Below are 53,100 nucleotides of genomic sequence, written 5' to 3'. Positions count from 1 at the left end.
AAGCGCTTGGTTGCTTTCTTTTCCGTACGAACTTTTTCGTAAACTTCAATCACACCTTGATCGTTAAAATAAAGGATTGGCTTAATGCTAAGCAAATTGCCCAAAATGGCAGCCCCATTTGAAAGGCGCCCACCTTTTACCAAATGATCCAGGTCATCTACCATGATAAAAGCTGACGTACGGCTGATTTGAATAGCTAGCTTATCCTGAATGATAGCAAAATCATCGCCCTGATCTCGCCAGTTAAAGACGCTTTCAACCATGATGCCTAGGGGAGCGCTTGTAATCAAAGTGTCTGGGAAAGCAATGGTTAAACCTTCATAGTCATCCACCATATACTGAATATTTTGGTAAAAACCTGAAATTCCAGAAGATAGGAACAGCCCCAAGGCATGTGTATAACCTTGTTCTTTGAGCGAAGTTAAGATCTCATCTAACTTGGCAATACTTGGTTGACTGGTCTTAGGCAATTCAGAAGCCTGAGCCATTTTTGGGTAAAATTCCTCAGCAGTCAGATTGATGCCTTCGACATACTCCTCACCATCAATATTGACAGGAATATCCAAGACATACAAATCTTCTCTTTGCAAGGTCTCTGCACTGAGATAGGCAGAAGAATCTGTGATAACAGCTAGTTTCATATTAGAACTCCAAATTGATTCCTGGTAAGTCTAATGCAATTTCAGTTACTTCGTAAGTCAAACGGTTGAGCATATTCAAACATGGACGAGCCAAAGTTTCCACTTCTTCTTGGCTCAATTCACTTGGTTCATTGACAATACGGCCATCGATATGATTTACCTGTGAAATGGTTCCACTGATGACAAACTTATCAAATACAATCATAAATGTCAAGATGACAATCAAGGAAGTCACTTGATTTTCTTGATTATGTTGGAGCAATTGGAAGTTCACATCCACCTTAGTTTCAGGAGCTCCATTTTCATTTTCCCATTCAAAATTACGCGCATCAAAATGATACTGACTAACAAATTCTTGTTCACGTTTAAGATTCATATCTTTCTCCCTCGGCTACAATATTATAAGCTATTGTACCATAATTTTTTATTTTCATCTAGTTTTCTAAGTTTTAGTCCATCCCAATTTCAGCTCGAACTACGTCTGCGATGGTATCAACATAGTAGTCAACTTCTTCTGTGGTAGGCGCTTCTGCCATAACACGCAAGAGGGGCTCTGTTCCACTTGGGCGTACTAAGATACGACCATTCCCTGCCATTTCTTCTTCCATCTTCTCGATGATAGCCTTGATAGCTGGCACTTCCATAGCCTTTTCCTTCACGGCATTTTCCACTCGGATATTGACTAATTTTTGTGGATAGATGGTTACTTCTGCTGCCAACTCTGACAAGCTCTTACCAGTTTCCTTCATGATTTTTGTCAATTGGACAGCGGATAATTGACCATCACCTGTGGTATTGTAGTCCATCAAGATAACGTGCCCAGATTGTTCACCACCGAGGTTGTAGCCTGATTTTCGCATTTCTTCAACAACGTAGCGGTCGCCAACTGCAGTGACTACCTTGTTAATACCTTCGCGATCCAAGGCCTTGTGGAAACCAAGGTTAGACATAACAGTTGTCACAATTGTATTTTGAGCCAATTGTCCTTTTTCAGAAAGGTATTTCCCAATGATGTACATAATCTTGTCACCATCGACGATGTCGCCATTTTCATCAACAGCAATCAAACGGTCACTGTCTCCATCAAAGGCCAAACCAATAGCTGAGCCGCTTTCTTTGACCACTTCTTGAAGGGTTTCTGGGTGGGTTGAACCAACATTAAGGTTGATGTTAAGACCATCTGGTGTTTCCCCTATAACAGTCAACTGAGCACCAAGGTCTGCAAAGATTTGACGGGCACTTGTAGAAGCTGCACCATTAGCTGTATCCAAGGCAACCTTCATTCCTTCAAGAGGAGTTCCAGTTGAAACAAGGTAGCCTTCATACTTACGCAAGCCTTCTGGATAATCTACCAAGGTTCCCAAGCCTTCTGCACTTGGACGAGGAAGAGTGTCTTCCGCAGCATCTAGCAAGGCTTCAATTTCTGCTTCTTTTTCGTCATCTAGTTTGAAGCCATCACCGCCAAAGAACTTGATTCCATTATCAAGGGCTGGGTTGTGGCTAGCAGAAATCATGACACCGGCGCTTGCTCCCTCAGTTTTTACCAAGTAAGCTACTGCTGGTGTCGCCAGAACACCTAGTTTGTATACGTGAATTCCTACAGATAGAAGACCAGCTACCAAGGCAGATTCTAGCATTTCCCCTGAAATACGTGTGTCACGTCCTATAAAGACTTTCGGTGCTTCCGTTTCATGTTGACTAAGAACATAGCCTCCAAAACGTCCTAGCTTAAAAGCTAATTCTGGAGTAAGTTCTACATTAGCTTCTCCACGGACTCCATCAGTCCCAAAATATTTACCCATTTTTATAAAATCCTTTTTTCTATTTTTAATTCGTTTTTGAACTAGTTGCTTTCGTTGACGAAGATGTCTCCGATGAACTGCTTGTAGTTGAATTTGATGTGCTTGAACTTGGTGCTGCTGGTTTTGTAGTTACCTTCATTGTTGTATCAAAGGGAGTGATAACTGTCGGTAAGACAACACCATTGCGGTCGATTGCCTGCAAAGGTACTGAACCACTGTAATTACCTGTTATGTGTTCGCTAGTTGGCAAGACAGCGATAATCTTATCAATTCTATCCAATGTCTCTTGATCACTCGTAATCGACACTTCTTCATCTGACACCGTGACATTTTCAATCTGTACCCGACTATCAATTTGACTAGGGTCAATCTCTGGTACAACCTTTACCTTATCCTTCTGAGCCTTCTTCCCAATCTTGACTGTAATTTTTTGCGGAGTCGCCACAGCGGTCAGCCCATTGGGTAAATCTTCAATGCTCAAAGGAACTTCAATCGTTCCAACACTGGCATCTGTTAGGTCAGCAGTAACCTTGAATTTACGTGTGCTTTCTTGCATTTCACTAGCTAGCGATAGGCGATTTGCACCAGTCAAGACCACTGAGACTTCTGAAGCAAAACCGCTAATAAAATACTCATCACTATTATAGCGTATGTCAATAGGAACATTTGTTACTGTATTCGTATAGGTTTCCGTTTTTACCTGCCTAGCACTGGTACTGTTTTGAAAATTCGTCGCCGTAGCATAGACAAATAAGACACAAGCAAAAAAGAGTGAGGATATGATATATAAACTATTTTTTTTCATGTTTCCATCCTCCTAGCAATCGTTCTTTAAAACTAAGACCCGCTTCCTCTTTTGGAAGTAAGATTTCACGTAATTCTGTTTCAAATTCATCAAGTGTTAGGTTGTGCTTAAAGCTTCCATTATAGGTTATCGAAATTCCTCCCGTTTCCTCTGATACGACAAAAGTCAAGGCATCTGAGACTTCTGATAAACCGATAGCCGCCCGGTGTCTGGTCCCAAATTCCTTGGAAATCCCTGTGTTTTTTGTCAAGGGCAGATAGGCAGACGTCACAGCAATACGTTCTTCTTTGATAATCACCGCACCATCATGTAGGGGAGTGTTGGGAATAAAAATGTTAATGAGAAGTTCTGCAGAAATCTTAGCATCTAAGGGAATTCCTGTCGAAATATACTCCTGCAAGGTACGTACACGCTGAATAGCAACCAAGGCCCCGATTTTACGAGGACTCATGTATTCAACAGACTTAACAAAGGCACGAATCATCTGTTCCTCAGCACTAATAGGGGCATTGGAAAAGAAATCTGTCGCTCTTCCCAAACGTTCCAAACCAGTCCGAATCTCTGGAGAGAAGATAACAACCGCCGCAATAACCCCATAAGTAATAATTTGATTGATTAACCAAGAAATCGTAGTCAAGCCAATCATATTTGCAAGGATTTGAGCTAAAATAAACACCAAAACTCCACGTACCAAAATCATAATCTTGGTTCCTGCAATAGCTTTTGTAAAATGATATAAAATATAAGCAACAATCAAAATATCAATCAGATTGATAGCTATCGTCCATGGACTTGCAAACAAACTGGTCCAATATTGCAGATTGGATAATTGTTGAAAATTCATCCCTGATATCCTCCCTATCAAAACACTTTCGTCCTATTATACCATTTTCTGGCATTTTTTTCCCTATCCTAGTCCATTTTACATTGAGCAAAAATATGATAAAATAAACTGACTAGAAAAAACAAAGGAGAAACTATGTCTCAACTCTATGATATTACCATTGTAGGTGGTGGTCCTGTCGGGCTTTTTGCAGCCTTTTATGCCCACCTACGTCAAGCCAAGGTTCAAATCATTGACTCTCTTCCCCAGCTAGGTGGACAACCTGCTATTCTCTACCCTGAAAAAGAAATCCTAGACGTACCAGGTTTCCCAAACCTGACTGGAGAAGAGTTGACTAACCGATTGATTGAACAGCTAAACAGCTTTGATACCCCTATTCATCTCAACGAAACGGTTCTTGAGATTGAAAAACAAGAAGAGGGCTTTATCATTACAACTTCTAAAGGAAGTCACCTGTCTAAAACTGTTATCATCGCTATGGGTGGCGGTGCCTTCAAACCACGTCCGCTGGAACTAGAAGGCGTTGAGGGCTATGAAAATATCCACTACCACGTTTCCAACATCCAGCAATATGCTGGTAAGAAAGTGACGATTCTTGGTGGAGGAGACTCGGCTGTGGATTGGGCTTTGGCTTTTGAAAAAATCACACCAACTACCCTTGTCCACCGCAGAGATAATTTCCGTGCCTTGGAACACAGTGTCCAAGCCTTACAGGAATCATCTGTGACCATCAAGACACCATTCGTCCCTAGCCAACTCCTTGGAGATGGAAAAACGCTCGATAAACTTGAAATCACAAAAGTCAAATCTGATGAAACCGAAACGATTGACCTAGACCACCTCTTTGTCAACTATGGCTTCAAATCTTCTGTCGGTAACCTTAAAAACTGGGGTCTCGACCTCAATCGTTACAAGATTATTGTCAACAGCAAACAAGAATCTAGCCAAGCAGGTATCTATGCTATCGGTGACTGCTGCTACTATGACGGAAAAATTGACTTGATTGCGACAGGTCTCGGAGAAGCTCCAACTGCTGTCAATAATGCTATCAACTACATTGACCCAGAGCAAAAAGTACAACCAAAACACTCAACCAGTTTATAAAAAAGAACCACGAGTCACATAGGATGCGTGGTTTTATAATTCATCGGCTTTTACAAATACCTTTACATCGTTTTACTATATCTTACAATACCTTTTAAAACAGCTATATTTTGAGCTTTTAAATAAATGTTTTTACATCATTTTACAGAGGTTTACGACACTTTTGCCCCTTTTTTGCCCCCTGTTTTTTTTAAAAAACTTCATCAAAACTCTTGACTTTCTCGGTATACCGTGATATAATATAATCAAGATAAGGAAAGGGGGTGATGAAATTGAACAAAGAAGATTGGCTTAGGTTACTTGAAAAGGCAATAGACAATATTCCTGAAACGGTAACTGCTATCGCAAGTCTAGTGACCGCAATAACGGTCGCAAGGCAAAACAAAAAGCGTAAACCGAAATCCCGTCAAAGAAAAAGGTAAACGCTAAGAGGTTGGGGCGAAAGCCCCTCACACCTCTATTTTATCAAATGAAAAGAGGAAATGCAATGGTCAGCGCAATAGCTATTTTTATAATTGCAATCAATGTATATATTTATCTAAAAAACAAAAAGGACAAATAAGATGAGAAAAGTTATTCAAGAATTGCTAGACAGTTCGATGTCTACATCTACTATTTCGCAAGGTGCTGGAGTTCCATGGACTACTGTTTCTGATCTCAGAAAAGGAAAAACAAGCATGGACAAAATGGCACTTCTCACAGCGGAAAAACTTTATGAATTTGCTACAACTGATAAGCAGTGATTTCGGTCACTGTTTTTTATTTTTAACAAAACACCGTTTTTGACAATAATACACCACGATTTTCTCTCCATATTCTTCATGTAAACGCTTTTTTGAACAATAGGATTGTGATTTTGCTTTCTAATCGTTCAAAATGTGTGTTTTTGTAAAATAAAAAAACCGCAAGCCTGAGCCTGCGGTTGGTGTAATCTATTTTGAAGCCTTTCTATTTAGTCGTAATCAAACCGTCAGGCTCAATTTCAAACTCTGGCTTATCTGCCATTGTTCCGTCTGGTTTGAGGTAGTACCAGCCTGTTCCGTCTGCGGACTGGACGAAGGCGTTTGATACCATGGCACCTTCTTTACCGTCAAGATAATACCAAGTCTCCTTGTACTTGACCCATCCTGTCTTCATAGCACCCTCTACGTCGAAATAATACCACTTGTCAGCGATTTTCTTCCAGCCTGTAGCCATTTCACCTGACTGGTCAAACCAGTACCAGTTGCTGTCTGTGTGCTTCTTCCAGCGGTCTGCAAACATATAGCCTGAGCCGTCAAAGTAGTACCAAGTGCCGTTAATTTTCTCAAACTTATCTTTTGGATAAGAGCCGTCTGAGTGTACATACCAATAGCCAGTATCGTTTTTCTTCCAGCCTGCTTCAATTATCAAGCCGTTTTCAATATCCTGCTTGAACTGTTCACGGCTAATGCCCCATTTGGCTAGATATGGATACGGGTCAACGTGGTCTGAGTTGTTGTTAGGCTGGTTATTCGTACAGTATTCATGCGTCTTGATACCTGCTAGGTCATCTGTATCAAGCGTTTTAGGCAAGCCTGCTTCATCTGCTAGATTGCGTAAGAGTTCGATATACAGACGGTAGTCAGCCATGAACTCTTCTGTAGTTGAATGGCTTTCAATCAATTCAACTGCCGCATAGCTTTCCGCATTCCAACCGCCACCAACGTCCCACATTCCCTTGTTTACAGGGCCTACTTGCATGACACGACCGTTACCAACGACATGAGAGAAGAAGCCAAGCTCAGGGTTCTTTCTGTAGTGGTAGTCCGCCTCGTTCTGAGCTGTTGAGTTACGGTTGCCTGTTGAGTGGGCATGTACTTGTCTATAAGGTTGCACTCCGACTTGTGGCAAGCCTGTACGTAGTCTGCTTGTATCGATATCCATCCCTACTCCCTCCAAGCGTCATTCATCTGCTTCACGGCTGACTCCACAAAGGTGTCCAAGTCCTTGTTCGTCATGCTGATCTTATATTTGGTCAGCTCTGCACGGATTTTAGCGCGAGCCTGTGCCAGTTTTTCATCTCCCTTGTAGCCTGTTTCAGTGGCGACCTGCTCAACTGCATTGACTGCATTTTTAGCTAGGATTTCAGCGATAATAACCGCTTTCTCTCCGCCTTTACGCAAAAGGTAGTCTTTTACTGCTTTTACAATACCGCCTACTGCTACTGCTAAAAAGCCTGTCGCAAAAGCGATAATAAATTCATTAAATTGTGTCATGTGTTGTTTCCTTTCTATTCTCTATAAAACTTAACATTAACGGTACCTATATACTCCCTTAAGTTTGTACCAGTTAGATATATGACTCCTCGGTTATACATATCAGCCTGAATTCTTATTAATTTGCTATTATTGAGTTGTACATATCGTATAGCAGCAACCTTAATATCATTACCTTTAATATCAATATTGTACCCACCCCAGTACTGCCACATTCTTGTGTTTAACACTTCCAATAATAATGACGGTCCACTCGACCACACCAACCTATCGCCAATATAGCGCTTGACAATCTCTCTACTTCCTAACATGATTCTTACTCTATCTCTCATAGCTTCACCTACTTAAAAATATCGTAAATCGTGTGAGGGTCTTTGGTAGTAATAGCATCGTACTGCTCTTGCGTACCGGCCCAATAGTTGAGTGCCTGCGAACCGTTCTGATTGACAATGTTCTGACCTGGAACTCCACTTCGCCCTTGTTCACCATCGTTGACATTATCCAAATGGGTAAAAGCAGAGGCTCTCAATCCTCTGTAATTCACTTCAATGCGAACTTCAAACCAACCACCAGAACGCTGAGAAGCACTCCATGTGCCAAATTTTCCTGCTGAATCAGGGGTCTGATTTCTCAAAGAACGCCAGTTTGTATAGCCAAAACCACGGTAGTAATAATCAAGAGTATAGCCGCTCGTGACTGCTTCGCCATCGTAGAATACATCCGCAAACAAATTCAATCGGCTAGTAGAGCCATTCTTATAAGAACCCTCAATACGAACGCTGGCATTCAAACTATGCCCATTATCCCCTTTTAAGCTATCCCGTTGAGTCGGTGTCAGCGTATCGAATGATGGACGATTTTCTAAGGCGGAAATCCTAGCCTTGATGGGGATATCATTGTACAACTCCCATTTTTGGGCATAAGTAGACAAGTCTTGGTGGGAGGTCAAGTAGCCTTTCTCTTCCAGCTCCGCTTTTGTAACGAGGGTTTCTGGATGGACTTTCGGTCTACTCTCAAGGGTGTCCAGTCTTTTCTTAACCTCCCTATCCTTTAGCTCTGAGTCTTCTTTGATAGCCTTGACATCCTCACCGATTGCTCTTGCTAGATTTTCAAGGTTACTCATAGCACTCACGCTTTCGCTGCGTTATAGGTTGCGACCAAGTCAACATTGGCAATCTGGTCTACACGTCCGCTGACTTCAGTTACTTTGCCAAGAAGTGCGCTATTTTCATCTTGTCCCATACTTGTGATTTTTTCCGCGATTTCTTTCAGTGTGTCCAAATTCTCAGGCGTTCCTTCACCCAAGATTTCAGCCTTGACCTCTGATTTAGCTTGAGAGATTGCTTGGTTCATGTCAGACGTGCTGACTTTCGTTTTCAGCTCTTCGTTTACCTTTTTGTTATCTTCCCCCACTGCCTGCGCAAATGCTGTTAATTTTGTAGTATCCATTTTGTGTTACACCTTTCCTAAATTGTAATAAAAGAGTAGGTCTGGCAATTCCTGACCTACTAGGCTCTCGCCTACAGTTCTACCTGCAAGCTGTTTTTTTACTTCTTCTGCGATATCCAGCTCTTTTAAAGCATGGACTTCCTCTGTGACCAATTCTTTATCTGAGGCCACTATCTTGATATGGACAGATTTATCACTGGGGAAAACATAGCCTCCAGCCGTGATTTCCAAGCGATAACTCCCAATGGGCAAGATAGCGTCCAGATGAAAACTCACACCTTGACCGGTAACGGTTACCTGCTTCTTCCACTGGTAGCCCTCCTTGGTCAGACTGATCAGTGCCTCCTTCCCTTCCAGAGAGGAGATGACTTGGTAATCTTCGTCTAAGAGGGCAAAACCAAAGGTGGAAGCCAAGTCCCCTTGCTTAATCAGGTGCCCACCGTCAATTTGCCGCAAATTGGTCATATTGAGATTACAGACCATTCTGCACCTCTTTCTTTACTGTTTACTTTGTATCAAGGTTTTCAGTTCTCTCACATCTTCACCTAGCGATTTGACCTGTTCAGCCAGCACCAGAATAGCCTTATTTTGTTCGTCATGGTTATCCAATCTTTTGTTAGCCGACATTCGAAATTCGCGTAAGTTCTCAATGTCTTTTTCTATGGCTGTCATGCGATTTTCCTGCTTGGTTGCCCTGTCCTTCATGGAAAAGTACAAGACAACCACAGGAATCAGAGAAAAGAGAAACCGAATCAATAAGTGCTCAATCTCTGTCATAAACACCTCGCTAGTTTGCCAGATGGCTCAAACCACGTCGCTTCAATTCCTTGCGCACACGGTCTTTCCAGCGTTTATGTACCCATGAAAAGTCAACTGCTCCACGTTCCAGTAGGTTGATGTACATGTCGATTTTGGCTTGGTCTAGTGTAATCTTACTCATTGCTGCTACCTCCATTGTCTTCACTAGGGCTCTCTTGGTTTGTCGTTTCAGAAATGTCATCTTCTTTCTCGCTTTCTTTCTTATCTTCTACCGCTGGGGTTGGTTGTGCTTCTTCAGCTTGGTTTTCTGTGTCCGTAACCTGAGGGGTGTCCTCGTCGGTCTCCTCCTGGTCAGACTCTCCTTGAGCTTCCAGCTCCTCCAATCGCGCTAAGATATCCTCAATATCCTGAGCATTCTGGAGATTGACCTTCTGCATGCCATCCATGAGCTGGTTGGCTCTCTCCAGCGCTTCCGTCGTCTTAGCCAGTTGTTCTTGGTTCTTGACAATGGCGCTAGTCGGGTCCAGTTCAGTGCGAACCAATTCCAAAACCGCTTGGATAAGGGCGTCCTCACTATCCTGTGTGTGGTCACCTGGCAATTCGCACTGCTCATAAGAATAGCGCCCCTTGTTTTCCATCTTGATTGCGACAACTGTTACATTTTCCCCACCTTTCAAGTAGGGATTAATTGCTACTTCGTAATTCATTCCTTATTTCCTTTCATTTTCGCTTGCGTTTCGTCAAAAAGTTCTTTAAGCGCTGGGTCATATTCCAGCACCGCCTTAAAGGCCTGTAATTCAGCCAAAGCCAGCCTATGGTGTACATTTAAATGCGCATAGTTCAATTCGATATCAGCCAAACGGTCGACGAGTGACTCAGCGACTAGCTTGTCGATTGTGTGATTATCCATGTCTGTTCTCCATTTTTTCTATTTTTTGATTTAATTCTTGAATGGCCTTGATTAAGTAAGGCACCAATTCAAATGTGCGATATGAATATGCACCGTCAGGATTCTCATAGAATGCTTCAGGGGCATATTTCTGGACATCCTGAGCCATGATACCACATGAGATATCCTCAATTTGGCCATCGTATTCTTTACGATAGCTGTAAGTCTTCAGCTTTTCGATGACATCTAGACCAGATACTTGACTGTCTTGAATATTTGATTTATAGCGACGGTCTGAGATTCTTTTATTCATCTCAATCCAGTCGCTACCTCCGTTACCTTGTCTATTCAAATATAGCCAGGTACCTCCTTGTGAAGTATCTTTCCATAATTTATTATATATAGGTGAGTAAAGCCACTCACCGCCACTATAAGTGATACGACCAGACACCCTCAAACTACCATTTATCACTGCTCCATTTGAAAACGACGGTTGACTATAAAAATTCACTCTTGATCTATCCGAAAAGTCAACCCTACCGTGGAAATTTGCTCCGTTTCGGCAATGCATGTTTCCTAACGTTGTCACATACCAAGCATTGGGGCCAGGACTGTTCCAATTGTAACCCCAGTTCGCCCAAAATGCGGTATTTTCGCCATTGTAGCTTCCGCCTTCGCCGTTTCCCATGCCGACCGAGAATTGGTTGACACCAGAAATCCAGCGACCTCTTCCTTGAGCAAAACGACCAATTGTAAACCCTCCTATTTGACCCTGATAAGCTTCTAAGAAAGTCGAGCGATTCACAACTGATTCAATCTTAGTCGCAAAGATACGTTTAGAAGTTAGTTCTCCAATAAAGGCGTCGTTGGCAATAAGTTTTCGAATAAAGGCATAATCAAACTTTACCTTATCAGCTGTGACCGCTTCGGCAGCTAAAACAGCTGTCGTTACTGAACCTGATTCAAAATTAGCTGTCTTCAACTTATCAACCATGGCAGACTTGATGACTGCTCTGTCAATCAGGGTCTCGCCTGTTATATGGGTTAATTTCCCAACAAAGCGGTTATGTCCATTGGCTCCTAGATTGATACCCGAAATCAAATCACCTGCACTGTTGATGTTTTGAACCAACCAGGAGCCAGCTAGTTGAGTCATTTTTGTTTGCGTTGCTTCAAGCTTCTTATTCGCATCTGCGACTGCATCTTCTGGATGTGGTTGCCATGTTCTAGGTTTATAACCTTTGTACAAGTCAACTTCTGTAATATACAAATCAGCTGTTCCTGATGATGAGCCATTGTTCTCAAAACGAATGTAAGCATTATCCATTTCTCCGGAATTAAAAGTTACTGAGACATCTTCGCATCTAGAGGTAGATAGTTTCTTGCTGCTAACAACTTTCTTAAAGATTGTGAATCCATCGCTCTCGCCTGCTCTTCGTCCCAAAATATAAACATCATAGCTTGCTAGAGCACTGTTGTTAAATCCTCTAAAATTCAGTACATAGTCAGTATTTCGTTCAAGATTAAAACGGTGACTAGACAAAAAGTTTTTGTTTTTAGTTGCATTGCTTAAACGCATAAGGTCTTTCTGCCCGTTGTGATAAAAGCTATGCTTAACCAATCTTCCTAAATTTTGAGTTGAGACCCATTTATTCGTATCATTTTTAAAATCACTATTCTTAATGAGGTTAGGGCCGCTTACACTATATTTCCCAACCTCAACCTGAAACAGTTGATTGGTCATAGCCATGCGAGCAACCTTATCCGCAATTCCATTTTCAGTATTGCCCAAAATCCGCTCGTAAAGTTCACTGGTTTCCTTAACACGCTGGAAGTCAGTAGTCTCTACCTTACCTGCCAGTTGATGGGATAGGTTCGCAATGTTCCTGGTCATATCCTGCTTATAAGTTGTTATTTGGCTTGAAATATCCCTAAATGTCCCGTCGGCAGATTGACGATAGCTAGCTATTTGGCTAGTTATTTCTCTATTCGCACTCGTTTTAACTCCTTCAATTCTCCGATGAATCCCCTCCACGTCTTCTTGATAGCTTGATTTCCCTACATAATCTCTGGATATCTGCTCACGAACTGCTCTTGCTTGTCTCGCGCTCTCCTCACGAGTATAGCGCTGTAAGCTTTCCTGTCTTTGACCATCTTGAGTAACATAGGCCTGAACAGCCGACAAATCCGTTCGCAATTCCTGCGCTGTTCGCTCAAAGCTAGCCTTAGCTTGTGTGATGAGACCATTGGTGTCTTCAAGCGCTGGACTCCAGTCTGTCGCTAGGGTACCTTTTTCAAGTTTAATCCTACGAATGAAAAGAGTTCCTTCGTATCCTAAATCTGAATTGAATAGGATCATCTGTAGCTTGGATTCAGAGGGCGCATCCTCTTTAAAAAATACCGGACCTGTAAGCCTAAATCGCTGCCACTCCCTAGTCGCAGTGGACTTTTTTTGTCCCTCTATACCAAAGCCATTCCCACCATTATGCATCATGTGGAAAGGAAAAGAACCATCAACTTCATCGAGTTTATAATCAAACGAGAGAGTCCAAGTTGTCCCAATATCGGACTTTGAAAGATAGGGATCTAGATTATCAAACACAAAACCAAAACGAGACTGTTGAATTTTCTCGGAATCACGATAATAGTTCCGACCACCAACTTGCATATTTGAAAATTCTTCTCGCAATTTTCCAGCTTCAGCCACAACTAAGGTCTTATCTGCCTTGTCCTTGGTTGCGTTCAGGATTTCCTGGCGGATAGAGCCAGCTCGCACCTCAAATTCAGCCGTACTAAGCTTCTGATTTAGTTGGCTCTGGGTATCTCTTTCTAACCTCCTCACAGACTGCCTAATATTCTCAGCAGTACGTTGAGGGAGCTGATATCCGCTTTGGTTCTGAGACCTTCAGTCAAACGCCTCACTCCAGCATCAAGCGCATCAGCGCGCTGATTAAAACGAGAGGTCATTGTTGAAATACGAGTAGAGCTCTCTTCTTGTATACGGTCTATCTGACTCGTCAGAGTCTCTGCTGTTTGCCTGACTTCTGATTTGTTAGCTTTCCCTTCCATTCTGTTCGTCAGTGCAGTTAGCCTGCCTTTAGTCGTCTCTTCATATCTTGCCTGAGAGCTTCTGACTCCAGCCAAGTCATTCTTTATCTGACCGAGAGCTTGAACTTGTTTGGAAATGTCAGTTTTAAGTTGCCTTTGCTTGGAGCTTATATCATTGGTAACTGTCTGCTTTAGAAGATTCAAATCACCCGACAAAGCCGTCTGAGCACTCCTAGTCTGCGACTTAAACGCTTCAAGTCTAGCAACAGAATCCAGCCCAATCCGCTTGGCTTCCTGAGCAAGAGAGCTACTTGCGCCAGCTTGTTTCAAAGCTTCCTCAGCCTTGCGCCTTGATTCTCGTAAAGGTTCATCATGAAAGCTATTGAAACGCTGATTGATAGTGTCAGACACTTCTTGCTTGACTTCTTCCGCCTTAGCCTTGGCAAGTTCGATGGCATCCGTGATAGCTTTCTCACGCTTAGTAAATTCAGCGTCAAAGGCTGCGTCTGCTGCTTCTATCTGCGCTTGGATTTTGGCTTCAATGCCATCTTGTTGCTTAATCTGCTTGGTAATCGTACCCTCGTAAGAATACTGCGTATCATTTCCAGCTTTACTATCTGCGCTGATACGACCTCTTAGACCACCTTTGAAAGTAAAGCTCTGACTTAAGACAGGAACTTTAAAGGTTTCTTTCTTGTTGGTCTGAATGGTTACCCACTGCCCAACCTCAAGCAGTAAATGCCCTTGGTAGTTGAGATTATACGGATAGTAAGTCAGGTTTTTCAGCTTGTAATACAGGTCATTTAAAGCGCTCTGGGTCATGAAGACATTGTCTAGTTCCAAAGACCGACCTGTCTTCATACCAACCGTAAGAGGCTTCTTATCTGTCTTACAAGTAATACCAGCTATCTGATACTCAATCTCACTCTTGGTTAAACCATGTAGGAAGTAACTGTCTGCGTTTATCGTGATATTTGACTCAGTTAAATCACGGATTTCCATCTTCCCTTCTCGGTTGAAGAAACAAGACATCCCTATCATCTGAGTCATAGCGCTCAGCATATCCCTAAATGAAAGTTTCTTTCCTTCAGGAACTTGCTCGACATGGTAACGCATCGCGCTGATTCCGAAATAGTCATTCGCTAACTCAATGCCTGTTTTCAGGCAGATTTCCTGAATAACCTCTCGTACTTCAGCTGGGAAATGCAAATCTGTCACATACTCACGATTGAGCTTAAACATACCATCCATAAGTTCAAGTGTGGTTGTGTTGCGGTTTCGGTCAATCTCAATATCGTTGATGAAGTATTCCCCCATCTTGACCCACTGGTAGGTATCCCCAACCAGTAGACCAATCTCAGGGTGCAGGGTATCCAGCTTATTGAACGTGGTAATGATACTGGTAAAGGTAATTTTACCGCTACCAGCGCAGGTTCCACCAGGCTTATAAGTATCGCCCTTGATGTAGCCATACTCAAAACTAGCCTCTTTGATATCCCGTGAAGTATAATCACCAACACGAATAGCCAGCGTCCTTTCCTTGGCAAACATGGCTCTGTCAAATTGTCGTCTAGTTAAAGCGTCCATTTTCTTACCTCTCTACCAGATTAAATTTAGCGCCAGACCAAGGTTTAAACTTCTCAGTAAAGGTATAGCTAGGAGCTGTCCTATCACCGACATAGAAAGTCTTTGTGACTTGGCCATCCATGGGGTCTGGATAAGACACCTCAAAAAATTCAGATGATACAGCATGTAAAAGCTGACTTAATTCTCCCTGAGTCATCATACCCCATTCACAGTCTAGTTTGCGTTTGGTCGTGATACGGTCACGCACCATGTCGCCATTGGCATTACGCCCTGTCTCTCCATCGATATCTTGAATACCGACTTGAAAAGATTTGGGAGGCTTCACAGCCACCCCATTGGTTGTCAATTGTGCCATTTAACCTCCTAAATCTTGAGCAAGGTTTGACCTGCTCGTTCATGTTCCTTGTTAATTTCTTGGATGGCTACCCGTCCGAACTCATGGCCTGCGATTTGAATAACGATGTCGCCGTCGCCAGAAAATCCACCTTGTGGACCAACACCAGCCATGGCATTTACTACCGCACTGCTGACTACTCGCCCAAGTGTTTGGATAAATCCTGTATTTTCAAGTGGTACGACCGCCTCTTTACCTGCTTCACCAATCATGGCAATAGTTGGACTATCAACGATACCACCACGGGCAAGACGAGGAAGGCTAACTGTGCTTACACTTCCAATCCATCCCAGACCAGGTAAGTTTCTGACAACATCTAAAACACCATTAATCATGCCGATGAAGCCATTGACCACATTTTCAATCGTTCCAAGAACCGCATTGACTGCGCTCTTAAACGCTCCACCTACTGCCTCGCCGACCATCTGACCAGCATTAACGAAGATACTTTTGACAGTATCCCAAACGCCTTTAAAGAAGTCGCCAATAGAGCTAAAGGCATTTTTAACAGCGTCAAAAGCTTTTCCGAATATATCGCCAAACCAGCTTGCTACTTTGGAAAGTGCACTTGTAACATCGTTCCATCTCTCGCCAAACCAAGAACCTAGTTTGCTAAAGATGTTTGTTAAGCCAGTCCATGCTTTTTGGAACATATCCGTAAACCATGCCCCGATATTAGCTAAAGCACTAGTCACATCCGCCCAACGTTGTCCGAACCATGAGCCGATTGGTGTGAAGATATTAACGATAGCGTCCCACGCACCTTGGAATACACCAGAGAACCACTCTCCGATGCCAGAGAAGATGTTTACAATAGCATCCCATCCTTGCTGGAACTTCTCGCCAAACCATTGACCTATTGGCTCAAAGATTTCTTGTAGCTTCGTCCATAGACCGCTGAAAAATTCGCCAATCGCTTGACAAATACCACTGATAAAATCACATAGTCCTTGCCATGCTGTTTTAGCAAACTCAACAACAGTGTCCCAATTTTGGTAGAGCAAGACACCAATAGCAATTAAGGCTGCGATTGCTGCAATAACTAAGGTTATTGGACTTGTCAAAACTGCTAACGCTGCATTAAAAGCCCATGTTGCAGCTGTAGCGACTCCTGCTGCCACAGAATGTGCAAATTCCGCCGCGGTTGCTAATCCCATTTTCGCTGTATGAGCAGTCCATGCTAGAGCTGATTTACCAAGTTCTAAAGCAGTTTTCCCTAGCTGTGCAATTGTTTTACCTGAATTGACAACAAAATCTTTTGCGTACAACGCATTCAAATAGATGGTTTCTCCGAAGCTGACCAATTTATCAAATGTCAAAGCTTTCAAAGCTAGTCCAAGATTTTTAATTCCGCTAACAATAAAGGAAACCTTACTACTTAATAATTCGAATGCTCCTGCAAGTCCCCCGGCTTGTTCAGCCCATGATAAGAAATTAATTGTTTGCCAAGCTGTTATCAAAGCCAAGATAGGTTCTTTGTTTTCTTTACACCAGTCAGAAAAAACGGTGAAACCATCTGCCACTAACTTAATAGCATCCGCCAATAGTCCCAAAGTGGCTAAAAGGCCACCTCCCAATAAATCTGAAATTCCTTCAATACTAACACCGAATACTCCTGATAAAAACTCAGCAAAAGGTTGCCAAGAATTCTCCCAAAGTATTTGAATAATATCAATTAGCCCATTAAAAGCATTAGCAATAGAGTTAATAGCAGGGACTACATGTTCATCATAAACACGACTTAAGCCATCGCCAAATTTGTTAACAGACCTTTCAATGCTCTCAAATACAGGCGCAACAGTATCTAATAAACTTTGGAAGACTGATGAAATTTTAGGAGCGCTTGTCACAACGACTTTTTCAAAACCTTTAAACAAACTTCCTGCTAATTTGCTACCGACTTCAACAATGGTAGATGTCAAGCTTAATAGAGTTGACACAATAGCACTACCTATACGAACCGCACCGGTTGAGGTAATGACGTCGTAGAAAGCACTAGAAAATGCCTGAGCGATGTTTCCTACTGCCTCTGCAATGTTACCAATATTATCAAACAAAGCAACTAGCGCCCTGGTAATGCGTTCCTTTTGCCTTCCAAGACCATTTGCAATACTTTCAGCGAGGAAAACACCGATACCTAGCCCGATAGTAGCTATTGAGCCTGTCACTTGCCCTAAAGCATAAGCGATTTTCTCAGCCATGCGATTAAAGGCATTCACAACCCTTGGGTCAGTGGCGATTTCTCCCATTGTCTTAGCTATTTGGTCTAAGGCGGTCTTAATGCGTTCAATACCTTCTGGCCTAAATGCTGCATCAAAACCTTTTTTGAAGAGGTCAAACAACCCTTTAAGCTTGTCTCCTAGCCCGTCAAAAATGCTCTTGAACTGGTTACCCATGTCGGTCAACTCGACTTCTGGCAAGATGTCTTTGAAAGGTCCGCCACCGCCTCCCTTTCCTTTACCACCTTTGCCACCACCTCCACCGCCAGAACCGCCTGCATCATCGTCTTTTGGTTTTTGTAAGATATTAATCTCGTCAAATCCCAAAAGACCTAGCAACTCTTTAGCAGCTTTCTTAGCGTTTTTGGCTGAGTCTCCAAGATTATCAGCAAGTCCTCCTGCTGAATCTCCAGCGTCGTCCACTGCATCAGCAAGGTCTCCTGCTCCGCCTGCAGCGTCTTTCATGGCGTTACCCATGTCTCCAACTGCACCACCAACACCATCTTTTACCGTAGCTTTCTTGTTGAACATCAAAGCGATAAACTCAGCGAGTTTAGCAGTAACATTCTTTAAGACCATGGCAAAAGAGTTCAAGACAGGCATAATGGCATTGATAATCGGCAACATAGAGTTACCAAGGTTCAATGCAGCGTCCTTCATCAGAGACTTAAATAGACTAATACGTCCATTTACAGAATTGGACAAGGTATTCCCATACTTTGCCGTAGCCTGTTCCAGGATAGCCATAAGGCGGATTTGTTGCTGGGTTTGGTAGTCCAACTGTTGCCAGCTTTGTCCGTTTGCAAAACGTTTAAAGGCTTCAGTAGACTCAATCATAGCCACATTGACGTTGATTCCTAGGTCTTCTCAATAATGTTATCGCATGGCTTTTTATCCATACTTCTTACAATTTCTTGTAAGTTCGGCATATATTTTCACCTACAACCGAATTGTCTAGGTGCTCACCACTCGTGGGGATATTTTATTCTATACTTTTTGACAAAACAAAAAGCACAGGTTCAATCCCTATGCTCTACGGTGACCAAGCCTTTTTAATTGCTTAGTTTACCTCGGTATCGTCATGTTTTAATTACTTAAAATTTAGAGTTTTACCGATTTTGGTAAGTTCTTAATCCGCCTATTTCTAAGCGGTGCGACAAAAGTCTATCGCTTCCGTATTCCCTAGCAAACCTGAGCGAATCCGCTCCATAACGTCTGTAATCGTGCGCCCAGAACCTTCAGCAACAACTGCCGACGTCTGCAACATCTTAGCAGTATAAGCGCTTAGCTTGTTGGTGTCTTTGATAAATCCAGAAAATAAGTTTGAGTAGACTGCACCATAGTTAGTAGCCTCGCCCACACCCATATTCATGGCATTAGCGTTATCGTTAACCCATTTTAAGAAAGATTGCGAACTCTCACCCATCTGTCGCTTAATTTGGTTCATAGACGCTGATACTTCAAGAGCTGTCTGCGTTGAATACATCCCAACATCAAGCAATTTCTTACCAAGGATTGCAAAACCAGCAAACTTAGCCAGCTTACCAAACGTACTACCGATTGAATTCGACTGTTCACGAACTTTGGCAGTGGCATTTTTCACTTGGTCAGATGTTCCCTTGACCTGATTCTCGACTTCTTTCATCTTCTTCCTGAAAGGCGCTATCTCAGCGTCAATCATGACTTTCAATTCGTCAAGAGTTGCCATTCATTTCCTCCTTCCTTTTGCGATTGTGTCTTTCTGCAAAATCACGCATCCGTTCCTTATGCAACAAAAGCGCTTGTCTCTGTCGTTCCTGTTCTACTGCTTGTTGTTCTTCTACAAACAACTCAGGCGCATATTCCCAGAACTCAAAGACCTTGGCATCTTTGGATAACAATAAAGAAACGTGATTGGAAATCATCTGCGAAAGTCTGTACGAGTCAATAATCTTCTCTTTACGCTCTTGGATTTTGACACGGTTGTAGCTTTCAATCATTTCCCTGATTTCAAGCACCGTTAAATCCCAAAAATCAAGAGGCTTACCCCCGATGTCCAAAAACATAGGATAAAGCCTCTCAATAATCTGCGTTACCGTTAAGATTACTCGACTACTGTCATTTTCTTCTTGGAAATTTTCTTGTCCTTGCTTCCTCGTGGAGTAAAACCCGACACTTCAAAGAGTGGCATTAAAACCTCTGTCATGAAGGTTGTTTGGTCTCCACCATTATCCACGTATTCATCGTATAGATCGTAGACATCCTCAAGAGAATACCCATTCTCATACTTTTGCAAAGCTCCATGAATCAAGAGCAATACAACTTTTAAAGGAGGCAAAGGAAACTCTTCGCCAGCTTCAGGCATGAAGATTTTCAGTAAGTTCATACCGATTTTTTCTTCAACTTTTGCTGCTTGATGAGATGAAAGTCGTAGTTTTAACTCTTTCTCATCGCTAATCTTCCAAATTGAGTAAGGTAACGCCATTTAATTAACCTCCAAGACCGTCTGTAAATTCCAATTCTGACTGCAATGCAATCTTAAGTGTGAACTCGATAACGGCATTGACACCGCCACCGCCCAGTTTAACAGATACTTGGCCTTCAAAATTGACCTTAGTACCGTCTGGATAAGCTTGTTCAAAGTAGAGTTTCTTCTTGTCGTCTGCTGCCTTACGCAATACACGGTAAGGAGCAGTTTCGCTTGAATTGTTATAAGAGAACTTGTATTCCAATTCCCCTGCATCACCAATACCAAATTCGTACTTCTTAACTTTATCTTCAAGAGTAGTGTTCTCTACTTTTTCAGGTTCGATACCAAACTCTGGTACTTCTTTCAATCCAACAAGCTTAGTATAGCTACCTTTGGTTTCGCTATAAGAAAGCGTAATTCCGTTTGCTAACATGTTTAATTCTCCATTCTAAATTGAAAAACAAGCTCTGAGTGTAAGTCAACAACCCCTTCAAAACGCATGACCTTATGTCTCAAATGGGACGGGTCTGGCACGTCTTGGCAGTCGGTTCTTCGTAAACCTAAAGACTCAAAAATCTGATTGATTTTAACAGCTAACTCACTAGTGCTTGTATCATCAAAGATATCCACCTTGTAGCGGATAGAGGATTTTTGTTCCTGGTCATCAAACCAATCACCCGGCTTGTTTTGTTCTTCCAAAAAAATAACGACTGGAAAAGTCTCCCAATCGCTAGGATACGTATCAGTCACATTATCTGCAACCTTTTGCAATTCTTTATAAATAACAGGCTTGATATTAATCATTTTATTTGTTCTCTTATCTTTCTACGGACATAATCCGAAATATTCTTAGACACACGCTCTTGATTGTCTCTCAAAGCTGGATAAAGATAAGGCTGAGCAGGTTGACCATACATCTTGTAGAACTCCCCAATCTTTTGAAAGTGGTAAGGCCCTACATTGATTTGGTCTTCATGCACATACCACGGACTAGAGCGATAAGTCACGCTGACTTCTGGAGAGATACCAGAATGGCTAGCCTGACCCTTGGGTCCTGTTCCAAACTCAACATAAGGAGCATAGTGTAGATTTGTGTAAACCTCACCTATAGCCTTATCTCCGTCCATTTTAACCCTAGTCTTGATACTGTTTCTAAGTTCTCCATTGTTGCCTGGTGCTAGTCTTTTAGCATCGGCTTGGACAACCTTTATAGCAGCATTGTGTACCGCACGTAAAACGATATCCTCGCCAGCTTTTTTACTAGCTAATCGTCTACATTTAGCTATGAGCCTATCTGCCCCTCGTAGCTCTGACACGCTCTAACTCCAAAACTTGATGATATGTGTAGACCTTTTTAGAGATAACCCTGTGAGTCACTTCCGTCGGGCTATCGATACACACACCATCTTTCACTTTGATAGTAGCTGACTTGTTGGCATTTGCGTTCAAAATGTCGTTGACACGCTCACCATACAATTCAGATTGTAGTTTACTACCAGCTGGCCGCAATTCAAGGCGGACTGTCTCAGCTTCCTTGGCATACCCTTCTTTTGCGACACCTTCCTCTGTGACAGTCTTTTCAAACCGTCGCATTGGATAAGGTTTCAGTCTACTCTGCTTCAAAAACATGGCCTGCCACCCTTGCTAATCTGTGCATGCGTATACGCTGTAAAAGACCCGTAGACAGGCCGTTTTCTCCGTAGACTACTGCTATACCACCCTCGGTTCTGGAATGCTCTCCTTCCGCTCCTGAGCGATTGTGGAGCTCGATAGCGACCTCAGGTATTAAGAGGCTTAAAGCAGGTGTCAAAGATGTGCGGTTAGTCTCTGATAAGATAAGATTTGTAGCCCTCGTTTGGAGCAACATGAGAAGCTGAGTATCTTCTTCGCCTGTCATTTTCTTCAGCAACTCTATAGACATATCAATCCTCTTCTAAAAACTCAGGCTCAGGGAGAATTTCCTCAAGAACGTCTGAGATAGCGACACCATTGCTGGCGAAATTATCTGCCAGCTCGGCATAGCGCTCCTCAGTAATCTCAAGTTCCTCTCCTGCCAGTCGTTTCACATTTAATTCCCAGTCATAGAAATCTTGTTTGATTTTAAATTTCACTTTTTAAATCCTCCAACACCTCTACAATTTCAGCTTTTGATAACTTATAGGCACCAGTTATGCCAGCTTCTTTAGCTAGATTCTTCAACTCTTCTAAAGTCTTATTTTCTAAATCAGAATACTGGCCAGCTTGCTCCTCTTGGATATAATGACGTCGTAGCAATAAGCTCATATCATCACCTCTTACTCACCGAATTTTACAACTCGTGTAGGGTCGTATAGGTAAACACCGTAGTGTTCATCACCAGTGATGACTGTTGTCTTTTTAAGGATGTCACGGTCTGTTTCGATAGCCACATCACGTTTTAGCAAGATGACAAAAGCTCCATATTTATTGGCATCATCTGTCTGAGTTTGACTAGGAGAGACTTTGACGATAAAGCCTTTACCTTCATCAACTTTTTTAGAGCGTACAATTTGCACACCAGCTGCTTCACCGAACGTTCCGGATACAACCATATCTGCGCCAAGCTCTGAACCTTTAGTCCATTCTTTTGCTACGTCAGTTTTTAGCTTGATAGCATCTTTAGGGTTGATGATAGCAACATATCGCGCATCTTCTTCGTCCTCAAAAATCTCAAGAGCTTTATCAATAGTCGCTAGAGTTGTTGGAGCCTCTGCAACGTGCTGTGTTGCAGTCTGAGCCACCGCTACCAAATCATCATCAATCTTGTTAGCAATAGCCAAACCAAGCTGGTAAGTGGCTTGACCTAGTGGGTCACCAAGACCTGACAAAAGAGCTTCATCGGTAATTTCATAACCTTTAGCAGCCTTTTTGATGGTCATAGTAGTCTTTTTAGTAGTCAATTTGTCTGGAGAAATAGCTTGACCTTCTCCAACCTCAGTCGCATCTCCTGCGTACTCCCATGCTGGAACTGTTAGAGTGTTCCCTGGTTGTCCTTGGAGTGCTGTTTCCACATAAGCAAGTGGAGTAAATTTAATCAATTTAGGTAGTTTAGCGGAAACCATGTCCGCCATCACTTCTGGGTTAACCATAGTGGCTAGTTTAGTTTGTCCTGCTGTCATTTATTTTAACCTTTCAATTTCTTATAGAGTTCTGGGTTCTTTTGATAGAGTTCATTTCGACTCTGATAACCCATGCGAGCAAATTCTTCTTTTGTGATACCGTCACTATCGACTGGTGCTTGCTTCATTGGAGCTCCGCCTTTTAGCTTTTCTTGTACGCCTTTTTGCACGGCTTGTTCCCATGATTTCTGTAATACAGCGACAGATTGAGATACCGTCTCTGCGCTTGTCAAATCAACTACATTCACTAACTCAACAGGTAAGTCACGTTCACTTAGCATTGCTTTAGCCTCTGCGGTCAATTCCTTACGAGCAATAGCCTTTTCACGGTCAGCTAGTTCTTGCTCACGCTGATCCAACTGATATTTCTGTTTTTCATCAGCGTTCATCTTAGCAAGCTTCTTAGCTTCGTTTTCCTTGGCTTCTTGCTCTGACTTCCACTTGGCAAACTTCTTATCGATGATAGCATCGACATCTGCGTCCGTGTACTTCTTCTCGTCTTGCGGTTGTTGTGCAGGTTCTGCAGGTACCTTTTGTTCTTCAACCGTTTCGACTGTTTGTGTTTCTTCGTTCATTGCGAACCTCCTATTTTTAAAGTCGTCCCCGACTGTAATTTCCATAGCTTTTAGTGTCTTCAATGCTTGGACAATATTAAAACCGTACGGGATTCCATACGGTTAGGGCATAAGAAAACCGCCTCGATTTCGATGCGGTTTATAGTGGTTTATTGCAACAAAAAAGCGCCTAGATTACTATCTAAACGCAAGATAGGCAGGACTGTCGGGGCTCCTGCATTTCTCGACCCACTATAAGTGGCGCGTTGGTGACAGATTCTCAACCTCTATCTTTACCAAAAGTATAGCACTATTTTTCCTTTTTGTAAAGCGTCAACATATTTTTTCCATTCTTTTTAACTTGACGAATCCCCACCTTGTTAAAGTGAATGACTAGCATTTCATCTCGTGGCACCATCACCGCTTCCATAATGACCTTATCTTTGTTAGGTATTTTTACATATGAAATAATTGATTTTTCAACCCTCTCTGAATTATCTAGAATCAAATAAGGTTTTTGAACCGCCTCTTTTATTAACATAAACTCATCTAAGGAGTACTGTTGTCCATGTCTCACTAATGAAGTAGCTAAACTACTAACATCTATATAAGCAGAACTTACTCCTATCAATTTTGCTATATCGCTCGAAAAATTACCTAATTCATATTCAGATTCTAGCAAGTCTACAAGTTGTTCTTTCGATAATCCACCCCTCCCAATTTCATCCCATGCGTTACTAACATCAGAAAACAATTTTGGGGTATTATATCTTGAAACGGTTTTGTCACTTTTCTTATAATCTTGTATTTCATTTTTTACATCTTTCGCAACATACTTGCTATACCACTCTTTATAAGTCATATCGGCAGGCACGTACTCAACTTTACCTGTCTCTGGATTCCTTGCTCTGCGCTTCAAGTTGCTGTAGTCTGCGTCCTCATCGTATCCGACAGTAGTAGACCTACACCAAGGGTGCATAGGCGGACAATTGACACCAGGGACAGCCTTATCCCTATCATAGACCTGATTGTCATGCTCCTGACAAATGCGTGATGTACGCTTGTCTAAGACGGCCACAAAGATATACTTCTCTATATCCGCTTCCTCATAGTTGAGTAGCTCCATTTGGTTATGAAAAAAGGCTGATTCTGTCCGAACCAAACGCCTTGCATCGTTCTGCCCCACATTGAACCGCTCAGCAATTGCTTGTGCCGTTTCTCGTGTTCCTCTTCCTGTCATGAGGCTCATGAGTAGTTCATCTTTTATGCTAGAAGTAAGCTTCCCCGTATTCTTCCAGATGTTTGTTGAGTAGGTACTTCCATCTCCTACCCAACTAAAAGACTGTAGATGTTTAATCTCGCTCTCAGGAAGCCCAGAAAAGCCATATGCCAGCCCTGTCTGCTGTTGCAGGTCAAAGGTAGCCTTGTAGTAACTATCCTTCATCAGGTCACTATAGAAGGCGTCTGAGCCCGTCTTCTCTGAATGATAGATAGATTCACGCATACGATCTAAATCATCACTCAAACGCTCTAGGCGCTTCATACGAAAAGAATAAGCTGGGCTGTCTAAGTCAGCTAGTAATCTTTGAATGTTCGGGGCATTCGGTCTTGCTTCAAGTACTTTACGAAGTTCATTCAGATTTTTCTTGTCTTTCATGTTCTTCAAAACTTGTCTAGCGTCTACCTGACTTAGACCATAATCACGTTGGAACTTATCAAAAATCTTATTGACTTCCTTATCCAAGTAAGTCTTGGCTTCCTGATAGACCTTATCGAACTGGTCTGCCTGCTTTTCGGCCTTGTCCATCTGCTGGTAAATCAGATTGGCTTTCCTCTTCGCCCAATACTCCTGATTCTTCATCCTCTACCTCGTCTTCGGGTTTCGTGTTGTCTTGGTTAAACATCGGCATGTCTTCCATGTTCTTCTTTTTCTCTTCTTCCAAGGCTTCTAGCTCAGCATCAGGGTCTTCCACAAACGGCAAGAGAGAAATAAGCTGTCTATTGGTCACTTTACCTTCCAAATTGTTCACAATCTGAGAGATTTCCAGCAAGTTTTTGGGCAAACCACGACTGAATTGTGGAACGATTGAATGAGACTCTAAAGCAATCTGCTTCATGCCTAAGTAATGAGCAAAAATCGCAATACGCTGACGCAATCCTCGCTTATAGTTCGCTTCCTTGGTCTTAGTAATCATCTCAAGGCCCATCAGCTTAAATTCCATGGCTACGCCTGATGTATTCCCTGCGAAATTCTCATCAGTCAAATTAGGCACATGGCTAAATGTGTAGATGTCCTCTTTAAGAGCTGTACGCAAGATTTCCGTAGCACTTTCATCCAGCGTATTCTTCAAGAACTCGGCTCTTGCACTATCGCCCGGCAATTCCAAAAGACCTTCTTCAGAAAGAATCTTCATCGCTACCTTGGCATCTTCTGGAGTGTCTGCTAACTGTGTGCCATATAAGACAAGGATAGACTCTACTGCCTGCTCCTTATCGTTGACACGGTTACCCATCAAGGAATTATAGGCATCAATCAAGCTAATCTGTTGCTCGTAGTCGCCAATGGCAAAGTGATTGTTGCGATACTCGATAATTGGGATTTGACCAAGGTTGTGAGGTGTTGCCTCCTCGCTCTGAGTTGTTCCTGAATCTGTACTTCTCAGCACCATGTGATAGTGCAGATTTTCGGTAAAGACCTCAGCCTGGTACTTGGTAGTGTCTTTCGTATCGTCTTTTACTTCATAGTAATAGACCGCAAACAAAGGCTTCCGCTCAATACTATCATCGTAGACCATGAAAGTATTCTCCGGATCAATACTAGTTGAGTCCAACTCAGTCATACCCTCTTTAGCATAGATGTACTCGTAAGCACGACCATAGATAGCCATGTTCAAAGCATTCTGAGCATCTACTTGGTCAATCTCAGCACCATCAAAGGCTGTAAGTAGTTCATCGATATCACCGTCAGCAGTATTGTTATACTTGATAGGATTGCCCATAAAATAGCCCGTAGCCGTGTCTGCGATATCCTTGGCATGATTAGCTACCGTCTTGTAATTCGGTGCGTTCACGTTGCGTCTCGTGTGTTCTAAGATAGCATGCTCACCCAAATAGTAGCTTTTAAGCTTCTTCAAATGTGAGCTTTCAGTGTTATGTATCGTTATCAATTTGTAAATCAGGTCTTTCTTCAAAGAACCCTCATCGTATCCATCCCGTGGATAGGTTAAATATTGGTACATGTCTTTCCTCTCTATAGACCATAATCAGAACGTCTGCGGACGGTTGCTTTCCCACCTTCGATACATTGAAGGCTGTAACGTAGAGCATCCATCAAGTGGTTGTTTTTATCTTCTGGTTTATTCAGCCAATTTCCTTCTTTGTCTTGTTGATAACAATAGCTGTAAAATTCATCCATGATGTTTTTACAGTCTGGATGCACATAAATAGCGTATCCTTGTAACTTGGACACGCCAGCCATAATGCTATCCTTACCTTTACGACTCTCTTTAATTCGAGTTATACCATGTTCTGACCTTAATTCCTCAATCAGTCGTAATTCAGCGCTATCAGCAATGATTTGTGAGCGATGATAACCTTTGTCCTTTATCATCTTAGCAACTGCTTTGGTTATAAGACCGACTTTATACGCCTCATCAAAGACATAAATCTCTTTCGTCGTGTCATTTATCAACGAACAACACAAAGCAGTTGGATCATGAGTGAAACCAAAGTCAAGACCGATACATAATTTATTAGCTGAATCTTGTAGCAATTCATCTTTATTGAACTCTTTGACAGTCACGTTCTCGTATATTAAACCTTCAGCAACTCCCCATTCGCCATCGCAGACGATTCTAGCACGTCTAGGGTTCGTATGATACAAATCCTCATAGCGTTTGATATCGACTTCATCAAGCCACTCGTTGCATTTATAAGTAGTCGTAGTAGCGAATGTATCAGCTCGTCTCGTTTCTTCATCAAAAAACACACGTTTGAGCCAGTGCCTCTCATTCCACGGGTTAAATGTGACTGTGATTTGTTTAAAGAAATCAGGTACGTCTAAGCTACCACGGATTGACTCAACAACCGTACTGAACTTGTCTTCAGTCTCAATTTGATACGCTTCCTCGAACCATGCCCAACAAAGACTGCCGACATCGACCGTGATAGATGTGATTTTGAGTTCATCATCCAAACCACGGAACAGAATCTTTTGCCCAGTCGCTTTTATTGTTATTTCAGGCAAAGACTCGTTGAATTTAAATAAATGAGTCACACCTAACACATTACACGCCCATTTAAAATCCGTATAGGTAGATTGTTTGTTTGTATTCGAATATCTACGAATGACAAGCAAGTTAGCCCAAGGATATTTCAAAAGACGGACAACAAAATTCAAAGCAGTCGTCTTAGACTTCTTCGAACCACGGGAACCTTTTACAACACGATAAAGATTTCTTGATCGCCAAAACTGACCATATCCAATTCCTACCGTCTTAGGTAGGTCAACAACAATATCGTTCTGTTTAATCTGGTATGTCTGACTCATTCGCAAACACCACCGTTCCAGAAACGTCTGCCTCTACTTTGTCTGTCCACATCTTATGTCGCTTACCTAACAATTCAAGAGCTTTATTCCTATCGCTGTTCTTTGTTGGGTATTCGACAAGTTGAGGGATTTCATTGTAGACTTTTACAGACTTACCAGTCACGGGATCAGTCATCAACTCAGCTACTTTCGTCGTGACTACTGTTGTTTCTTTCGCTTGTCCCGACGCGATTTCTGACAGCATCACAAGAATTTGTTTTTGAGTTAAGATTTTTTCATCTTGCAATTCCTCCATTCGATTTTTGATGTAATCAGAAATTCCGACATTATCCAACAATTCAGAAGATCTTGCTTTAGCATATTTCTCACTATACCCTGCTTTTAAAGCTGATTGATAAGCATTACCTGAGATGATGTACTCATCTGCGAATCGTCTTTGTCTTTCATTCAATTTTCCATCACCTCCTTTCACAATAAAAAAAGTCACACGATGTGCGACCTTCCTGCAAGACGACTACTACCTTGCGTGTGTATTAAATTTTGACTTCTTTTTTATTTTTTGTAGTCTTTACAACCTCTGAGGGAATCAAACCCTCTAGCTTATAACTTATCCGGAGTATAATTAGCTACGCAATCATGCAAGGTCTAGTCGCTCCGCAACCATTTGTAAGTTAATGAGTGATATATGAATGCTAAGCCTACTGCCTACCCCATTCTGGGACACAAACACTCAAATGACAGCAGCTGGAATCGAACCAACTGGTCTAGCAGTAAAACGCACGTTTGGTAAAAGTTTCAAGGAGACCCAAACAACCTGCTAACCTGTCCTTACTGTCTAAGAGGCCGAAACCTCGGAAAAATATAATAAATTATAAAGGAGACGTCAATTGACCTATCACTTGACAATACTATTCTACCATGTAAAATAAGCCATTTCCTAGCAATTTACTTGCAAATATCTCCCAAAAATTTACGAAAGACAATCAGCTTACCTTTTCGATAGGCTTCCGCAAATTCCAAAGCGCCTCTGCTAAGCATGCGGTAGAACTCACTTTCAGAATAGCCTAAGTCCATATAGATAGCCTTGTCTGATAATTGGATTTTCATATCCATGTACTTCTTTGTGATAACCTGCCGAACGTATGGATCCATAATGCAGTTCACAGCTCTCTCAATTTCCAAAACCTCTGCCTCTGCATCCACATGTTCGATAACCATATTCTCAGTGGCTGTGTTCTTACCAGTAAACGTCTTTGGTTCAAATGAGTAGGTCGTTGTAATTTTAGGCAAATACTCAGCGCCTGCCATCCGGACATACGAGCGATAACTCTCTAGAACGTCATATACATTTTTTTTGGTAAATTGCACGTCAACACTTTTTAATAACCTCACAACATCGCTCCTTTATGATATAATATTTTTAGCGAACATATCACAAAGGAGTCAGCTGTGCTGGCTTTTTTCTTGCTTTGTTCCGTTTTTATATGTATACTGTATGTATACAAAATAAAGGAGAAACAAATGAATACTGTTAAAACTCGTAAGGTTGGGAACTCTGTCACTGTGACCATTCCCAAAACACTCAATGTTCCAGAAGGTCAGGAAATGTTTGTCTACAAGGGTGTAGATAATGTCATTGTCCTAGCTCCAAAAATTCCAGACCCATTTAGCGGCGATGCAGACCTACGCATGGAAGAGGACTTTGAGGGGGTGAAATTCCTTGACAGCGAAATATGATTACATTCCAGAAAAACAGGACATCATCTGGATTGACTTCGACCCGTCTGTTGGACGTGAGATTCAGAAACGCCGTCCTGCTATTGTCGTCTCGCGTAGAGAATATTCGGAGCGGACGGGATTTGTTGCTGTATGCCCTATTACACACGGTCAAAGCAGACTAGAAGAACAAGGCCTGCTCGTTCCTGTGCGTTCCAATAAGGTAGATGGCTCTGTCAATCCACTCCAACTCTATACTTTTGACTTTAGAGAGCGCAAGGCTCAAAAAATCACAACCATGGATACAACCAGTTTTCAGAAGGTTGTCCAACTCTACAACTTCATCTTCGAAGCCTAGTCCTTATGGATTGGGCTTTTTTAGTTCTTCTCTAATTCCTCAATCAACCAATCAAGGTTCTTACGTGCTTTCTTCAGGTCTTCCAGACCGTTTTTCTTTTGAAACCGTAGCATATACTTGATTGCGTTGCCCCAAAAGAAAGCAGACGCTCCGGAAAGGCTCCCAACGAAGTTATGCACAACATCGATAGCCTCAAGACCGTTTGCACCTTGGTAGTGGCTTGGTTTGTTTATATTGTCAATTATTTCTGGGTTCATTCCTTATCCTCCAAAAGTTCTGGGTTTTCGTAGATATTGCCAATGACTTCATAATTCTTGCGAATATCTTCATAGTCCATAGCTTGAAACCATTCATCATCATAACTAGAATTAAGGTGAAACCCGATATTTTTTATTTTATATCCAAAATCTTCCTCATAAATCCATTTACCAAATTTAACTACGCTGGGCATTCCACTATTCCTAGAAACCACATCCTCCTCGAAAATCTCCACCCCGTTCTTATCCTTGAGTCCTGTTGATTGCATGAGGATCAATTCTGACTTTTCGATAGGAATAAGAAGTTTGGAGTCCGATGTTGGTTTTTCCATGTTGCAAATCAAGCCGTTATCTGTGATAAAAAAATGTTCTACGAATTTCTTTTCTACGCTATCCCACACTCTAAATTTTGGTGTCATGCCAAATCCTCCTCCTTCACAAAGCTGCCATCAATCCAACGACCCTTGCGATCTTTGATTTCTTGGTATGCCAGTTCAAAACACTCTTCAAAATCATAACCTAGCGACTTGCTGATTGATTTTAGATGACCAATCAATAGAGTCAATGATTTTATACGTAAGGTCATAAGTTTCAGATGTTGTTCTGTTTGAATGTTGCTAATACATGTATTTGCGTACGCGAATGATGTCATAATATCGTTCTTTCTAACATTCTTCGACTCTTCAAAAATACTATCCAAATCCACTTTGCTCAACAATCCCAGACCGACAATCACGACTGCGCAATCTCCAATGCTATCCTTGGTCAGCTTCTCATTCTTCTTGAGATAGCCTGCGCACAACTCACCGAACTCTTCGCTAAGTTTTAATGACTGCTTGTCTAGTCGTCCACCGTTTTCTAAATCACGGTCAATAAACCATTGTTTGACTTTTTCTAGTGTGTTCATAGTAGTACCTCATCCCCTACTCTAATCTTCTCATACACGTCCTTAGTAACTACGAAAATGCCGTAGTCACGAATAGTAAGCGTATATAGCTTGCCGTGTCGTCCTTTCTCGACGACTTTACCGAAAATCTCAGCGCCTGCGTTATCTGCCTTGTAAATAACCATAGGCTTCTTCTTTTCTAGTTCTGCAATCCTGTCCATCTGCCAGATGTTTAGTCCAGCAGATAGCAGAATCCAAATTGAGATAAAACGTTTCAATCTGCGACCTCCTCCTTCACTTTCCGTCTCAATTCTTTATTCTTTTTCTTCAACAAATCGCGCTCCAGCGCTCTAATCCGTCTCTTGCGTGCATCGCACGGTTTCGAATACTCGATTATCTTCTCTTCATTTTGCTCAATTGTGCGTTTCAGTCCTTCGATTACTACCTGTTTATCGTAATTCATCGTCTAAAAATCTTTCAATAGCTTCTCTATAGGAGACTTCCACCATACCGTCTAAGTCGTTCAGGGCTTCAATATAGTCTGGACGCCCTTGCCCATACTGCTTTTTCAAAAACTCAACAAAGAGATGAATTTCCTGATAGGTTACTCCAATCATATTTCTATCCTCCTATCAAATCCCATCAACTATCCTCTGCAATATCTCGTGATATTCGTAAATCTCCAGCTCAATCCTATAATTCTTATTTCCGGACTTGCCACCGTGCATGAACTCAGTCGATACTATCACGTTGTAATTATCATCTGTCCAAATCTTAGCGTCCGTCAAACCATCAAACAAAGCCTTGCTTGTGGGCGACCAGTTCGGTGGGTCATACTTCCGATTTGTCGGAGGATATATCCGAACCTTAACCTTGCAAGGTTTGTCCTCGCTGTAAGGTAAGCCAAAGTAATCTCTCAGTACATTGTCGCCCTCATATGCAGCTAACTGCCGTAAAAACTTAGTGATTTTAGCCTTTTGATGAAAGTGCGGTCTATCATTTGAGTTAATCATCTGCTTTCTGTTTAACTCAAATTTAAGGATCAATCTCTCCTTCATTCAACCTCCCTAAACACCTAGCTTTTTCCACGCTTGCTATTGCAAGAATGTCATTAGCTAAATCAAAGACTGTGTACCAATCCAGAACTCCTAACAAGTCCTTGTGTTCCTTTAGTTCATCAACTAAGCTTTCCAGTCGTTCCAATGGGTTACTTTCATACCCCAACAGATACCCAACGCTTACCCCGAAGTAGTCAGCTAATTGCTTTGCTTTTTCTGGTTTAATTTGGCTTTCTCCGTTTTCCCAGCGTGATAGAGTCTTTTCTGATATGCTCATTTCTTTTGCTATTTCCTTTTGAGATAGCTTTTTTTCTTGTCTTAATTCTTTTAGTCTATTCATCAAAACACCTCATTCAGTTCCATAATCTCATCGCTGCCATACTTTCTACCAAAATCCCACGCCTGCCAAATTGTGAGCAAAGCAAGCGTGAGTGAAATTCTTTGCGCCATTCGTCCAAAGTCACATAAATGTCACTGACGCATTTTCTAGTTCGCAGTTTTACAAGAATGCACGGCTTGTTGGTTTTTGAGTTGTTTCCAAAATGGAAATAGTTGGTTTATTTAATCAGTTCATCCAATTCTGCCTGCGTCAACGGTTCAATTCGTTGATAACCTTGGACAGTGTAATTTTTTTTGTATTCAAATCCCAAATCCGCAAGGCTATTCTTGAAATAGTCTTTTTCTTCCGTGTCGGCGAAATATACTTCCAAGGTCATTTTTTGGGTATATCGTTTTAAGCCGTTTTCAGCCCCTCTGACGGCTTCTTGTTGTTTTTGGGATAATTGCCTACTGTCTAAGATTTCGCCCGTTTCTGGGTCAAATTTTGCGGTCTCCGTTGATTTTGGCGCTTTCTCTTGTTGCTGAGCTAAAACTTCCTCACGTTCTCGTTCAGCTCGCTCTTGAGCCAATCTAACTTCTTCTTTTTGCTTTTCAAAAGCGTAGTCTGCCTTGATTTGTTCCAACACTTCAACCGAAGTCATGTCTTTCAACATCCGAATATATGGCTGGTCTGTCATTCCGTACTCAGCGCATTGCCCTGAGATTGCTGAGATGGTTTTCTTGTATTCTTCTTGTTTCTGAAACTCAAATGTGACCATGTCATCAAGTGACTTCATAGTGGCTTTTTTAAGCATCACGCCGTCAGCCATGAAATCGCCAGCCTTGACATACTCAAGGGCCTTCTCGTCAAATAGACGAGGGTCAAGCATGTATTCTGACGCCTTATTTGTAATGTAACCCTTAACAGTATCCAGTCTGAGTGCTTTCTGGTGGTCTTCAAACTCTTTGACATCTTTCGCAATCTTTTTGATAACACCATCAAGCGGTTCAACCTGCTCTGTGATGTATTCGTTAAAATCATCAGCGGTTTTTGACAAAACCTTTTTGATTTTGATACGTTCATCAGATATCTGCTTGAACAGTTTTCTGAGATCAGCTAATACCTGCTTATCGTCCTTGATTGTCGAAGCAGTAACTGTGTAATTCTGGTACTTCGTTACCACCTCTTTAATATTTTGTTCAAACAACTCACGGTCTAAAATTTCAACCTGAGCTTGTGTTACACTTACTTGTAATTCTTGCATGTTAGTACTCCATTTCTTCTAAGAGTTCGCCTTGGACTGTCTTCTCAACTTGAGTAGGTTCAGGAACTGGGTGATTCGCCTCTTGTTCTTTATTGAATTGCTCAATCTGAGCCATCTTGCGTGTTACGACATCCTCTCGACTTTCTTGAGGTGTGACATCTTTGATACGGTCAAATGTTTCTCCGCCGTCATCCTCTGTGTACATATTGCCTAAATCCTCAGGGAAAGCCTCTCTAAGAGCATTTACCAGAGCCGTCTTTCTAATCATAGTAGCTGGCATAGAGTTCCAAGTGCTTTGTTTCTTGTCATATTCCTCACGGCTAACAAAGATCTCCACAGGTACCTTGAAATTTTTGCGGTACACTCTTGCCCATCCGCCTATCAATGTGTCTCCTGGGAGCATGATTGCCCCTTTGCGTTCGTGCATAACACCCTCGCTATCTGCCGCCACTACTCCAGCCTCAAAGCCTTCATAGTCTTTACATTGAGCGGCACGTTTCAAGAAAGCCTCTTTGGAGACAATTAAACTGAACTCTGTGCCTCCATTACGATTTTTGTAAGCCACAATGTAGACCTCGTTAGCAAATGGGTTAAGATTGCGACCTTTACATAAGGCTAGAGCCTGACCTATTTGTTTTTCAGTCAACAGGTTTTGTGGGTCAAAATACTTTTTGATGTCTGCCCCAGTCAATGAACTTGGGTCAATAGTAATATCACGTTTTGTCTGCGTTGCTAATTGATTATTTGTCATTTTCTTCTTCCTTTCGTCTTCTTCAAATTCCAATTTTCACGTTTTAAGTGTCTATTTTCGTTTTGCAATTTCAAAATAATATTTTGTTGCTCGTTGATGATTTCCCCGAGCTCTCGGCCAAGATGAATATATTCAGCTCGCCAATTATCGATTTCTTCGTGTAGCTCCTGAATCATACTTCATCCCCCACGTATCGATACTGCCCACAGCCAACATAGATGTACTGGCTTGGGTCAAGTTCCTCACGTTCTTCAGGCGGTTGCATTATATCTCTGTCGTAATCAAACATGAGCATACACCTTTCCAAGTTCCAGCACTCGTTTCACATATCTAGCCTTTGATGTTAGCCCAAGATCCAGCAATTCGTTTTTTTCTTCATGATTGGCCAAAAGCCATACACGGTTTTCAAGTTCAATTCTAGTCATTAGCGTCTCCTTTGCTCTACCCCAAATACTTTTCATAGCGTGATCTTCGTGGTTCTGGCAAGGCTAGAGGCTCAGGGCGCAATCCTTGAGGCGGTTCGTTGTCGTAGGTGAAGCCTTTGAACTCTCTGCGGATATTCTTGCGGATTTCTTGTCGCTGTGCCTCTCTACCACGTTCGTATGCTTGGTTGTAACCTTGGATAATCATAGACGCAAATTCTTGCTCTTCTCGTCTTTCTTCTTCCTTCTGGCGGATTTTCTCCTCTTCCTGCTTATCCATCTGATGAGCTAGAAGCCCTGCACCGATAAATCCTAAAATCACTGCACCAGTTCCTAAAAGCTGGCTAACTAATGGTGGTTCAAACATTATTCTTCCTCTTCATCATCTTCTTCTGCCATATTCTGCTTAATCGCCTCACTTGGGCTCATGCCATCCAATACATCCTTGATGACATGTGAGATGTCGTGGGTTACTTTCAATGGCTTTTCTAACTCATTAGGTAGCCCCAAAAGTTTTGTAGTTAGCAATCCAAGCGTAGATAATTTATGTAGCTTTTTTTGTAACTGTTCAATGCGTTCAATTTTTTCCTGTTGCGCTTTGATAATTTGGTCTTTGTTAATCATTGTTTTTCTCCTGTGGATAACTCAGTTATCCCTTTCTTTTATTTAGATTAGTAGTAGTTTGTTGTAAAGTTAGTAGTTATTATTCTGCTATCGTGTCATCTTAACGGTTTTAGACATTTCTTTCTTCCATGATTGACTGCCTCGATATTGCAGATAAGCATCAAAACCTTTGATTGTGACAAGCTGACCATCGTTTCTAAGGTATTTTTGTTGACTAGGTAATTTTTTCATCTCTCGCCTCATATCTCCCGCTTGTCGTTTTGAACATCCAAAGATGTGCTCTAGTTCTTCATCGTTTGCAGAAATCTTCTCGATGATCACGTCTTTAATTCTCACGATTTGAACTGTTTCCATTTTTGCTCCTTTCGTGGTATAATTTTCTTGAATAATTTTGTCATGCGCCTGATTGCCGTCAGGTGCTTTTTTGCTATCTCCTTTTCTGCTATAATGAAACCAGAAAGGAGGTAATATTATGACTGAAATTCACGCATGTCTTTGCGGAAATTGGGTGAACCTATCAGCCGACGACGATTGTGTAATGGGACCAAATATGGCTAGTCCTTACATTTGGTGGGAAGAAAATGCAGAACTCTACTCACCAATTTCTAAACCTGAAGCAAACTCGATGTACCATCAGGATTATATCTACATTCACTATCGTGGCGCTGACTATCGTATCCATCCAATGTTCATTCAAATCGTTTCTAGATAACTTTTTCTAGTCTGCTAGAAATGATTTCTAAATCTAAGTCGTCCAGTTTCAACTGGTCGGCTTTTTGATTTAAACGAGCTTCGATAGCTTGGTTAATTTCAAACCATTCTATTTTTGTAAATCGGCTCCTGAATTTTAGAAATTCCTTTACTGCTTCTTTCATACTGTCCTACTTTCCATTGCCCTGAGTTCTATCTCATGGCTGACTTGTCTAAATAGCTTCTCACATGCTATTTTTGCTTCTCTGTACGTTGTAGATTCGCTGATGAAGTAATCAGCAAGTTCAATGATTTTATCTTCCATTCAGACTCCTATATCAGTCTTGAGACTGATGTTTTTTTCTCCTCGATTGCTATAATCATCTTGACTAGGACCTCTCACCGTTTTAGTCAAAATTTCAATAGAAAGGAGGAGATAGTATGGCAAATACTCCAATAAAACCTGGAACAGATAATCAGAAACCTGGTCGCTATGTAGAGGTAGGACCTCGTGGCGGAAAAGTTACTAATGGTCATACCGCAACTATCGGAAAAGGTGATCGGCTCCCTCCGACATCTGCTAAAGGCAACGGTTGGAAAAAAGTCTAATCTTCGTTTGCGTACAATCGTTCAATGGTTGTACGCTTTTTCCATACACAAAAGCACATTCCCAAAAAATCAATTTGAATCCATGCTTCGGCGTAATCTTTCCCATTGCTGGCATAGTGAGTTATATAATGGTGAATCATTTTATTCCTTCCTCCTATTGAGTTACTTGAGAAGTATCATGAATGGCTTCATAGCTAAGACGCTTGAATTTTTCTAAGTCTATCTGAAAATTGATAGGCTTTTTTCTTTTCCCACTATACGGATATCGTCTTGGTCTCATTTCCTCACCTCCTAACTCGTATAAATCCCGCCATTTCTGGCAAAGGCTCGTAGTTCGTTCATCTTTCTTGTAAATTGGTAGTCGCTTGTAATCAACAACCGCTCTTTCAGCAAGCTAGACAATCCGTAATGTTTTTCTTCAAACTGTTCAATAATCTGCTGACGCTCTTTAATAGTCACTTGCTGACAAGGTGCGTCTAGACTCTGTGTCATTGCTAAATTTGAACGCATTGGTCTTCATGTTTCCTTTCGTTATTCTATCTACGAGGCTTTTCTCGTAAAGTTTCTCCAAGTGATTGCCCCCGTAGTTGGTTGTAATAATCGTGTTCGTCCTGTTTTCAAGTATCTGATACAGGACTTTTTGCATCCAGTTGTTCCCCTGCTTGATTTCATCGCCTACACTTGACTCTTTGCCAAGATCGTCCAAAATCAAGTAGTCCACTTTCTGCAAGAACTGGATAGTCCGTCTTTCTTCCCACTTGGAATCCTTGTATCTAAAAGCGTCTTTCATCCGTGAGAATAGTTCCATGGAGGGAATATAGACCACCGAGCGCTTCAACTGGAACTTCTGGAAACTCTCGTTCAGTGTCTTAGCAATTCCAATTGCTAGATGGCTCTTCCCAACTCCAGGCGGACCGCTGATAATCGTATTCCCTTCATATCGCTCTTTCACATAGTCAACCGTCACACGTTTAGCGAAATTGACCGCCTCAGCATCTTGGTCTGTGTGAATCTCAAAGCTGCCGATAGTCGCATTCTTCAAATCAGGCGGAATAATACTCTCCTTAGCAAACAAAGAGTAAGACCTTGTATTTCTAATTTGAGCCTCAGCTTGCGCCAGTTGCTCTCCTGCTTGACTGTGGATTTTCTCCTGTCCGCATTCAGGGCAATAAGTCAGCACATTCTGCGTGCAAGGGTTGACTGAGCGCCACATATAGACTCCCTCATGTTTGGGGCATTGGGTATTCAAGGTTTCAATCTGTAAAAATCTACCCTGCAATTCATCTCTTGATACTGCTCGCATAGCACCCTCCTAGAATCCCAGTCGTGGGTTGTAACCGTCGTCTGACAATCTTAACTCACTGCTTGGCTTCCCACTTGACCGCTTCGGTCTCTGTCTATTCTCTACCAACTCAGCAGTCACTAGACCTTTCTGTTTCCAGTCTCTCAAAATACTCTCAAGATACTTAAAGTAAGGTTTACCATTGCCCACACATTCCTTGATTGCTAACTTGATAACCTCTTTACTATGGTCTTGCAAGAAGTATTTCAAATCCTCAATCTCAAACGGTGTTGGGTATCTGCCAAACTCTGAAAAAATCCAATCGTGAACAATCCCCAAGTCATTTTCGGGTGCGTCCTCTATACTATATAGATTATTAGCACCAGCACCATCTGGTTCAGTAATTCTGTTTATGTAACTCTGATTAATGTAACTCTGATTAGAATCAAAGTTTTTTACTTCCGTAGGTAAAGAATTTTTACTTATGTAACTAGATAACCTATTTACATAAATCTTGTCGCTTTTGTTAAATTGCTTTTTTAATTCAATCAAGCCAAAATCAACTAATTCCTTTTTTCTCTTGATGATTGTAGGTTTTGATAACTGAACAAAATAATCTTTTTGTAGCTCTTCAATCGATAAATGAATATATGCTCCTTTTTCATCAATCCAGTTATTCTTCAAAGACAATTTAAGCCTATCTTTCATAATTGAATACAAAACTTTTGCTTCCATACTTAATTCTGAAAACGCTTTGTCTTTAATCAAAACAACTGGTATTTTTATGAAGTCAAGGAAATCTTCGATGTCGTCTTTTTGTATCACCATTCAACTAAATCACCTCCTATTTATAAAAATCCCCAGAAACTATACACTTGAAGTGTAGTTTTTCTCGAAAAAAATTTCATCCAGTGGAATATCAACTATACGACAGAAATCTATAGCTGTAGTTATTCTCATAGGTGTATCATATCTTTCATAATCCATGTATGTATTTCTAGAGATTCCTAATTTTTTAGCGATTTCCTCTTGAGTCATTCCTGTTTTTATTCTCGCCATTTTTAAGCTAATTTTTTGCACGCACTCACCCCCTTATCTTAATTCGTCTAAGCTGACTTCCAGTGCATCAGCGATTTTGCACATATTCGTCCACGACATCTCTTTCATCCTACCAGCCTTCAGATTTGAAAAATTAGATGGATGGACACCCGATTCCTTAGCTAAACGATACATCGACCAGCCTTTTATTTTTAATTGTTTTTTCAATTTTATCCCACATCAAAAAACACCATATGTTGTGCTTTTCAAGCACACTAAATCCTTTCTTATACAATATGTTGACAACCAAATGTGTTTGGGTTATAACATATCTTGACTAGGATCTCTCCCGTTTTAGTCAAAACTTCAGCAGAAAGGAGGTTCAAAAAATGAGTAAGCTTAGCCATAAGCCAAACCACGTTGTTAAGAAACTAACCTGGGAAAATCTCGATAATATTCTATTATCTTATTTTTCAGAGTCGACTACTGATAAACCTAGCGCAGTAATTCAGTTATCTGATTTTGAAATGTCTAAAGCTGAAATTATCGAAGAAGCAACTGCTCAAGGTTATCAAGTTATCGATAATTCTGATGGTTACTTAAAGTTTCTATAACGAATTTTAAAGATGATATATTTGTACGATTTACATCAATATCTCTTTTTAACTTAGCGATCTGTCTATCAGATTGCTTTTTTCTTTTCCCACTATACGGATATCGTCTTGGTCTCATTTTCTCACCCCCTTTCAAATGTGGTATAATCAAAATAAAACGATTGGAGAAAAAATATGTCATTTGATCTTTCTAAATTAAGCCTAGGCAGTCGCTTCGCAGGCAATTCAAAAGCATTTCAATGCCCTGTATGTTCAGGTTTCTCTTCCCATTTATGGACTTATAATCCTATTGATATCAATAGAGATTACAAAGAATCTATCAAATTTATTATAATTGCACAATGTCAGGCTTGTAATCAATTTTCTATTTGGATAACAAATGAAATCCAAATAACGTATGGCTCCAGGATAGTATTAAACACAAGCGATGCAACGTCGACATTAATTTTCCCAAATGTTGCCGAAGGAGTACCTAAACCTAATAATGATATGCCTGATGATGTGAAAGAAATCTATATTGAAGCTGGAGAAGTTCTAAATATATCGCCTAGAGCTTCTGCAGCTCTATCCCGTCTAGCTATTGAAAAGCTTGTTGCTCATTTAAACGCACAAGGTAAAGATTTAAATACCCAAATTGGAAGTCTTGTCTCTAAAGGAATGCCAATAGAAATCCAACAAATGCTAGACAGTGTTAGAGTAATAGGGAATAATGCTGTACATCCAGGTCAAATAGACATAAAAGATAACAAAGAGTTAGCTTTATCATTGTTAAGTTTTATCAACTTGATTGTAGATAATCGAATCACACAACCTAAAAAAATTCTAGACATATATAACCTATTACCTGATTCCTACCGAAATTCTATCGAAAGAAGAGATAATTAATCTTTCTCAAAGATTAATACATTTTCTTTGTCCCAATACTGAGTTACAACTCTAACCGGGTCATCTTCTGTCCCTTTCCCTCGTTTAAATGTAATTTTTATCAATTCAACAATTTCAACACTTTCCATTCCCTACTCCTTATCTTTTTTATCATATCGGTATTCCACTATCTTACGGATAGTGAAAGATACAATCACAAATCCTGCTAGGATTATCAATCCAACATTTTCATCCATTGCTTTTCACAGCAAATGATGGTACACTATCTAGTAGAGGTTGGGGCTTCTGCCCCTTTCTCTACTTTTTCTTAAGCTCTTTGTCTTTGAGCTTGTAAGCTAAGTACTGCTTATGCCAAAGACGAGCTTCGTTTACTAAGCCTAGTACCAAGATGACGGTTGTGGTGTCCTTGGTTGCTAGGCTTTTTATGATGTGTTCCATCATTCGCCTTACCTCCTGTTTTATTTTGCTCTTGGAGCAACAACCTGCCAAGGATTTGAACCTTGGTGATACCAATCAGGCTACATTCATTTTATCAAGCATTCCTGCAAATGCTGCATCAAAACGAATGTCATCGATTTCCTCTTGAGTGAAACCAGCATCAAGAAGGTAACGCTCTTGGCGTTCAATCTCCTCTGCTAACTCTGTCCATCCAAAAGCGAATTGACGGCAGTTAGTACAGAATGTTTCAAGTTGGCTGTAGAGGAAGTTTTCCTCGTAAGTACCTTGGATTAAAGTTTCCTTAGCTACTGCTTTAAAGATGTTGATTGCTTTCTCGTTTAATGTGTTCATGGTGTTTCCCTCCGGTTTGTTTTTGTTATTTCCTTAAGCTTGATTATATTATACTACACTTCAAGTGTAGTTGCAAGTGTTTTTTGCCTTTTTGTTAAAAAAATTTTACTTTTTTACACTTTAAGTGTACAATAGGGGTATAAAACAAAGGAAAGAAAGGAGTTAGCGAATGGATTCATTGGCTCAAAATATAAAGTACTATCGTAAACTATCTGGACTTACTCAAAAGGAATTGGCTAAGAAACTGTCAGTGGCTCCTACTGCTATATCGGCGTGGGAAGTTGGTAGAAACCAGCCTCTAATGAATAATATAGAGCAGATGTCTGCTATTTTTGGTATCAAAAAATCCCTGCTACTCGGTGAAGATTTTTCAAGTCATGTTGATAAAGCCACTTCCCCAATCCAAACCATCTACGACGAACTAAAACCTCCAAGACAAGCCAAAGTCCTGAATTATGCAAAGAGGCAACTGAAAGAGCAGAAAAACGAAGAAGAAACGAAGGTAAACGAAGTATCGGAAGTTATCATCTTGTACCAAGTTGAGGTTGTATCTGAGACGGCAGCAGCTTCTGGATTTAACTATGGATTTGGGTACGACGATACAGACAGAGAGATTATAGAGGTCGACGAGCAACCACCACATCACGATATTGCGACTAAGGTCAGCGGAGACTCCATGCAGCCTGACTACCAAGACGGAGATATTCTCTATTTAGTAGACAAAGGACTGACCACCTACAACGGAGACCTAGCAGTTATCGCATACGGAGACCGTTCTTACTTTAAGAAGATCTATACCGAAAACGGACGCTTACGCCTCGTATCACTCAATGACAAGTACGAAGACATCACCCTAGACTTCCCACCAGCCGAAGACACACACATCAAGATTTATGCAGTTATCGGGGTGTATAGAGAGGAATAAAAAAATTATTTTTTTAAAAATATTAAAAAAACAGTTGACTTTTTAAAAAAAATCATTTAGAATGAATTCATTAGAGAAAAAGCGTCGGGATCTCTACGGGGACCGATACGGGAAAACTCCTTCATTCTAAATTAGAATGGGGGAGTTTTTTTGAAGCCGTTTAAAACAATCGAGGAACAAATCGCAACACTAAAAATCAGAGGGTTATCCATTACAGATGAGTCTAAAGCAGCTAAGTACCTGCTAAGTAACAATTACTACAATATTATCAATGGATACAGTAAGTTTTTTCAACACCCTGGTACTGACACTTATATTGACGGCGTCACATTTGACGAAGTTTCAAGTCTCTATACATTTGACAAAGATGTAAAACGAGCCATTTTGCAAGCTATTCTTGAAGCTGAACACCATATCAAGTCAATCACTGCTCACAGATTCGCCGAAGCCTACCCCAGTCAAAAATACGCTTATTTAAACACCAATTCTTATGCAGATAATAAAATATTAGACGTGGGATTTATTGTATCAAAACTATCCAAAATCATAAACACAAACAAGCGATACAGAGGAAATTCCATTCACCACTACGCACATACTCATTCAGATGTCCCAATCTGGGTACTAACTGATTATCTAGAGTTTGGAGATTTACGCACGATTATTGAAAACCTGCCGAACTCACTCCAAAATGAAATCGCACGGGATTTAGTAAGTTTTATAAGCACAAACATACCTGACTTTAACGATGTTTTCCCACCAGAAACCTTGATATCTTTTCTAAAAAATATTAACGAGGTACGAAACAAATGCGCTCACAATAATCGCTTATTAAACTTCAGATGCCGTTCTAATAGTACGTTTTGGGAAACGATTCATAACGAAGAGATCTTGATGGGAGATGACAGTAGAAAAACTGTATATTCAACAATTATTAGCCTTCAATGCTTTATTAGTAAAGCAGAATTCAACATTTTATGGAATACTCTTAGAAAGAAAGTTATCAAACTAGAGAAAAAGCTGCCTTCTATAGACATCAATGTAATCAACCAGTCTTTAGGTTTTCCTAATGATTGGCACCGTAATGAACCAAGAGTATAAATTAAAACCAACTGTTTCCAAAATGGAAATAGTTGCGTAAACCGGAAATAAAGGAGAATACCAATGAAAAAACTACTCACTACGTCAGCTATCTTGCTTACTGCTACTGTTCTAGTAGCCTGCTCTAACAATCAATCAACTACCAAAGATAGCTCGGAGCAACCAAAGCGAACGACAAATCTGCTTCTAAAAAGGCTACTAGCTTAGACGATTTTAAAAAAGCGCTAGAAAGCAATGGCTTCACTATCAAAGAAGAAATCTCAAAAGAAGCTAGTCTTATTCAAGCCGAATCAGGGAAAGGGTTCATCTTAGAAGATGATACTGCTGTAGAGGTTTACGAATATTACGATAAAAACCCAATGTTTAAAGAAGCTAAGAAAGAAAAAGAGTTAATCGGACACCCTGCTTATATCTACGGAAATTATGTTGTTTTAGTGCTTAATGCTACAGACTCAAAAGATAAGATTTTAGAGAGCTTCAAAGGATTTGAGTAGATTATTGACAGTATTTATAAATTGAACTATAATTAAGTTACTTAGAGGTTTACCCTCATATTTTTAAACTTTGAGCCTTTGCGCTCCAGGGAAGTAGCTTAATTGTTACTTCCCTTTTTGAGTTATAAATACTTGAAATAAACAAAAACACCCCCATATTCGCCAATAGCAACCTCATCCCATAGGTCTATTGTGCAAAATTGATATTTTTTGAAAATTATATTACAATACAGCTATCAGGAGTTTAGCTCCATAAAGTTTAGGTTTGGATTTTAGATCCATAACGTGATGGTAGCCGTATTTGATACGACTACTTTTCTTTTCATATTCTAGTAAACATAAGTCGTTAAAATAAGTTGACGTTTGACAGAAATTAAAAAAAGAAATACACTAAGAATGTAAAAAAGCCTTGTTCGTCAAGGATAAAATCGTCTGGTGTACTTCTAAGAGGTACACCTTATTTTATTATCTGACGAGCTGCCAACTGTTTCCATTTTGGAAACAACTCAAAAAAATCCCCACACTCGCAAAGTTTGGCGACTCTGAGTGTGAGGATATCCAGTATAGTAAAAGGCATTAAAAGCCCTCTTTACTATACCCATTTTATCAAAAAAGTGAGGTAAATACAATGTGGATGGAAGAACTTCCCAACGGAAAATACAAATTTTTTGAGCGATATAAAGATCCATATACTGAGAAATTAAAAAAAGTTTCAGTCACGATGGAGAAGAAAACTCCCCAGGCAAGAAATCAAGCTGCTATCTTACTGCAGGAAAAGATAAATAAAAAACTCAGCACAAAACAAGTAGAAAGCATTACATTTGAAGAAATCTATAACCTTTTCTATAAATCATGGGCGCAAACAGTAAAGGAATCAACAAAACATAATTGTAAATCAGTTGATAAGAAGATGAAGGAAATCATACCATCCGATACCATACTTGCTAATCTTGACAGGCGTTTTCTTCAAGAGGCTATTGAAAAAATTATTGAAAGCAACGGATATATTACAGCTAAAAAAGTACGGCATAGGCTCAGAGGTATCTTTAATTACGCTGTTCAATACTCTTACATTGAAAACAACGAGGTCGATTATACTACGATTCCTCAAAAACCAAAGACTTTAGAAGAACTGGAAAAAAAGCGTAACAACTTTCTCACCATGCAAGAAATAAAAGCACTTGTCGATGTCCTTAATCGTCGAGAATATCACCAAAAGTACGCTGATATGGTTCTTGTGCTGGCATTAACTGGTATGAGATATGGTGAGTTAACTGCCTTACAACTGAAGAATATAGACTTCGAAAACAACAAAATTGAGATCACAGGTAATTTTGATTCAGTAAACAAAATCAAGACGCTACCAAAGACTACAAATTCAATACGGACAATCAAAGTATCAGAGAGTGTCATAGAAGCTATTCAAAGACAAATAGTACGACTTAGCGAACGTTTCCAGCCATTGTCAAGCGATGATTATATTTTCTGTTTTGAAAAATGGAATCAACCTACAACAATAGCTTGCTTCATACAGATATTAAAAAAATATGGAAAACAGGCTAAAATAGAAAAAAACTTATCTAGTCATATTTTTAGGCATTCTCATATTTCGTTTTTAGCAGAGTCTGGCCTCCCAATAAAATCAATAATGGATCGAGTTGGACACTCAAATGCAAAGATGACTTTGGAAATCTATTCTCATACTACTGAGGATATGGAGGATAAACTGGTCAATAAATTAGATACTATTTTTTAATTCTGCCCCTTTTTTGCCCCTTTTTGATTTCACAACACAACAAAACCCCTTGAAGATATTGATAATTCAAGGGGTTGCTTTATATCGTTATAATTCATCGGCTATCTTATTGATTTTTCTGAGTCTGTGATTGACACCACTTTTTGTAAGGGGATTGCTGAGGCTATCTGCCAACTGTTGGATAGAGTAGTCTGGGTGCTGAATACGCAACTGCGCTACTTCCTGCAAATCCACTGGCAGATTTTCTAAGCCCATGATATCTTTGATTTTACTGATATTATTGATAGTCTTCATGCTGGCAGAAACTGTCCGAGCGATATTAGCTGTCTCGGCATTATTGGCCCGATTGAGGTCGTTACGGGTTTCTCGCAAAATCTTAACCCGCTCAAAATCATCACGCGCCTGCATGGCTCCGATGACTATCAAGAAGTCCATAATGTCTTCGGCACGCTGGAGATAGGTCACAGCTCCCTTCTTGCGCTCAAGCACCTTGGCATCCAGTAAAAATTGCTGGAGAAGTGAGGCAATCCCTTGCGCGTGGTCCAGATAAACAGAACTGATTTCCAACTGGTACTTACCTGATTCAGGGTCACGAATACTTCCATTTGCCAAGAAAGCACCACAAAGATAAGCACGACCTGCTTCCTCATCCGATAAAATCGCCTCATCAATACCTGTTTCCAGGTCAAAGAAAGAGTCTGCCAAGTGCAAATCACTTAACAAATCCTGCACCTTTTCATCTGTAAAAACGGTATAGACGCGATTCTTGCGAAGATTGCTCCTCTGGTGGTGACGAATTTCCGATTTGATTTCATAGAAATGGAGAAAGGACTCATAGAGGTGACGGGCCAGTTTGGCATTTTCTGTCACAACTGACAAAGTCAAGCCCGAAGTCGAGAGACCGATGCTACCAGACATTTTGATAATGGCAGATAATTCATACCGGCTCAGATGGTGTTGACCTAGGATTTCTTCTTTTACTGCTACTGTGAAACTCATTTTCTCACCTGTATAATCCGCATCAACTCATCCACAATCAAATCTCCATCGTGGAAGGCACCGCCATTTTCCAGACGAAGGAAGTTGGATGAAATCACGCGCGGAACTTGCTTACAAAGACCAGCAAAATCATGTTCCACCTGGACCAAGTATTCATCAAAGCGATTGGAATTCATGTATTCTTGAGGCACTTTTTCGATATTCACCAAGACCGTATCGATAAAAGGTCGGCTAAGGTGACGATGCAAGACTTCCACGTGATCACTATCTGTAAAGTGTTCTGTCTCCCCACGTTGGGTCATAATATTGCAGACATAGGCGATTTCTGCCTTGGTTTCCAAAAGCGCCTGCCCGATTTCCTTAATCACGATATTGGGCAAAATAGAGGTAAAGAGAGAACCAGGTCCGAGGACAATCATGTCACTTTCAAGAATGGTCTGGACTACTCGACGGCTGGCCAGAGGCGTATCATCGTTGAGGGTATTGGTCACATAGACATGGTCAATCATGCCTGGATGGTCTGCAATATGACTCTCTCCAGCCACTTCTGTCCCATCCTGAAAGACTGCATGCAAGGTCAAAGGATGGTCACTGGAAGGATAAATCTTCCCAGTTGTATGGAAAAATTTGCTCAATAACTGCATGGCATTATAGGTCGAACCCTGCATCTCTGACAGACCTGCAATAATGAGATTGCCCAATGGATGGCCAGCAAAGGCTCCGGCATCCTCGGAAAAGCGATACTGAAAGACTTTCTCATAAAACTTAGGCATATCCGACATGGCCACAAGGACATTACGAAGATCACCTGGCGGTGTCAATTGCTGCATATTTTTTCGGAGTTCACCTGATGAACCACCATCATCCGCCACCGTTACGATAGCAGCGATTTCCACATCTTTTTCACGCAGACTTTTAAGAATGACGGGGATCCCAGTACCTCCACCAATCACCGTTATCTTTGGTTTTCTCATGAACGGTTTACCGTTTCCTTTCTCCGGTCTTTGTCGCGATGCCCTTCATTAACAGGCCAATTCTTGGATAAGTCCTGCGCCAAGCGTTTAGCAAAGGCCACACTACGGTGTTGTCCACCTGTACAACCCATGGCAATGGTCAAAACAGACTTCCCTTCCTTTTGGTAACTTGGCAAAATCGGCTCAATCAAGGCCAATAAATGCTGATAAAAATCTTCTGACTCAGGATGATTCATGACATAGTCATAAACAGGTTCATCCACACCCGTTTGGTTTCTCAGCTCTGGAAGGTAATATGGATTTGGCAAAAAGCGCACATCAAAAACCAAGTCTGCATCAATTGGGATTCCATATTTAAAGCCGAAAGACATGACTTCGATACGGAAAGACTGGGCTTGTTCTTGATCTGAAAACTGCTCTGCAATGGTTTTACGTAGCTCACGAGGAGTGAGTTCAGTTGTATCCACCACATTTTGGCTCATATTTTTCAAAGGTGCCAAGAGTTCACGTTCCAGCTTGATTCCATCCAAAATCCGTCCATCTGCAGCTAATGGGTGACTCCTTCTGGTTTCCTTGTAACGGGCTACCAATTCCTTATCTGCTGCGTCCAAAAAGAGAATTTTAAAGTCCAGTTCTTCCTTGTTTTCCAACTCATCCAAAACAGTTTGAATCTCCGAGAAGAAAGAACGGCTACGCATATCCACTACCAAGGCCAACTTGGGATCGTCTTCCTTAGTTTCCACCAACTGCAAAAACTTAGGCAAGAGAGCTGGCGGCATATTATCAATAGTAAAATAACCTAAATCCTCGAAAGACTGAATAGCAACTGTTTTTCCTGCACCACTCATTCCTGTCACAATCACCAAGTGAAGTTGTTTCTTTGTCATCTTTTTCTCCTTATATCAAAAGAAGTTTGGCAGAACCAAACTTCAACTAGCTTATCCAATCTCTGCGATGACTTCGATTTCGACTTTTACATCACGAGGAAGACGAGCTACCTCTACTGCTGAACGAGCTGGAAATTCCTCTGTAAAGGCCGTTTGGTAAACCTCGTTAAAAGGAACAAAATCGTTCATATCGCTCAAGAAGCAAGTTGTTTTGACAACATGGTCAAAGTCTGTTCCTGCTTCTGCCAAAATAGCACCGATGTTTTTCAAGACTTGTTCTGTCTGTTCTTGGATTGTTTCTCCAACGATTTCCCCAGTTTCAGGAGAGAGGGGAACTTGACCGCTAGCAAACAAAAGGTTGCCAACGATTTTTCCTTGAACATAAGGCCCGATAGCCTTTGGAGCTTTGTCTGTATGAATTGTTTTTGCCATTTTCTTTTCCTCACAATTTTTCTAAGATTGCATCCCAAGCCTCATCCATCCCTGACTTACTGACAGATGAAAAGAGGATAAAGTCGTCACTTGGGTCAAAGTTTAATTTCTTTTTGATTGCTGATTCATGCTTGTTCCATTTACCACGAGGAATCTTGTCCGCCTTGGTCGCAACGATGATAACCGGAATCTCATAATACTTGAGAAATTCGTACATCTGCACATCATCTGCTGACGGGTCATGACGAAGGTCAACTAGACTGACCACTGCACGAAGATTTTCCCGAGTCGTTAGGTACTCCTCAATCATGCGCCCCCACTTTTCACGTTCCTTTTTAGAAACACGGGCATAGCCATAACCAGGCACATCCACAAAGCGCATCTTGTCGTCAATGTTAAAGAAATTAAGAAGCTGGGTTTTACCAGGTTTACCTGATGTTCGGGCTAGATTTTTACGGTTCAGCATGGTATTGATAAAGCTAGACTTGCCAACATTTGAACGCCCTGCAAGAGCAATCTCTGGCAGTTCATCCTGCGGATAGTGGGACTTATTAGCCGCACTGAGCAAGATTTCAGCATTATGTGTATTAAGTTCCATAGTCACCTCTAGGCTGTTTCTAGGATTGGTTTATCTGTTCCATCGACAGCTTCTTTAGTGATGCGGACCAATTTCACATTTTCCTGACTCGGTACTTCAAACATGACATCTAGCATGGTTTCTTCGATAATCGAGCGAAGACCACGCGCACCAGTTTTGCGTTCGATGGCCTTATTTGCAATCTCTTGGAGGGCTTCGTCGTCAAATTCCAACTCAACATCATCATAAGAAAGCAAGGTTTGATATTGTTTGACCAAGGCATTTCTTGGTTCTTTCAAGATGCGAACCAAGTCATCGACCGTCAATTGCTCAAGAGCAGCAAAGACTGGCAAGCGTCCAATCAACTCAGGGATAATACCAAATTTTTGAATATCTTCTGCGATGATTTCTTGCATGTAAGAGCTATTTTCATCAATCGCCTTGTTATTTTGACCAAATCCGATAACTTTTTCTCCAAGACGTTGTTTAACAATTTCTTCAATACCATCAAAGGCACCACCAACAATGAAGAGGATATTCTTGGTATCTACTTGAATCATCTCTTGTTGCGGATGTTTGCGTCCACCTTGAGGTGGCACGCTAGCAACGGTTCCCTCGATAATCTTGAGAAGAGCTTGTTGCACCCCTTCACCAGAAACATCACGTGTGATAGAAACGTTCTCGCTTTTCTTGGCAATCTTGTCAATTTCATCCACGTAGATAATGCCACGCTCTGCACGTTCAATGTTAAAGTCAGCAGCCTGCAAGAGTTTGAGGAGGATATTTTCCACGTCCTCACCCACATAACCAGCCTCCGTCAGTGCTGTCGCATCTGCAATCGCAAAAGGCACATTCAAGCTCTTAGCCAAGGTCTGGGCAAGGAAAGTTTTCCCTGAACCAGTTGGACCAATCATCAAGATGTTTGACTTCTGCAAATCCACATCTTCTGACTCTTCACGCGTATCGTGAAAATTGATGCGTTTGTAGTGGTTGTAAACCGCCACTGCCAAGGCACGCTTGGCACGATCTTGACCGATTACATAGTGGTTCAAGATATGGAGGAGTTCGATTGGTTTTGGAACTTCAGACAAGTCTGCCAAGACTTCTTCCGCCAACTCCTCTCGAATGATTTCCTGAGCCAACTCCACACATTCATTACAGATAAAGGCATTGTTCCCTGCGATTATTTTTTGTACTTCTTCTTGGCTTTTGCCACAAAATGAGCAATAAACCATCATATCATTATTCCTATTTGTAGGCATGATTTCCTTCCGTTCTATTCTATACTGTCATTCTATCTAAAATAAGGTCATGTAAAAGGCATGGACACTATTTACCAAGTTGGTAAAGGCATTTAACCAGAGCAGGACAGAAAGTCCATAACGCTTTTTACGAAAAGCCTGTGCTCCTGCAAGCAAGCAGACCAAACACAGCATGGCTGTGAAAAAACCAAATATACTACGTTCCATTAGACTTCCTTTCTCTTGCGGTATTGGATAGTAAAATCATAAGGATTTTTCTCATCTTTGGCGTAAAATTTGCTTGAAACTATTTCAAAAATAGACAAGTCAAACTCTTCAGGAAAATAGGTATCTCCCTCTACCCGAGCATGAATGTGAGTTACAATCACTTCGTCAAGGTAAGGTTCAAAAGCCTGAAAAATTTGCTTTCCACCGAGAATATAAAGATTCTTATCTTGAGCCTGATACCAGTCGAGAACAGACTGGACGTCCTGAAAAGTAGCAACCCCATCTATCTTTTCTTCCGAATTACGCGTCAAAATCAGGGTTTCCCGTTTTGGAAGCAGGCGACGCCCCATTCCATCAAAGGTTACCCGCCCCATCAAGATAGCATGATTCAGAGTTGTTTCTTTGAAGTGTTGCAGTTCTGCTGGCAAATGCCAAGGTAGGCGATTGTCCTTCCCAATCACACCCTCTTCATCCTGAGCCCAAATAGCTACGATTTTCTTAGTCATGCTTCCATCCTTTTTACTGATAGTACTATTTTATCAAAAAACTCAAAAAAAGACTGGTTTGGAATAGCTTACAAAATAGAAAAAATCTGTAAGAAATTTCCTACAGATTTATCTATGTTGCCTTGTTTCTTACAAACCAGGTGCTTGTCCAAGTTCTGCTGCAAGCATCCAGATTGTTTTATCCGTTTCATTTTTAGCGTCTGAGAAGATACCATTTGTCACATCATCACCTTCTTCATCAGTAACATCCAAACCTTTTTGGAAAAGTTCTGACAAGTAACGGTAGATAACAAGGACACGTTCCAAACTTTCTTCAACATTGCGGTATTCACCAGCTTCTTCTTCGATTTCACTGTTTTGAAGGAATTCTGTCAATGTAGAGAATGGGCTTCCACCGAGTGTAATCAAGCGTTCGCTGATCTCATCTAATTGACCGTCAAGATCTTCCATGTACTCATCCATTTTTGGATGCCACACAAGGAAACCACTACCACGCATATACCAGTGCACTTGGTGTAAAGCCACATAGGCTACGTACAAGTCAGCAACAGCTTGATTCAAGACTTCCTTTGTTTTTGCTAATGCTACTGGCGCTGCTTTTGTTAATGTTGCGACATCTTTTGCTGCTTCTTTTTTCAATTCTACCATTTTATTTTACCTCATTCATTATTTTTATGTAAGCACTTCTTAATGATTACTACCTTAGTATACTACTAAGGAAAGACAATAGCAAGCCAAATGACCCACATGAGAAAAGTTGCAATAGACTGATAATTTAAGAATTCTTTAGAAGACGAAAAAGAGGTCTGGATGCTTATAGTCAATGGAAATCCATCAGCAAACTAGGAAACTAAACCCAGTTTAGCCAAAGCATAAGTTTTGAGGTCGCAGGTAGAACTGACCACGTTGATGTGGTTTGAAGAAATTCCCCAAGGCCAAATTTCAAGTTCA

Annotated in this window: 81 protein-coding genes and 2 pseudogenes (1 of these 83 only partly in view); 14 read left to right on the top strand and 69 right to left on the bottom strand. The window is 41.0% G+C overall.

What is annotated here, in order from left to right:
• From HT701_RS03545 to cdaA, 5 genes are all read right to left on the bottom strand, one after another.
• On the bottom strand, window positions 1-641 hold the 5' portion of the coding sequence (locus HT701_RS03545; RefSeq protein ID WP_000762177.1) for a DegV family protein. The gene continues 208 nt to the left of window position 1, outside the view; the window shows 641 of its 849 coding nt (coding positions 1-641); it begins with the start codon at window positions 639-641; the stop codon falls past the left edge of the window.
• 1 nt (window position 642) lies between these two features.
• Window positions 643-1,017, bottom strand: a complete 375-nt coding sequence (locus HT701_RS03540) for a DUF1149 family protein (protein ID WP_001050094.1) — start codon at window positions 1,015-1,017, stop codon at window positions 643-645.
• Between the two features lie 73 nt (window positions 1,018-1,090).
• Window positions 1,091-2,443: a phosphoglucosamine mutase gene (gene glmM / locus HT701_RS03535; protein ID WP_100104670.1), complete on the bottom strand. Its 1,353-nt coding sequence runs from the start codon at window positions 2,441-2,443 to the stop codon at window positions 1,091-1,093.
• 25 nt (window positions 2,444-2,468) lie between these two features.
• The gene (locus HT701_RS03530) at window positions 2,469-3,248 is read right to left on the bottom strand and encodes a CdaR family protein (protein ID WP_000742288.1); all 780 of its coding nucleotides are present in this window, start codon (window positions 3,246-3,248) and stop codon (window positions 2,469-2,471) included.
• Window positions 3,235-4,092: a diadenylate cyclase CdaA gene (gene cdaA / locus HT701_RS03525; RefSeq protein WP_001011065.1), complete on the bottom strand. Its 858-nt coding sequence runs from the start codon at window positions 4,090-4,092 to the stop codon at window positions 3,235-3,237. Before cdaA ends, HT701_RS03530 begins: the two co-directional genes overlap by 14 nt.
• 135 nt (window positions 4,093-4,227) lie before the next feature.
• Between cdaA and HT701_RS03520 the strand changes: the two genes are divergently transcribed.
• The 3 genes from HT701_RS03520 (at window position 4,228) to HT701_RS03510 (ending at window position 5,939) form a co-directional block, all read left to right on the top strand.
• On the top strand, window positions 4,228-5,196 hold the full coding sequence (locus HT701_RS03520) for an NAD(P)/FAD-dependent oxidoreductase (RefSeq protein WP_000081021.1): 969 nt from the start codon (window positions 4,228-4,230) through the stop codon (window positions 5,194-5,196).
• 272 nt (window positions 5,197-5,468) lie between these two features.
• On the top strand, window positions 5,469-5,618 hold the full coding sequence (locus tag HT701_RS03515) for a hypothetical protein (protein WP_001030863.1): 150 nt from the start codon (window positions 5,469-5,471) through the stop codon (window positions 5,616-5,618).
• 141 nt (window positions 5,619-5,759) lie between these two features.
• On the top strand, window positions 5,760-5,939 hold the full coding sequence (locus HT701_RS03510; RefSeq protein WP_001233346.1) for a hypothetical protein: 180 nt from the start codon (window positions 5,760-5,762) through the stop codon (window positions 5,937-5,939).
• Window positions 5,940-6,144: 205 nt separating this feature from the next.
• Here HT701_RS03510 and HT701_RS03505 read toward each other — a convergent pair whose 3' ends face one another.
• From HT701_RS03505 to HT701_RS03360, 31 genes and pseudogenes are all read right to left on the bottom strand, one after another.
• Complete coding sequence (locus HT701_RS03505; protein WP_166728287.1) at window positions 6,145-7,101, bottom strand: N-acetylmuramoyl-L-alanine amidase family protein; 957 nt, start codon at window positions 7,099-7,101, stop codon at window positions 6,145-6,147.
• Between the two features lie 2 nt (window positions 7,102-7,103).
• On the bottom strand, window positions 7,104-7,433 hold the full coding sequence (locus HT701_RS03500) for a phage holin (protein WP_166728286.1): 330 nt from the start codon (window positions 7,431-7,433) through the stop codon (window positions 7,104-7,106).
• A gap of 14 nt (window positions 7,434-7,447) precedes the next feature.
• Window positions 7,448-7,765: a hypothetical protein gene (locus HT701_RS03495; RefSeq protein ID WP_023938737.1), complete on the bottom strand. Its 318-nt coding sequence runs from the start codon at window positions 7,763-7,765 to the stop codon at window positions 7,448-7,450.
• Between the two features lie 8 nt (window positions 7,766-7,773).
• Window positions 7,774-8,556 (bottom strand): hypothetical protein, encoded by a 783-nt coding sequence (locus HT701_RS03490; protein WP_000067166.1) that lies wholly within the window; start codon window positions 8,554-8,556, stop codon window positions 7,774-7,776.
• 5 nt (window positions 8,557-8,561) lie between these two features.
• Window positions 8,562-8,882, bottom strand: a complete 321-nt coding sequence (locus HT701_RS03485; RefSeq protein ID WP_050207561.1) for a hypothetical protein — start codon at window positions 8,880-8,882, stop codon at window positions 8,562-8,564.
• A 6-nt stretch (window positions 8,883-8,888) separates the two neighbouring features.
• On the bottom strand, window positions 8,889-9,365 hold the full coding sequence (locus HT701_RS03480; RefSeq protein WP_000227062.1) for a hypothetical protein: 477 nt from the start codon (window positions 9,363-9,365) through the stop codon (window positions 8,889-8,891).
• A 15-nt stretch (window positions 9,366-9,380) separates the two neighbouring features.
• On the bottom strand, window positions 9,381-9,659 hold the full coding sequence (locus HT701_RS03475) for a hypothetical protein (RefSeq protein ID WP_000134981.1): 279 nt from the start codon (window positions 9,657-9,659) through the stop codon (window positions 9,381-9,383).
• 10 nt (window positions 9,660-9,669) lie between these two features.
• A complete protein-coding gene (locus HT701_RS03470; protein WP_000036642.1) occupies window positions 9,670-9,822 on the bottom strand; it encodes a hypothetical protein in 153 nt (50 codons plus the stop codon).
• A complete protein-coding gene (locus HT701_RS03465) occupies window positions 9,815-10,348 on the bottom strand; it encodes a hypothetical protein (protein ID WP_001105679.1) in 534 nt (177 codons plus the stop codon). The genes HT701_RS03470 and HT701_RS03465 overlap by 8 nt, the downstream gene beginning before the upstream one ends.
• Complete coding sequence (locus HT701_RS03460; RefSeq protein ID WP_000368698.1) at window positions 10,345-10,551, bottom strand: hypothetical protein; 207 nt, start codon at window positions 10,549-10,551, stop codon at window positions 10,345-10,347. Before HT701_RS03460 ends, HT701_RS03465 begins: the two co-directional genes overlap by 4 nt.
• Entirely contained in the window at window positions 10,544-13,372 is a 2,829-nt protein-coding gene (locus HT701_RS11835; RefSeq protein WP_345889972.1) for a tail fiber domain-containing protein, read from the bottom strand. Before HT701_RS11835 ends, HT701_RS03460 begins: the two co-directional genes overlap by 8 nt.
• Complete coding sequence (locus HT701_RS11830; RefSeq protein ID WP_345889971.1) at window positions 13,369-15,165, bottom strand: pblB; 1,797 nt, start codon at window positions 15,163-15,165, stop codon at window positions 13,369-13,371. Before HT701_RS11830 ends, HT701_RS11835 begins: the two co-directional genes overlap by 4 nt.
• 4 nt (window positions 15,166-15,169) lie before the next feature.
• The gene (locus HT701_RS03450; RefSeq protein ID WP_172931222.1) at window positions 15,170-15,520 is read right to left on the bottom strand and encodes a DUF6711 family protein; all 351 of its coding nucleotides are present in this window, start codon (window positions 15,518-15,520) and stop codon (window positions 15,170-15,172) included.
• A gap of 8 nt (window positions 15,521-15,528) precedes the next feature.
• Window positions 15,529-17,616, bottom strand: coding sequence for a hypothetical protein (locus tag HT701_RS03445; protein ID WP_138699298.1), 2,088 nt, complete (start codon window positions 17,614-17,616; stop codon window positions 15,529-15,531).
• A 1,324-nt stretch (window positions 17,617-18,940) separates the two neighbouring features.
• A pseudogene (locus HT701_RS03440) lies at window positions 18,941-19,486 on the bottom strand (hypothetical protein); the annotation flags it as partial.
• Entirely contained in the window at window positions 19,473-19,823 is a 351-nt protein-coding gene (locus HT701_RS03435; RefSeq protein ID WP_055387706.1) for a hypothetical protein, read from the bottom strand. The gene HT701_RS03435 and the pseudogene HT701_RS03440, both read right to left, overlap by 14 nt.
• A 38-nt stretch (window positions 19,824-19,861) precedes the next feature.
• Window positions 19,862-20,242, bottom strand: coding sequence for a DUF6096 family protein (locus HT701_RS03430; protein ID WP_023937152.1), 381 nt, complete (start codon window positions 20,240-20,242; stop codon window positions 19,862-19,864).
• Window positions 20,243-20,246: 4 nt separating this feature from the next.
• Window positions 20,247-20,660, bottom strand: coding sequence for a phage tail tube protein (locus HT701_RS03425; RefSeq protein ID WP_000880679.1), 414 nt, complete (start codon window positions 20,658-20,660; stop codon window positions 20,247-20,249).
• Window positions 20,661-20,662: 2 nt separating this feature from the next.
• Window positions 20,663-21,031 carry a hypothetical protein gene (locus HT701_RS03420; protein WP_000608236.1) on the bottom strand — a complete coding sequence of 123 codons (369 nt, stop codon included), beginning with the start codon at window positions 21,029-21,031 and terminating at the stop codon, window positions 20,663-20,665.
• On the bottom strand, window positions 21,028-21,543 hold the full coding sequence (locus HT701_RS03415) for an HK97-gp10 family putative phage morphogenesis protein (protein ID WP_138699293.1): 516 nt from the start codon (window positions 21,541-21,543) through the stop codon (window positions 21,028-21,030). Before HT701_RS03415 ends, HT701_RS03420 begins: the two co-directional genes overlap by 4 nt.
• Window positions 21,518-21,856: a hypothetical protein gene (locus tag HT701_RS03410; RefSeq protein WP_138705323.1), complete on the bottom strand. Its 339-nt coding sequence runs from the start codon at window positions 21,854-21,856 to the stop codon at window positions 21,518-21,520. The genes HT701_RS03415 and HT701_RS03410 overlap by 26 nt, the downstream gene beginning before the upstream one ends.
• Window positions 21,837-22,148 carry a phage head-tail connector protein gene (locus tag HT701_RS03405; protein WP_000021225.1) on the bottom strand — a complete coding sequence of 104 codons (312 nt, stop codon included), beginning with the start codon at window positions 22,146-22,148 and terminating at the stop codon, window positions 21,837-21,839. The genes HT701_RS03410 and HT701_RS03405 overlap by 20 nt, the downstream gene beginning before the upstream one ends.
• 1 nt (window position 22,149) lies before the next feature.
• A complete protein-coding gene (locus tag HT701_RS03400) occupies window positions 22,150-22,338 on the bottom strand; it encodes a hypothetical protein (RefSeq protein ID WP_000669344.1) in 189 nt (62 codons plus the stop codon).
• Window positions 22,328-22,510, bottom strand: coding sequence for a Rho termination factor N-terminal domain-containing protein (locus HT701_RS03395; RefSeq protein ID WP_000054933.1), 183 nt, complete (start codon window positions 22,508-22,510; stop codon window positions 22,328-22,330). Before HT701_RS03395 ends, HT701_RS03400 begins: the two co-directional genes overlap by 11 nt.
• 11 nt (window positions 22,511-22,521) lie before the next feature.
• Window positions 22,522-23,364, bottom strand: a complete 843-nt coding sequence (locus HT701_RS03390; protein ID WP_172931221.1) for a N4-gp56 family major capsid protein — start codon at window positions 23,362-23,364, stop codon at window positions 22,522-22,524.
• Window positions 23,365-23,369: 5 nt separating this feature from the next.
• The gene (locus HT701_RS03385) at window positions 23,370-23,939 is read right to left on the bottom strand and encodes a DUF4355 domain-containing protein (protein WP_001001558.1); all 570 of its coding nucleotides are present in this window, start codon (window positions 23,937-23,939) and stop codon (window positions 23,370-23,372) included.
• A gap of 289 nt (window positions 23,940-24,228) precedes the next feature.
• Window positions 24,229-25,779: a minor capsid protein gene (locus HT701_RS03380; protein ID WP_166728095.1), complete on the bottom strand. Its 1,551-nt coding sequence runs from the start codon at window positions 25,777-25,779 to the stop codon at window positions 24,229-24,231.
• Window positions 25,688-27,157, bottom strand: coding sequence for a phage portal protein (locus tag HT701_RS03375; RefSeq protein ID WP_138705325.1), 1,470 nt, complete (start codon window positions 27,155-27,157; stop codon window positions 25,688-25,690). Before HT701_RS03375 ends, HT701_RS03380 begins: the two co-directional genes overlap by 92 nt.
• An 11-nt stretch (window positions 27,158-27,168) precedes the next feature.
• Window positions 27,169-28,467 carry a PBSX family phage terminase large subunit gene (locus HT701_RS03370; RefSeq protein WP_119919690.1) on the bottom strand — a complete coding sequence of 433 codons (1,299 nt, stop codon included), beginning with the start codon at window positions 28,465-28,467 and terminating at the stop codon, window positions 27,169-27,171.
• Window positions 28,445-28,954, bottom strand: coding sequence for a terminase small subunit (locus HT701_RS03365; protein ID WP_023933896.1), 510 nt, complete (start codon window positions 28,952-28,954; stop codon window positions 28,445-28,447). Before HT701_RS03365 ends, HT701_RS03370 begins: the two co-directional genes overlap by 23 nt.
• A gap of 458 nt (window positions 28,955-29,412) precedes the next feature.
• On the bottom strand, window positions 29,413-29,859 hold the full coding sequence (locus tag HT701_RS03360) for an ArpU family phage packaging/lysis transcriptional regulator (protein ID WP_054388425.1): 447 nt from the start codon (window positions 29,857-29,859) through the stop codon (window positions 29,413-29,415).
• A 129-nt stretch (window positions 29,860-29,988) separates the two neighbouring features.
• On the opposite strand from HT701_RS03360, the gene HT701_RS03355 reads away from it, so the two are divergent.
• Together HT701_RS03355 and HT701_RS03350 are read left to right on the top strand one after the other, a co-directional pair.
• On the top strand, window positions 29,989-30,204 hold the full coding sequence (locus HT701_RS03355; RefSeq protein ID WP_119919689.1) for an AbrB family transcriptional regulator: 216 nt from the start codon (window positions 29,989-29,991) through the stop codon (window positions 30,202-30,204).
• Window positions 30,188-30,541, top strand: a complete 354-nt coding sequence (locus HT701_RS03350) for a type II toxin-antitoxin system PemK/MazF family toxin (protein WP_000125658.1) — start codon at window positions 30,188-30,190, stop codon at window positions 30,539-30,541. The genes HT701_RS03355 and HT701_RS03350 overlap by 17 nt, the downstream gene beginning before the upstream one ends.
• Window positions 30,542-30,561: 20 nt before the next feature.
• Here HT701_RS03350 and HT701_RS03345 read toward each other — a convergent pair whose 3' ends face one another.
• From HT701_RS03345 to HT701_RS03280, 14 genes and pseudogenes are all read right to left on the bottom strand, one after another.
• The gene (locus HT701_RS03345; RefSeq protein ID WP_001067625.1) at window positions 30,562-30,798 is read right to left on the bottom strand and encodes a DUF3310 domain-containing protein; all 237 of its coding nucleotides are present in this window, start codon (window positions 30,796-30,798) and stop codon (window positions 30,562-30,564) included.
• Complete coding sequence (locus HT701_RS03340; protein WP_000187974.1) at window positions 30,795-31,217, bottom strand: YopX family protein; 423 nt, start codon at window positions 31,215-31,217, stop codon at window positions 30,795-30,797. Before HT701_RS03340 ends, HT701_RS03345 begins: the two co-directional genes overlap by 4 nt.
• On the bottom strand, window positions 31,214-31,705 hold the full coding sequence (locus HT701_RS03335) for a MazG-like family protein (protein ID WP_001093849.1): 492 nt from the start codon (window positions 31,703-31,705) through the stop codon (window positions 31,214-31,216). The genes HT701_RS03340 and HT701_RS03335 overlap by 4 nt, the downstream gene beginning before the upstream one ends.
• Window positions 31,702-31,962: a DUF1372 family protein gene (locus tag HT701_RS03330; RefSeq protein WP_119919687.1), complete on the bottom strand. Its 261-nt coding sequence runs from the start codon at window positions 31,960-31,962 to the stop codon at window positions 31,702-31,704. Before HT701_RS03330 ends, HT701_RS03335 begins: the two co-directional genes overlap by 4 nt.
• 171 nt (window positions 31,963-32,133) lie before the next feature.
• Entirely contained in the window at window positions 32,134-32,301 is a 168-nt protein-coding gene (locus HT701_RS03325) for a hypothetical protein (protein WP_000580654.1), read from the bottom strand.
• A gap of 15 nt (window positions 32,302-32,316) precedes the next feature.
• Window positions 32,317-32,742: a hypothetical protein gene (locus HT701_RS03320; protein WP_119919685.1), complete on the bottom strand. Its 426-nt coding sequence runs from the start codon at window positions 32,740-32,742 to the stop codon at window positions 32,317-32,319.
• Between the two features lie 157 nt (window positions 32,743-32,899).
• A pseudogene (locus HT701_RS11410) lies at window positions 32,900-33,082 on the bottom strand (helix-turn-helix transcriptional regulator); the annotation flags it as partial.
• A 217-nt stretch (window positions 33,083-33,299) separates the two neighbouring features.
• Window positions 33,300-34,325, bottom strand: coding sequence for a DUF1351 domain-containing protein (locus HT701_RS03310; RefSeq protein ID WP_172931220.1), 1,026 nt, complete (start codon window positions 34,323-34,325; stop codon window positions 33,300-33,302).
• Between the two features lies 1 nt (window position 34,326).
• A complete protein-coding gene (gene bet, locus HT701_RS03305) occupies window positions 34,327-35,076 on the bottom strand; it encodes a phage recombination protein Bet (RefSeq protein WP_050222896.1) in 750 nt (249 codons plus the stop codon).
• A complete protein-coding gene (locus HT701_RS03300; RefSeq protein WP_050971346.1) occupies window positions 35,073-35,252 on the bottom strand; it encodes a hypothetical protein in 180 nt (59 codons plus the stop codon). Before HT701_RS03300 ends, bet begins: the two co-directional genes overlap by 4 nt.
• 105 nt (window positions 35,253-35,357) lie before the next feature.
• Window positions 35,358-35,501 carry a hypothetical protein gene (locus tag HT701_RS03295; protein WP_000196747.1) on the bottom strand — a complete coding sequence of 48 codons (144 nt, stop codon included), beginning with the start codon at window positions 35,499-35,501 and terminating at the stop codon, window positions 35,358-35,360.
• A 16-nt stretch (window positions 35,502-35,517) separates the two neighbouring features.
• A complete protein-coding gene (locus HT701_RS03290; protein WP_000462836.1) occupies window positions 35,518-35,865 on the bottom strand; it encodes a hypothetical protein in 348 nt (115 codons plus the stop codon).
• On the bottom strand, window positions 35,865-36,122 hold the full coding sequence (locus tag HT701_RS03285; RefSeq protein WP_000608473.1) for a hypothetical protein: 258 nt from the start codon (window positions 36,120-36,122) through the stop codon (window positions 35,865-35,867). The genes HT701_RS03290 and HT701_RS03285 overlap by 1 nt, the downstream gene beginning before the upstream one ends.
• 87 nt (window positions 36,123-36,209) lie before the next feature.
• Window positions 36,210-36,476 (bottom strand): hypothetical protein, encoded by a 267-nt coding sequence (locus HT701_RS03280; RefSeq protein ID WP_000450963.1) that lies wholly within the window; start codon window positions 36,474-36,476, stop codon window positions 36,210-36,212.
• 196 nt (window positions 36,477-36,672) lie between these two features.
• On the opposite strand from HT701_RS03280, the gene HT701_RS03275 reads away from it, so the two are divergent.
• Window positions 36,673-36,834, top strand: a complete 162-nt coding sequence (locus tag HT701_RS03275; RefSeq protein ID WP_237701456.1) for a hypothetical protein — start codon at window positions 36,673-36,675, stop codon at window positions 36,832-36,834.
• Here HT701_RS03275 and HT701_RS03270 read toward each other — a convergent pair.
• Together HT701_RS03270 and HT701_RS03265 are read right to left on the bottom strand one after the other, a co-directional pair.
• Window positions 36,827-36,997 (bottom strand): hypothetical protein, encoded by a 171-nt coding sequence (locus HT701_RS03270; protein WP_000656630.1) that lies wholly within the window; start codon window positions 36,995-36,997, stop codon window positions 36,827-36,829. The two genes, HT701_RS03275 and HT701_RS03270, sit on opposite strands and share 8 nt — an antisense overlap.
• Window positions 36,994-37,137 carry a hypothetical protein gene (locus tag HT701_RS03265; RefSeq protein ID WP_165852417.1) on the bottom strand — a complete coding sequence of 48 codons (144 nt, stop codon included), beginning with the start codon at window positions 37,135-37,137 and terminating at the stop codon, window positions 36,994-36,996. The genes HT701_RS03270 and HT701_RS03265 overlap by 4 nt, the downstream gene beginning before the upstream one ends.
• A 116-nt stretch (window positions 37,138-37,253) precedes the next feature.
• On the opposite strand from HT701_RS03265, the gene HT701_RS03260 reads away from it, so the two are divergent.
• Window positions 37,254-37,421, top strand: coding sequence for a YjzC family protein (locus HT701_RS03260; RefSeq protein ID WP_000024181.1), 168 nt, complete (start codon window positions 37,254-37,256; stop codon window positions 37,419-37,421).
• Between the two features lie 291 nt (window positions 37,422-37,712).
• Here HT701_RS03260 and HT701_RS03255 read toward each other — a convergent pair whose 3' ends face one another.
• Genes HT701_RS03255 through HT701_RS03235 form a run of 5 tightly spaced genes read right to left on the bottom strand, consistent with a single transcriptional unit; the run spans window position 37,713 to window position 39,969 of the window.
• Window positions 37,713-37,880 carry a hypothetical protein gene (locus HT701_RS03255; protein ID WP_000152772.1) on the bottom strand — a complete coding sequence of 56 codons (168 nt, stop codon included), beginning with the start codon at window positions 37,878-37,880 and terminating at the stop codon, window positions 37,713-37,715.
• Complete coding sequence (locus HT701_RS03250; RefSeq protein ID WP_001203053.1) at window positions 37,870-38,724, bottom strand: ATP-binding protein; 855 nt, start codon at window positions 38,722-38,724, stop codon at window positions 37,870-37,872. Before HT701_RS03250 ends, HT701_RS03255 begins: the two co-directional genes overlap by 11 nt.
• Before the next feature lie 9 nt (window positions 38,725-38,733).
• Window positions 38,734-39,531: a replication initiator protein A gene (locus HT701_RS03245; RefSeq protein WP_172926138.1), complete on the bottom strand. Its 798-nt coding sequence runs from the start codon at window positions 39,529-39,531 to the stop codon at window positions 38,734-38,736.
• 39 nt (window positions 39,532-39,570) lie between these two features.
• Complete coding sequence (locus tag HT701_RS03240) at window positions 39,571-39,783, bottom strand: helix-turn-helix transcriptional regulator (RefSeq protein ID WP_001169630.1); 213 nt, start codon at window positions 39,781-39,783, stop codon at window positions 39,571-39,573.
• Window positions 39,784-39,795: 12 nt separating this feature from the next.
• Window positions 39,796-39,969: a helix-turn-helix transcriptional regulator gene (locus tag HT701_RS03235; RefSeq protein WP_240152354.1), complete on the bottom strand. Its 174-nt coding sequence runs from the start codon at window positions 39,967-39,969 to the stop codon at window positions 39,796-39,798.
• A 161-nt stretch (window positions 39,970-40,130) separates the two neighbouring features.
• Between HT701_RS03235 and HT701_RS03230 the strand changes: the two genes are divergently transcribed.
• Together HT701_RS03230 and HT701_RS03225 are read left to right on the top strand one after the other, a co-directional pair.
• Entirely contained in the window at window positions 40,131-40,355 is a 225-nt protein-coding gene (locus HT701_RS03230; protein ID WP_000040990.1) for a hypothetical protein, read from the top strand.
• Window positions 40,356-40,529: 174 nt separating this feature from the next.
• Window positions 40,530-41,240 carry a DUF4145 domain-containing protein gene (locus HT701_RS03225; RefSeq protein ID WP_000006951.1) on the top strand — a complete coding sequence of 237 codons (711 nt, stop codon included), beginning with the start codon at window positions 40,530-40,532 and terminating at the stop codon, window positions 41,238-41,240.
• Here the strand turns inward: HT701_RS03225 and HT701_RS11740 are convergent.
• From HT701_RS11740 to HT701_RS03215, 3 genes are all read right to left on the bottom strand, one after another.
• A complete protein-coding gene (locus HT701_RS11740) occupies window positions 41,237-41,368 on the bottom strand; it encodes a hypothetical protein (RefSeq protein WP_000446473.1) in 132 nt (43 codons plus the stop codon). The two genes, HT701_RS03225 and HT701_RS11740, sit on opposite strands and share 4 nt — an antisense overlap.
• A 169-nt stretch (window positions 41,369-41,537) precedes the next feature.
• A complete protein-coding gene (locus HT701_RS03220; RefSeq protein ID WP_000969964.1) occupies window positions 41,538-41,681 on the bottom strand; it encodes a hypothetical protein in 144 nt (47 codons plus the stop codon).
• 72 nt (window positions 41,682-41,753) lie between these two features.
• The gene (locus tag HT701_RS03215; protein ID WP_001094379.1) at window positions 41,754-42,029 is read right to left on the bottom strand and encodes a hypothetical protein; all 276 of its coding nucleotides are present in this window, start codon (window positions 42,027-42,029) and stop codon (window positions 41,754-41,756) included.
• 169 nt (window positions 42,030-42,198) lie between these two features.
• Here HT701_RS03215 and HT701_RS03210 point away from each other — a divergent pair, with 169 nt between their 5' ends.
• The 5 genes from HT701_RS03210 to HT701_RS03195 all read left to right on the top strand — a co-directional run bounded on the left by HT701_RS03210 (window position 42,199) and on the right by HT701_RS03195 (window position 46,305).
• Complete coding sequence (locus HT701_RS03210; RefSeq protein ID WP_119919681.1) at window positions 42,199-42,954, top strand: S24 family peptidase; 756 nt, start codon at window positions 42,199-42,201, stop codon at window positions 42,952-42,954.
• A 150-nt stretch (window positions 42,955-43,104) separates the two neighbouring features.
• On the top strand, window positions 43,105-44,055 hold the full coding sequence (locus HT701_RS03205; RefSeq protein ID WP_023937584.1) for an Abi family protein: 951 nt from the start codon (window positions 43,105-43,107) through the stop codon (window positions 44,053-44,055).
• 63 nt (window positions 44,056-44,118) lie between these two features.
• Window positions 44,119-44,262 carry a hypothetical protein gene (locus HT701_RS03200; protein ID WP_165852416.1) on the top strand — a complete coding sequence of 48 codons (144 nt, stop codon included), beginning with the start codon at window positions 44,119-44,121 and terminating at the stop codon, window positions 44,260-44,262.
• 152 nt (window positions 44,263-44,414) lie between these two features.
• A complete protein-coding gene (locus tag HT701_RS11735; RefSeq protein WP_259390920.1) occupies window positions 44,415-44,549 on the top strand; it encodes a hypothetical protein in 135 nt (44 codons plus the stop codon).
• A gap of 628 nt (window positions 44,550-45,177) precedes the next feature.
• Window positions 45,178-46,305, top strand: coding sequence for a site-specific integrase (locus tag HT701_RS03195; protein ID WP_119919680.1), 1,128 nt, complete (start codon window positions 45,178-45,180; stop codon window positions 46,303-46,305).
• Between the two features lie 87 nt (window positions 46,306-46,392).
• On the opposite strand, the gene whiA is transcribed toward HT701_RS03195, so the two are convergent.
• The 9 genes from whiA to HT701_RS03150 form a co-directional block, all read right to left on the bottom strand.
• Window positions 46,393-47,304, bottom strand: coding sequence for a DNA-binding protein WhiA (gene whiA, locus HT701_RS03190; protein ID WP_000011298.1), 912 nt, complete (start codon window positions 47,302-47,304; stop codon window positions 46,393-46,395).
• Entirely contained in the window at window positions 47,301-48,278 is a 978-nt protein-coding gene (locus HT701_RS03185) for a YvcK family protein (protein ID WP_100104579.1), read from the bottom strand. Before HT701_RS03185 ends, whiA begins: the two co-directional genes overlap by 4 nt.
• Entirely contained in the window at window positions 48,275-49,165 is an 891-nt protein-coding gene (gene rapZ / locus HT701_RS03180) for an RNase adapter RapZ (protein ID WP_023937468.1), read from the bottom strand. The genes HT701_RS03185 and rapZ overlap by 4 nt, the downstream gene beginning before the upstream one ends.
• Window positions 49,166-49,216: 51 nt before the next feature.
• A complete protein-coding gene (locus HT701_RS03175) occupies window positions 49,217-49,597 on the bottom strand; it encodes a RidA family protein (protein ID WP_061457585.1) in 381 nt (126 codons plus the stop codon).
• Window positions 49,598-49,607: 10 nt separating this feature from the next.
• Window positions 49,608-50,195, bottom strand: coding sequence for a ribosome biogenesis GTP-binding protein YihA/YsxC (gene yihA, locus HT701_RS03170; RefSeq protein WP_172931219.1), 588 nt, complete (start codon window positions 50,193-50,195; stop codon window positions 49,608-49,610).
• 8 nt (window positions 50,196-50,203) lie between these two features.
• Window positions 50,204-51,436 carry an ATP-dependent Clp protease ATP-binding subunit ClpX gene (clpX, locus tag HT701_RS03165; protein ID WP_012972566.1) on the bottom strand — a complete coding sequence of 411 codons (1,233 nt, stop codon included), beginning with the start codon at window positions 51,434-51,436 and terminating at the stop codon, window positions 50,204-50,206.
• A gap of 36 nt (window positions 51,437-51,472) precedes the next feature.
• The gene (locus tag HT701_RS03160; protein WP_000442261.1) at window positions 51,473-51,643 is read right to left on the bottom strand and encodes a hypothetical protein; all 171 of its coding nucleotides are present in this window, start codon (window positions 51,641-51,643) and stop codon (window positions 51,473-51,475) included.
• Window positions 51,643-52,149, bottom strand: coding sequence for a dihydrofolate reductase (locus HT701_RS03155; RefSeq protein WP_172931218.1), 507 nt, complete (start codon window positions 52,147-52,149; stop codon window positions 51,643-51,645). The genes HT701_RS03160 and HT701_RS03155 overlap by 1 nt, the downstream gene beginning before the upstream one ends.
• Before the next feature lie 129 nt (window positions 52,150-52,278).
• Entirely contained in the window at window positions 52,279-52,797 is a 519-nt protein-coding gene (locus HT701_RS03150) for a Dps family protein (RefSeq protein WP_172931217.1), read from the bottom strand.
• Window positions 52,798-53,100: the final 303 nt, after the last annotated feature.

The sequence above is a fragment of the Streptococcus sp. 10824 genome, from assembly GCF_013276595.1.
Lineage (GTDB): Bacteria > Bacillota > Bacilli > Lactobacillales > Streptococcaceae > Streptococcus > Streptococcus pseudopneumoniae.
Note: the sequence above shows the minus strand (reverse complement) of the source record. Positions and strands in the feature narration are given on the sequence as shown.

Coding starts and splice junctions, on each gene's coding strand:
- HT701_RS03280 (WP_000450963.1), bottom strand. CDS start 36,476: ATGGAAACAGTTCAAATCGTGAGAATTAAAGACGTGATCATCGAGAAG.
- cdaA (WP_001011065.1), bottom strand. CDS start 4,092: ATGAATTTTCAACAATTATCCAATCTGCAATATTGGACCAGTTTGTTT.
- HT701_RS03520 (WP_000081021.1), top strand. CDS start 4,228: ATGTCTCAACTCTATGATATTACCATTGTAGGTGGTGGTCCTGTCGGG.
- HT701_RS03155 (WP_172931218.1), bottom strand. CDS start 52,149: ATGACTAAGAAAATCGTAGCTATTTGGGCTCAGGATGAAGAGGGTGTG.
- HT701_RS03245 (WP_172926138.1), bottom strand. CDS start 39,531: ATGGTGATACAAAAAGACGACATCGAAGATTTCCTTGACTTCATAAAA.
- HT701_RS03270 (WP_000656630.1), bottom strand. CDS start 36,997: ATGAAAGAAGCAGTAAAGGAATTTCTAAAATTCAGGAGCCGATTTACA.
- HT701_RS03150 (WP_172931217.1), bottom strand. CDS start 52,797: ATGGTAGAATTGAAAAAAGAAGCAGCAAAAGATGTCGCAACATTAACA.
- HT701_RS03300 (WP_050971346.1), bottom strand. CDS start 35,252: ATGATTCAGGAGCTACACGAAGAAATCGATAATTGGCGAGCTGAATAT.
- HT701_RS03290 (WP_000462836.1), bottom strand. CDS start 35,865: ATGTTTGAACCACCATTAGTTAGCCAGCTTTTAGGAACTGGTGCAGTG.
- HT701_RS03450 (WP_172931222.1), bottom strand. CDS start 15,520: ATGGCACAATTGACAACCAATGGGGTGGCTGTGAAGCCTCCCAAATCT.
- HT701_RS03250 (WP_001203053.1), bottom strand. CDS start 38,724: ATGCGAGCAGTATCAAGAGATGAATTGCAGGGTAGATTTTTACAGATT.
- HT701_RS03370 (WP_119919690.1), bottom strand. CDS start 28,467: ATGAGTCAGACATACCAGATTAAACAGAACGATATTGTTGTTGACCTA.
- HT701_RS03420 (WP_000608236.1), bottom strand. CDS start 21,031: ATGATTAATATCAAGCCTGTTATTTATAAAGAATTGCAAAAGGTTGCA.
- HT701_RS03295 (WP_000196747.1), bottom strand. CDS start 35,501: ATGACTAGAATTGAACTTGAAAACCGTGTATGGCTTTTGGCCAATCAT.
- HT701_RS03160 (WP_000442261.1), bottom strand. CDS start 51,643: ATGGAACGTAGTATATTTGGTTTTTTCACAGCCATGCTGTGTTTGGTC.
- HT701_RS03485 (WP_050207561.1), bottom strand. CDS start 8,882: ATGGATACTACAAAATTAACAGCATTTGCGCAGGCAGTGGGGGAAGAT.
- HT701_RS03425 (WP_000880679.1), bottom strand. CDS start 20,660: ATGTTAGCAAACGGAATTACGCTTTCTTATAGCGAAACCAAAGGTAGC.
- HT701_RS03495 (WP_023938737.1), bottom strand. CDS start 7,765: ATGAGAGATAGAGTAAGAATCATGTTAGGAAGTAGAGAGATTGTCAAG.
- HT701_RS03275 (WP_237701456.1), top strand. CDS start 36,673: ATGGCTAGTCCTTACATTTGGTGGGAAGAAAATGCAGAACTCTACTCA.
- HT701_RS03345 (WP_001067625.1), bottom strand. CDS start 30,798: ATGAACCCAGAAATAATTGACAATATAAACAAACCAAGCCACTACCAA.
- HT701_RS03490 (WP_000067166.1), bottom strand. CDS start 8,556: ATGAGTAACCTTGAAAATCTAGCAAGAGCAATCGGTGAGGATGTCAAG.
- HT701_RS03215 (WP_001094379.1), bottom strand. CDS start 42,029: ATGAACACATTAAACGAGAAAGCAATCAACATCTTTAAAGCAGTAGCT.
- HT701_RS03410 (WP_138705323.1), bottom strand. CDS start 21,856: ATGTTTTTGAAGCAGAGTAGACTGAAACCTTATCCAATGCGACGGTTT.
- HT701_RS03430 (WP_023937152.1), bottom strand. CDS start 20,242: ATGGCGTTACCTTACTCAATTTGGAAGATTAGCGATGAGAAAGAGTTA.
- HT701_RS03405 (WP_000021225.1), bottom strand. CDS start 22,148: ATGTCTATAGAGTTGCTGAAGAAAATGACAGGCGAAGAAGATACTCAG.
- HT701_RS03500 (WP_166728286.1), bottom strand. CDS start 7,433: ATGACACAATTTAATGAATTTATTATCGCTTTTGCGACAGGCTTTTTA.
- HT701_RS03460 (WP_000368698.1), bottom strand. CDS start 10,551: ATGGATAATCACACAATCGACAAGCTAGTCGCTGAGTCACTCGTCGAC.
- HT701_RS03310 (WP_172931220.1), bottom strand. CDS start 34,325: ATGCAAGAATTACAAGTAAGTGTAACACAAGCTCAGGTTGAAATTTTA.
- HT701_RS03175 (WP_061457585.1), bottom strand. CDS start 49,597: ATGGCAAAAACAATTCATACAGACAAAGCTCCAAAGGCTATCGGGCCT.
- HT701_RS03435 (WP_055387706.1), bottom strand. CDS start 19,823: ATGTTTTTGGACATCGGGGGTAAGCCTCTTGATTTTTGGGATTTAACG.
- HT701_RS03265 (WP_165852417.1), bottom strand. CDS start 37,137: ATGGAAGATAAAATCATTGAACTTGCTGATTACTTCATCAGCGAATCT.
- HT701_RS03375 (WP_138705325.1), bottom strand. CDS start 27,157: ATGTACCAATATTTAACCTATCCACGGGATGGATACGATGAGGGTTCT.
- HT701_RS03260 (WP_000024181.1), top strand. CDS start 37,254: ATGGCAAATACTCCAATAAAACCTGGAACAGATAATCAGAAACCTGGT.
- HT701_RS03335 (WP_001093849.1), bottom strand. CDS start 31,705: ATGAACACACTAGAAAAAGTCAAACAATGGTTTATTGACCGTGATTTA.
- HT701_RS03185 (WP_100104579.1), bottom strand. CDS start 48,278: ATGAGAAAACCAAAGATAACGGTGATTGGTGGAGGTACTGGGATCCCC.
- HT701_RS03230 (WP_000040990.1), top strand. CDS start 40,131: ATGAGTAAGCTTAGCCATAAGCCAAACCACGTTGTTAAGAAACTAACC.
- HT701_RS03530 (WP_000742288.1), bottom strand. CDS start 3,248: ATGAAAAAAAATAGTTTATATATCATATCCTCACTCTTTTTTGCTTGT.
- HT701_RS03470 (WP_000036642.1), bottom strand. CDS start 9,822: ATGAGTAAGATTACACTAGACCAAGCCAAAATCGACATGTACATCAAC.
- HT701_RS03395 (WP_000054933.1), bottom strand. CDS start 22,510: ATGAGCTTATTGCTACGACGTCATTATATCCAAGAGGAGCAAGCTGGC.
- HT701_RS03195 (WP_119919680.1), top strand. CDS start 45,178: ATGTGGATGGAAGAACTTCCCAACGGAAAATACAAATTTTTTGAGCGA.
- HT701_RS03540 (WP_001050094.1), bottom strand. CDS start 1,017: ATGAATCTTAAACGTGAACAAGAATTTGTTAGTCAGTATCATTTTGAT.
- HT701_RS11735 (WP_259390920.1), top strand. CDS start 44,415: ATGTTTAAAGAAGCTAAGAAAGAAAAAGAGTTAATCGGACACCCTGCT.
- HT701_RS03225 (WP_000006951.1), top strand. CDS start 40,530: ATGTCATTTGATCTTTCTAAATTAAGCCTAGGCAGTCGCTTCGCAGGC.
- rapZ (WP_023937468.1), bottom strand. CDS start 49,165: ATGACAAAGAAACAACTTCACTTGGTGATTGTGACAGGAATGAGTGGT.
- glmM (WP_100104670.1), bottom strand. CDS start 2,443: ATGGGTAAATATTTTGGGACTGATGGAGTCCGTGGAGAAGCTAATGTA.
- HT701_RS03510 (WP_001233346.1), top strand. CDS start 5,760: ATGAGAAAAGTTATTCAAGAATTGCTAGACAGTTCGATGTCTACATCT.
- HT701_RS03390 (WP_172931221.1), bottom strand. CDS start 23,364: ATGACAGCAGGACAAACTAAACTAGCCACTATGGTTAACCCAGAAGTG.
- HT701_RS03340 (WP_000187974.1), bottom strand. CDS start 31,217: ATGACACCAAAATTTAGAGTGTGGGATAGCGTAGAAAAGAAATTCGTA.
- HT701_RS03480 (WP_000227062.1), bottom strand. CDS start 9,365: ATGGTCTGTAATCTCAATATGACCAATTTGCGGCAAATTGACGGTGGG.
- HT701_RS03210 (WP_119919681.1), top strand. CDS start 42,199: ATGGATTCATTGGCTCAAAATATAAAGTACTATCGTAAACTATCTGGA.
- HT701_RS03355 (WP_119919689.1), top strand. CDS start 29,989: ATGAATACTGTTAAAACTCGTAAGGTTGGGAACTCTGTCACTGTGACC.
- HT701_RS03320 (WP_119919685.1), bottom strand. CDS start 32,742: ATGAAGGAGAGATTGATCCTTAAATTTGAGTTAAACAGAAAGCAGATG.
- HT701_RS03220 (WP_000969964.1), bottom strand. CDS start 41,681: ATGATGGAACACATCATAAAAAGCCTAGCAACCAAGGACACCACAACC.
- HT701_RS11830 (WP_345889971.1), bottom strand. CDS start 15,165: ATGGACGCTTTAACTAGACGACAATTTGACAGAGCCATGTTTGCCAAG.
- HT701_RS11740 (WP_000446473.1), bottom strand. CDS start 41,368: ATGGAAAGTGTTGAAATTGTTGAATTGATAAAAATTACATTTAAACGA.
- HT701_RS03285 (WP_000608473.1), bottom strand. CDS start 36,122: ATGATTAACAAAGACCAAATTATCAAAGCGCAACAGGAAAAAATTGAA.
- whiA (WP_000011298.1), bottom strand. CDS start 47,304: ATGAGTTTCACAGTAGCAGTAAAAGAAGAAATCCTAGGTCAACACCAT.
- HT701_RS03380 (WP_166728095.1), bottom strand. CDS start 25,779: ATGAAGAATCAGGAGTATTGGGCGAAGAGGAAAGCCAATCTGATTTAC.
- HT701_RS03325 (WP_000580654.1), bottom strand. CDS start 32,301: ATGATTGGAGTAACCTATCAGGAAATTCATCTCTTTGTTGAGTTTTTG.
- yihA (WP_172931219.1), bottom strand. CDS start 50,195: ATGGAACTTAATACACATAATGCTGAAATCTTGCTCAGTGCGGCTAAT.
- HT701_RS03475 (WP_000134981.1), bottom strand. CDS start 9,659: ATGACAGAGATTGAGCACTTATTGATTCGGTTTCTCTTTTCTCTGATT.
- HT701_RS03465 (WP_001105679.1), bottom strand. CDS start 10,348: ATGAATTACGAAGTAGCAATTAATCCCTACTTGAAAGGTGGGGAAAAT.
- HT701_RS03505 (WP_166728287.1), bottom strand. CDS start 7,101: ATGGATATCGATACAAGCAGACTACGTACAGGCTTGCCACAAGTCGGA.
- clpX (WP_012972566.1), bottom strand. CDS start 51,436: ATGCCTACAAATAGGAATAATGATATGATGGTTTATTGCTCATTTTGT.
- HT701_RS03385 (WP_001001558.1), bottom strand. CDS start 23,939: ATGAACGAAGAAACACAAACAGTCGAAACGGTTGAAGAACAAAAGGTA.
- bet (WP_050222896.1), bottom strand. CDS start 35,076: ATGACAAATAATCAATTAGCAACGCAGACAAAACGTGATATTACTATT.
- HT701_RS03200 (WP_165852416.1), top strand. CDS start 44,119: ATGAAAAAACTACTCACTACGTCAGCTATCTTGCTTACTGCTACTGTT.